At 60.0% G+C, this 56,152-nt stretch carries 55 protein-coding genes and 1 pseudogene (1 of these 56 cut by a window edge); 29 read left to right on the top strand and 27 right to left on the bottom strand.

Going from position 1 to position 56,152, the window contains the following annotated elements:
• A protein-coding gene (locus MRY75_RS02790) for a TRAP transporter fused permease subunit (protein WP_292305625.1) crosses the window boundary here: on the top strand, nt 1-1,236 show its 3' portion. The gene continues 702 nt to the left of window position 1, outside the view; 1,236 of the gene's 1,938 nt are visible here — the last part of the coding sequence; its start codon lies off the left edge, out of view; its stop codon occupies nt 1,234-1,236.
• An 83-nt stretch (nt 1,237-1,319) separates the two neighbouring features.
• On the opposite strand, the gene MRY75_RS02785 is transcribed toward MRY75_RS02790, so the two are convergent.
• On the bottom strand, nt 1,320-2,204 hold the full coding sequence (locus tag MRY75_RS02785) for a dihydrodipicolinate synthase family protein (RefSeq protein WP_292305624.1): 885 nt from the start codon (nt 2,202-2,204) through the stop codon (nt 1,320-1,322).
• Nucleotides 2,205-2,208: 4 nt separating this feature from the next.
• Nucleotides 2,209-3,183 (bottom strand): 4-hydroxythreonine-4-phosphate dehydrogenase PdxA, encoded by a 975-nt coding sequence (gene pdxA, locus MRY75_RS02780; RefSeq protein WP_292305623.1) that lies wholly within the window; start codon nt 3,181-3,183, stop codon nt 2,209-2,211.
• Nucleotides 3,184-3,346: 163 nt separating this feature from the next.
• Between pdxA and MRY75_RS02775 the strand changes: the two genes are divergently transcribed.
• Both MRY75_RS02775 and MRY75_RS02770 read left to right on the top strand, forming a co-directional pair.
• On the top strand, nt 3,347-4,384 hold the full coding sequence (locus MRY75_RS02775) for a four-carbon acid sugar kinase family protein (RefSeq protein WP_292305622.1): 1,038 nt from the start codon (nt 3,347-3,349) through the stop codon (nt 4,382-4,384).
• 11 nt (nt 4,385-4,395) lie between these two features.
• The gene (locus MRY75_RS02770) at nt 4,396-5,133 is read left to right on the top strand and encodes a FadR/GntR family transcriptional regulator (protein WP_292305621.1); all 738 of its coding nucleotides are present in this window, start codon (nt 4,396-4,398) and stop codon (nt 5,131-5,133) included.
• 31 nt (nt 5,134-5,164) lie between these two features.
• Here the strand turns inward: MRY75_RS02770 and MRY75_RS02765 are convergent, their stop codons facing one another.
• A complete protein-coding gene (locus tag MRY75_RS02765) occupies nt 5,165-6,289 on the bottom strand; it encodes an iron-containing alcohol dehydrogenase (RefSeq protein ID WP_292305620.1) in 1,125 nt (374 codons plus the stop codon).
• A 12-nt stretch (nt 6,290-6,301) separates the two neighbouring features.
• Nucleotides 6,302-7,477 carry an exo-alpha-sialidase gene (locus MRY75_RS02760; RefSeq protein ID WP_292305619.1) on the bottom strand — a complete coding sequence of 392 codons (1,176 nt, stop codon included), beginning with the start codon at nt 7,475-7,477 and terminating at the stop codon, nt 6,302-6,304.
• 323 nt (nt 7,478-7,800) lie between these two features.
• Between MRY75_RS02760 and MRY75_RS02755 the strand changes: the two genes are divergently transcribed.
• The 6 genes from MRY75_RS02755 to MRY75_RS02730 all read left to right on the top strand — a co-directional run bounded on the left by MRY75_RS02755 (nt 7,801) and on the right by MRY75_RS02730 (nt 14,595).
• A complete protein-coding gene (locus MRY75_RS02755; RefSeq protein ID WP_292305618.1) occupies nt 7,801-9,297 on the top strand; it encodes an ABC transporter substrate-binding protein in 1,497 nt (498 codons plus the stop codon).
• A gap of 67 nt (nt 9,298-9,364) precedes the next feature.
• Entirely contained in the window at nt 9,365-10,279 is a 915-nt protein-coding gene (locus MRY75_RS02750) for an ABC transporter permease (RefSeq protein ID WP_292305617.1), read from the top strand.
• 10 nt (nt 10,280-10,289) lie between these two features.
• Nucleotides 10,290-11,216, top strand: coding sequence for an ABC transporter permease (locus MRY75_RS02745; RefSeq protein ID WP_292305616.1), 927 nt, complete (start codon nt 10,290-10,292; stop codon nt 11,214-11,216).
• Nucleotides 11,209-12,846 carry an ABC transporter ATP-binding protein gene (locus MRY75_RS02740; RefSeq protein ID WP_292305615.1) on the top strand — a complete coding sequence of 546 codons (1,638 nt, stop codon included), beginning with the start codon at nt 11,209-11,211 and terminating at the stop codon, nt 12,844-12,846. The genes MRY75_RS02745 and MRY75_RS02740 overlap by 8 nt, the downstream gene beginning before the upstream one ends.
• Entirely contained in the window at nt 12,843-13,883 is a 1,041-nt protein-coding gene (locus tag MRY75_RS02735; RefSeq protein ID WP_292305614.1) for a DUF475 domain-containing protein, read from the top strand. Before MRY75_RS02740 ends, MRY75_RS02735 begins: the two co-directional genes overlap by 4 nt.
• Before the next feature lies 1 nt (nt 13,884).
• On the top strand, nt 13,885-14,595 hold the full coding sequence (locus tag MRY75_RS02730; RefSeq protein WP_292305613.1) for an FCD domain-containing protein: 711 nt from the start codon (nt 13,885-13,887) through the stop codon (nt 14,593-14,595).
• 55 nt (nt 14,596-14,650) lie between these two features.
• Here MRY75_RS02730 and MRY75_RS02725 read toward each other — a convergent pair whose 3' ends face one another.
• The 4 genes from MRY75_RS02725 to MRY75_RS02710 are packed head-to-tail and all read right to left on the bottom strand — an operon-like array spanning nt 14,651 to nt 18,564.
• Entirely contained in the window at nt 14,651-15,460 is an 810-nt protein-coding gene (locus MRY75_RS02725; RefSeq protein ID WP_292305612.1) for a TIM barrel protein, read from the bottom strand.
• Nucleotides 15,461-15,468: 8 nt separating this feature from the next.
• Nucleotides 15,469-16,080 (bottom strand): NIPSNAP family protein, encoded by a 612-nt coding sequence (locus MRY75_RS02720; protein WP_292305611.1) that lies wholly within the window; start codon nt 16,078-16,080, stop codon nt 15,469-15,471.
• Nucleotides 16,067-17,761, bottom strand: a complete 1,695-nt coding sequence (locus MRY75_RS02715; RefSeq protein ID WP_292305610.1) for an FAD-dependent oxidoreductase — start codon at nt 17,759-17,761, stop codon at nt 16,067-16,069. The genes MRY75_RS02720 and MRY75_RS02715 overlap by 14 nt, the downstream gene beginning before the upstream one ends.
• Complete coding sequence (locus tag MRY75_RS02710) at nt 17,758-18,564, bottom strand: IclR family transcriptional regulator (protein WP_292305609.1); 807 nt, start codon at nt 18,562-18,564, stop codon at nt 17,758-17,760. Before MRY75_RS02710 ends, MRY75_RS02715 begins: the two co-directional genes overlap by 4 nt.
• A 131-nt stretch (nt 18,565-18,695) precedes the next feature.
• Here MRY75_RS02710 and MRY75_RS02705 point away from each other — a divergent pair, with 131 nt between their 5' ends.
• The 9 genes from MRY75_RS02705 to MRY75_RS02665 all read left to right on the top strand — a co-directional run bounded on the left by MRY75_RS02705 (nt 18,696) and on the right by MRY75_RS02665 (nt 27,288).
• The gene (locus MRY75_RS02705) at nt 18,696-20,390 is read left to right on the top strand and encodes an FAD-dependent oxidoreductase (protein ID WP_292305608.1); all 1,695 of its coding nucleotides are present in this window, start codon (nt 18,696-18,698) and stop codon (nt 20,388-20,390) included.
• On the top strand, nt 20,387-21,286 hold the full coding sequence (locus MRY75_RS02700; protein ID WP_292305607.1) for an NAD(P)-dependent oxidoreductase: 900 nt from the start codon (nt 20,387-20,389) through the stop codon (nt 21,284-21,286). Before MRY75_RS02705 ends, MRY75_RS02700 begins: the two co-directional genes overlap by 4 nt.
• 148 nt (nt 21,287-21,434) lie before the next feature.
• On the top strand, nt 21,435-22,292 hold the full coding sequence (locus tag MRY75_RS02695) for a shikimate dehydrogenase (RefSeq protein ID WP_292305606.1): 858 nt from the start codon (nt 21,435-21,437) through the stop codon (nt 22,290-22,292).
• Nucleotides 22,293-22,317: 25 nt separating this feature from the next.
• On the top strand, nt 22,318-23,445 hold the full coding sequence (locus tag MRY75_RS02690; RefSeq protein ID WP_292305605.1) for an ABC transporter substrate-binding protein: 1,128 nt from the start codon (nt 22,318-22,320) through the stop codon (nt 23,443-23,445).
• Nucleotides 23,446-23,532: 87 nt separating this feature from the next.
• Nucleotides 23,533-24,411, top strand: coding sequence for a branched-chain amino acid ABC transporter permease (locus tag MRY75_RS02685; protein WP_292305604.1), 879 nt, complete (start codon nt 23,533-23,535; stop codon nt 24,409-24,411).
• Nucleotides 24,408-25,382 carry a branched-chain amino acid ABC transporter permease gene (locus MRY75_RS02680; protein WP_292305603.1) on the top strand — a complete coding sequence of 325 codons (975 nt, stop codon included), beginning with the start codon at nt 24,408-24,410 and terminating at the stop codon, nt 25,380-25,382. The genes MRY75_RS02685 and MRY75_RS02680 overlap by 4 nt, the downstream gene beginning before the upstream one ends.
• Entirely contained in the window at nt 25,379-26,125 is a 747-nt protein-coding gene (locus MRY75_RS02675; RefSeq protein WP_292305602.1) for an ABC transporter ATP-binding protein, read from the top strand. The genes MRY75_RS02680 and MRY75_RS02675 overlap by 4 nt, the downstream gene beginning before the upstream one ends.
• 3 nt (nt 26,126-26,128) lie before the next feature.
• Nucleotides 26,129-26,857 (top strand): ABC transporter ATP-binding protein, encoded by a 729-nt coding sequence (locus MRY75_RS02670; RefSeq protein WP_292305601.1) that lies wholly within the window; start codon nt 26,129-26,131, stop codon nt 26,855-26,857.
• Complete coding sequence (locus MRY75_RS02665; protein ID WP_292305600.1) at nt 26,854-27,288, top strand: type II 3-dehydroquinate dehydratase; 435 nt, start codon at nt 26,854-26,856, stop codon at nt 27,286-27,288. The genes MRY75_RS02670 and MRY75_RS02665 overlap by 4 nt, the downstream gene beginning before the upstream one ends.
• Nucleotides 27,289-27,451: 163 nt before the next feature.
• Here the strand turns inward: MRY75_RS02665 and MRY75_RS02660 are convergent, their stop codons facing one another.
• Together MRY75_RS02660 and MRY75_RS02655 are read right to left on the bottom strand one after the other, a co-directional pair.
• Nucleotides 27,452-28,234, bottom strand: coding sequence for an SDR family NAD(P)-dependent oxidoreductase (locus MRY75_RS02660; protein ID WP_292305599.1), 783 nt, complete (start codon nt 28,232-28,234; stop codon nt 27,452-27,454).
• Entirely contained in the window at nt 28,231-29,943 is a 1,713-nt protein-coding gene (locus MRY75_RS02655; protein ID WP_292305598.1) for an FAD-dependent oxidoreductase, read from the bottom strand. The genes MRY75_RS02660 and MRY75_RS02655 overlap by 4 nt, the downstream gene beginning before the upstream one ends.
• Nucleotides 29,944-30,067: 124 nt before the next feature.
• On the opposite strand from MRY75_RS02655, the gene MRY75_RS02650 reads away from it, so the two are divergent.
• The 4 genes from MRY75_RS02650 to MRY75_RS02635 all read left to right on the top strand — a co-directional run bounded on the left by MRY75_RS02650 (nt 30,068) and on the right by MRY75_RS02635 (nt 34,360).
• Nucleotides 30,068-30,997 (top strand): helix-turn-helix domain-containing protein, encoded by a 930-nt coding sequence (locus MRY75_RS02650; RefSeq protein ID WP_292305597.1) that lies wholly within the window; start codon nt 30,068-30,070, stop codon nt 30,995-30,997.
• Between the two features lie 67 nt (nt 30,998-31,064).
• Nucleotides 31,065-31,643, top strand: a complete 579-nt coding sequence (locus MRY75_RS02645) for an NIPSNAP family protein (protein WP_292305596.1) — start codon at nt 31,065-31,067, stop codon at nt 31,641-31,643.
• Between the two features lie 21 nt (nt 31,644-31,664).
• The gene (locus MRY75_RS02640) at nt 31,665-32,840 is read left to right on the top strand and encodes an acyl-CoA dehydrogenase family protein (protein WP_292305595.1); all 1,176 of its coding nucleotides are present in this window, start codon (nt 31,665-31,667) and stop codon (nt 32,838-32,840) included.
• Nucleotides 32,840-34,360 (top strand): acyl CoA:acetate/3-ketoacid CoA transferase, encoded by a 1,521-nt coding sequence (locus MRY75_RS02635; protein ID WP_292305594.1) that lies wholly within the window; start codon nt 32,840-32,842, stop codon nt 34,358-34,360. The genes MRY75_RS02640 and MRY75_RS02635 overlap by 1 nt, the downstream gene beginning before the upstream one ends.
• Here the strand turns inward: MRY75_RS02635 and MRY75_RS02630 are convergent.
• Entirely contained in the window at nt 34,353-34,745 is a 393-nt protein-coding gene (locus MRY75_RS02630; RefSeq protein WP_292305593.1) for a hypothetical protein, read from the bottom strand. The genes MRY75_RS02635 and MRY75_RS02630 overlap by 8 nt on opposite strands.
• A gap of 64 nt (nt 34,746-34,809) precedes the next feature.
• On the opposite strand from MRY75_RS02630, the gene MRY75_RS02625 reads away from it, so the two are divergent.
• Complete coding sequence (locus MRY75_RS02625) at nt 34,810-36,477, top strand: GMC family oxidoreductase N-terminal domain-containing protein (RefSeq protein WP_292305592.1); 1,668 nt, start codon at nt 34,810-34,812, stop codon at nt 36,475-36,477.
• Nucleotides 36,478-36,599: 122 nt separating this feature from the next.
• On the opposite strand, the gene MRY75_RS02620 is transcribed toward MRY75_RS02625, so the two are convergent.
• The 5 genes from MRY75_RS02620 to MRY75_RS02600 form a co-directional block, all read right to left on the bottom strand.
• Complete coding sequence (locus tag MRY75_RS02620) at nt 36,600-38,486, bottom strand: sugar phosphate isomerase/epimerase and 4-hydroxyphenylpyruvate domain-containing protein (protein ID WP_292305591.1); 1,887 nt, start codon at nt 38,484-38,486, stop codon at nt 36,600-36,602.
• 4 nt (nt 38,487-38,490) lie between these two features.
• Nucleotides 38,491-39,804, bottom strand: coding sequence for a TRAP transporter large permease (locus MRY75_RS02615; RefSeq protein WP_292305590.1), 1,314 nt, complete (start codon nt 39,802-39,804; stop codon nt 38,491-38,493).
• Complete coding sequence (locus MRY75_RS02610; RefSeq protein ID WP_292305589.1) at nt 39,797-40,318, bottom strand: TRAP transporter small permease subunit; 522 nt, start codon at nt 40,316-40,318, stop codon at nt 39,797-39,799. The genes MRY75_RS02615 and MRY75_RS02610 overlap by 8 nt, the downstream gene beginning before the upstream one ends.
• A gap of 64 nt (nt 40,319-40,382) precedes the next feature.
• Complete coding sequence (gene dctP, locus MRY75_RS02605; RefSeq protein WP_292305588.1) at nt 40,383-41,369, bottom strand: TRAP transporter substrate-binding protein DctP; 987 nt, start codon at nt 41,367-41,369, stop codon at nt 40,383-40,385.
• Nucleotides 41,370-41,423: 54 nt separating this feature from the next.
• The gene (locus tag MRY75_RS02600; protein WP_292305587.1) at nt 41,424-42,311 is read right to left on the bottom strand and encodes a shikimate dehydrogenase; all 888 of its coding nucleotides are present in this window, start codon (nt 42,309-42,311) and stop codon (nt 41,424-41,426) included.
• Nucleotides 42,312-42,441: 130 nt separating this feature from the next.
• Between MRY75_RS02600 and MRY75_RS02595 the strand changes: the two genes are divergently transcribed.
• Together MRY75_RS02595 and MRY75_RS02590 are read left to right on the top strand one after the other, a co-directional pair.
• Nucleotides 42,442-43,116, top strand: coding sequence for a TetR/AcrR family transcriptional regulator (locus tag MRY75_RS02595; RefSeq protein ID WP_292305729.1), 675 nt, complete (start codon nt 42,442-42,444; stop codon nt 43,114-43,116).
• Entirely contained in the window at nt 43,113-44,054 is a 942-nt protein-coding gene (locus MRY75_RS02590; RefSeq protein WP_292305586.1) for an alpha/beta hydrolase, read from the top strand. Before MRY75_RS02595 ends, MRY75_RS02590 begins: the two co-directional genes overlap by 4 nt.
• 664 nt (nt 44,055-44,718) lie before the next feature.
• On the opposite strand, the gene MRY75_RS02585 is transcribed toward MRY75_RS02590, so the two are convergent.
• The 6 genes from MRY75_RS02585 to MRY75_RS02560 all read right to left on the bottom strand — a co-directional run bounded on the left by MRY75_RS02585 (nt 44,719) and on the right by MRY75_RS02560 (nt 49,831).
• Nucleotides 44,719-45,279, bottom strand: coding sequence for a DUF4145 domain-containing protein (locus MRY75_RS02585; protein ID WP_292305585.1), 561 nt, complete (start codon nt 45,277-45,279; stop codon nt 44,719-44,721).
• A 109-nt stretch (nt 45,280-45,388) separates the two neighbouring features.
• Complete coding sequence (parE, locus tag MRY75_RS02580; RefSeq protein WP_292305584.1) at nt 45,389-47,347, bottom strand: DNA topoisomerase IV subunit B; 1,959 nt, start codon at nt 47,345-47,347, stop codon at nt 45,389-45,391.
• A gap of 65 nt (nt 47,348-47,412) precedes the next feature.
• Nucleotides 47,413-47,790: a type II toxin-antitoxin system death-on-curing family toxin gene (locus MRY75_RS02575; protein WP_292305583.1), complete on the bottom strand. Its 378-nt coding sequence runs from the start codon at nt 47,788-47,790 to the stop codon at nt 47,413-47,415.
• Complete coding sequence (locus tag MRY75_RS02570) at nt 47,787-48,035, bottom strand: hypothetical protein (protein WP_292305582.1); 249 nt, start codon at nt 48,033-48,035, stop codon at nt 47,787-47,789. Before MRY75_RS02570 ends, MRY75_RS02575 begins: the two co-directional genes overlap by 4 nt.
• A gap of 80 nt (nt 48,036-48,115) precedes the next feature.
• Nucleotides 48,116-48,529, bottom strand: coding sequence for a hypothetical protein (locus MRY75_RS02565; RefSeq protein WP_292305581.1), 414 nt, complete (start codon nt 48,527-48,529; stop codon nt 48,116-48,118).
• Nucleotides 48,530-48,628: 99 nt separating this feature from the next.
• Entirely contained in the window at nt 48,629-49,831 is a 1,203-nt protein-coding gene (locus tag MRY75_RS02560) for a pyridoxal phosphate-dependent aminotransferase (RefSeq protein WP_292305580.1), read from the bottom strand.
• An 85-nt stretch (nt 49,832-49,916) separates the two neighbouring features.
• Between MRY75_RS02560 and MRY75_RS02555 the strand changes: the two genes are divergently transcribed.
• From MRY75_RS02555 to MRY75_RS02545, 3 genes are all read left to right on the top strand, one after another.
• Nucleotides 49,917-50,309, top strand: a complete 393-nt coding sequence (locus tag MRY75_RS02555; protein WP_292305579.1) for a helix-turn-helix transcriptional regulator — start codon at nt 49,917-49,919, stop codon at nt 50,307-50,309.
• Nucleotides 50,306-50,566, top strand: a complete 261-nt coding sequence (locus tag MRY75_RS02550) for a succinate dehydrogenase assembly factor 2 (protein ID WP_292305578.1) — start codon at nt 50,306-50,308, stop codon at nt 50,564-50,566. Before MRY75_RS02555 ends, MRY75_RS02550 begins: the two co-directional genes overlap by 4 nt.
• Before the next feature lie 82 nt (nt 50,567-50,648).
• Nucleotides 50,649-51,146 carry a winged helix DNA-binding protein gene (locus MRY75_RS02545; RefSeq protein WP_292305577.1) on the top strand — a complete coding sequence of 166 codons (498 nt, stop codon included), beginning with the start codon at nt 50,649-50,651 and terminating at the stop codon, nt 51,144-51,146.
• Here MRY75_RS02545 and MRY75_RS02540 read toward each other — a convergent pair.
• From MRY75_RS02540 to MRY75_RS02525, 4 genes are all read right to left on the bottom strand, one after another.
• Nucleotides 51,143-51,856 (bottom strand): DUF1194 domain-containing protein, encoded by a 714-nt coding sequence (locus tag MRY75_RS02540; RefSeq protein WP_366934899.1) that lies wholly within the window; start codon nt 51,854-51,856, stop codon nt 51,143-51,145. The two genes, MRY75_RS02545 and MRY75_RS02540, sit on opposite strands and share 4 nt — an antisense overlap.
• Before the next feature lie 4 nt (nt 51,857-51,860).
• Complete coding sequence (locus MRY75_RS02535; RefSeq protein WP_292305575.1) at nt 51,861-52,289, bottom strand: VOC family protein; 429 nt, start codon at nt 52,287-52,289, stop codon at nt 51,861-51,863.
• A gap of 68 nt (nt 52,290-52,357) precedes the next feature.
• Entirely contained in the window at nt 52,358-53,725 is a 1,368-nt protein-coding gene (locus tag MRY75_RS02530; protein ID WP_292305574.1) for a hypothetical protein, read from the bottom strand.
• Nucleotides 53,722-54,867, bottom strand: coding sequence for a hypothetical protein (locus MRY75_RS02525; RefSeq protein ID WP_292305573.1), 1,146 nt, complete (start codon nt 54,865-54,867; stop codon nt 53,722-53,724). Before MRY75_RS02525 ends, MRY75_RS02530 begins: the two co-directional genes overlap by 4 nt.
• 216 nt (nt 54,868-55,083) lie before the next feature.
• Between MRY75_RS02525 and thyX the strand changes: the two genes are divergently transcribed.
• Complete coding sequence (gene thyX / locus MRY75_RS02520) at nt 55,084-55,989, top strand: FAD-dependent thymidylate synthase (protein WP_292305572.1); 906 nt, start codon at nt 55,084-55,086, stop codon at nt 55,987-55,989.
• A 79-nt stretch (nt 55,990-56,068) separates the two neighbouring features.
• Here thyX and MRY75_RS02515 read toward each other — a convergent pair.
• A pseudogene (locus tag MRY75_RS02515) lies at nt 56,069-56,152 on the bottom strand (IS5/IS1182 family transposase); the annotation flags it as partial.

The following is a 56,152-nucleotide window of genomic DNA, read 5'->3' as shown; positions in this document are numbered from 1 at the left end:
GGCACCATGTCGGGCAGCCCGACATCCGATGTCGTGGCGACCGGGTCGATCACGATCCCGATCATGAAACGGCTCGGATATTCCAAACGCTTCTCGGGCGCGGTTGAGGTTGCCGCCTCGACCGGAGGCAGCGCGATGCCGCCAATCATGGGCTCTGCCGCGTTCATTCTGGCGGAATATACCGGTACGGCTTACCGTGACGTGGTCTATGCCGCGCTGATCCCGGCGATGCTCTATTATGTCGGGGTGTTCCTGCAGGTCCACCTGCGCGCGGTGCGACGCGACCTGCGCCCCTACAACGGTGAAATTCCGAGACTGTCCCGCACGTTTGCTTTGGGATGGCCGTTCATCATTCCCATAGCCGTGATCATCGGAATGCTCTGGGTTGGCTATTCTCCGGTCATGACGGCGGGCGCGGGGGCGCTCGGGGTTGTCATCGGCACAGCCCTGTCGGCACGGACCCGCATGACGCTCTGGAATCTGATCGATGCTCTTGGCGAAACGACGCTGCGTATCCTGCCGGTAGCAGGCGCCTGCGCCGCGGCTGGCCTTGTCATCGGCGGCCTGTCAATGACCGGTCTTGGTATGAAGGCAGCCAATGTGATTATCACGCTCTCTGGCGGTGAACTGGGCTGGACGCTCATCCTCGCTGCGGTTGTGACCATTGTCCTTGGGCTGGGGATGCCGACACCGTCAGCCTATATCCTCGCCGCCGTGCTGGTCGGGCCTGCGCTGGTCAAGGTTGGCCTGCCGATTCTCGAGAGCCACATGTTCCTGCTCTATTACGCAATCCTCTCGGCGCTGACCCCGCCCATTGCCGTGGCGGCATTGGCGGCAGCCGCGATTGCGAACGAGGACCCGTTCATCATTGCCTTTGACGCAGTACGTCTCGCCGCCGTCGGGTTCCTGATGCCCTTCGTGTTCCTGTGGAACCCTGCGATCCTGGGCAGCGGCTCGGTGCTCGAGATCGCCATGGTCTGCGCGGGCGGCATCGCCGGAGCGACTGCAATCGCCTTGTCGTTCGAGTGGGTGGGCAAGCAGCAGAACGGGCGACTTGCCTGGCCATTGCGGGCGGTGCTGCTGGCTGGCGCAGCCGCCTCGGTTGCACCAAATCTGCTGGTGGCCACGCTGGGCATTCTTGGCACGGCAGTATTGTCGTATGTCCTTCTGACCCGCGCGCCAGAGAACGTGATCGCGTCTGGATCGATTGAAGACGGGAAGAACCCTGCCGAGTGACCTTGGGACGACATCGGAACTGGCCTGCAGCTTATTGCAGGCCAGACATTATCTGTGAGATGTGACTCAACACGGCCTGAGTGTCAGACGCCGTATTTCGACAGGATTGCCTCAATCGCCTTGTCCTGTTCGGGGTCCGGCAGCAAAGCGGGCTGGCGTGACAAGCCGACGGACGCATCGCGGAGGAACAGCGCCCGTTTGACCAGAGCTGGCGGGTAGCCGAGCTTGTAGAGATCGGTGCGGAAATTCGTGTAGGTCGCCTGCGCATCGGCGGCGCCGGCCTCGTCCCCGGCATTCACACAGCGGATGATCCGTGCCAGGACGTCAGGCAGCACATTGCCCAGGCCAGAGATGCACCCGCGCGCACCATGGGTCAGGGCCCAATGCACAAGGTGGTCCGGTCCGGAATACACGTCGAACCCATCAACCTCTTGCCCCACAGCCATATAGGCCTCGAGCGTATCCTGCGCCCCGCCGGAATCCTTGATGCCTGCGATATTGCCATGCTGCGCAAGTCTGCACGCCGTGTCCGGTTCGATATGGTTCTGCGTGCGCGCGGGAATGTCGTACAGGTAGATCGGTGTTTCCACGGCATCGGCCACCGAGGTGAAGTGGCGAATCAGCCCTTCCTGCGTGCAGTCGATGAAGAATGGGGTGATGACCGCAATCCCGTCCACGCCGATCCTGTCGAATTCCCGTGCCAGTAGCCGGGTTTCGTAGGTGGCGGGCATGCCGGCGTTGACGATGACCTTGGCGGCTCCGCCGACCTCGTCCACCACTTCACCGCACAACCGCACCTTCTCGTCAAAGGTCAGGGCCGAGAAATCGCCATTTGTCCCGGCGCACATGATCTGGTTGCCAGCGTCGATCTGGCGGCGCACCTGTGCACGGGTGGCGGTGTAGTTGATCGTCTCATCTTCGTTGAAGCAGGTCACAAGCGCGACAAAGGCTTCTGCGGTCCGGGTCATTCGATCATCCTCTCTTGGCCGCAGCCAGCTTTGCCCCGTAGTCAAGGGCGCAGATCATGTTCTCGTGGTTGGCCTTGCCGGTGCCAGCAATGTCAAAGGCAGTGCCGTGATCAACCGAACAGCGGTCGATGGGAAGGCCCAGCGACACGTTTACTGCGGTGTCAAAAGCCACAAGCTTGATCGGGATATGTCCCTGATCGTGGTACTGCGCAATGACCAGATCAAAGGCTCCCTGGTAGGCCCGGTGGTATACGGTGTCAGCCGAAATGGGCCCGACAACATTGACGCCTTCCGCTTTCGCTTTTGCGACCGCGGGCGCGATGTGGTCATCGTCTTCCGTGCCGAACAATCCGTTTTCGCCGCAATGCGGATTGATGCCGGCCACAGCGATGCGCGGGGACTCAAGACCCATGCGGATCAGGTGCCGGTGACCGGTGCGGATGGTTTCAAGGACCCGTTCCGTCGTGGCGCGGCCAATCGCGTCCTTGAGCGAAACATGGGTCGACACATGCACGACGTTCAGCCGTTCGGAGGCCAGCAACATCCAGGACGATCTGGACCCCGTCAAATGAGCCAGCATGCCGGTATGCCCGTCGTAATGATGCCCGGCTGCGTTAAGCGCCTCTTTATTGATCGGTGCGGTGACAATGCAGGCCGCCTCACCCGCCATCGTCTTCTGCACCGCGCGTTCGATATAACGAAATGACGCTTCGCCGCAGGCCGGAGAGAGAACGCCAAATTTTCCCGGCAAGCCATCAACCGCAACATGATCGACGCGGATTCCATCGCCCTCGTCCTTGGGTTCCAGCAGGGGGAGGCTCACGTTCGACTGCGTTATCGCACGTTGCAGGGTATCGCGGTCGCCGATGACAACGGTCTGAGCCCGCAAGGCGGCGTCGCAGCTGGCCAGAGCCTTGACCGTCACTTCGGCCCCGACGCCGGATGGATCACCCATGGTGATGACAATTGGCGCGTTCATGGCTCGGCTCCCGAATTAACAACTCTTTGAGCACTTAACCTATAGGTAAAAAAACATCAACCAGCGAAACGGATCATGTAAAGGCATTAAAAGTTTCAAAATTTCTATCTTATTCCGGCAATTCTCGGTATGGTTTGGGTGAAACTTGCAAAAATAGGTAAACATGCCAATCACGTCGTTGATTCTTGCCGATGATCTGACGGGTGCGCTCGACTCTGCGGTCGGGTTTGCCGATCCAGACGTGACCGTGCTCGTCGCGCGCAGCGCCGACGCGATCCCTGTGGCGCTGGATCAGCGGCCCGATGTGCTGTCCGTCAATACATCCAGCCGCGAAATCGCACCTGAACGGGCGGCGGAACGTATCGCAGCGGCCCTGGCGCACCTCGACCCTGCCCACATCTCTTTGGTGTTCAAGAAGGTGGATTCACGCCTGAAAGGCAATGTCGGGATCGAAACAGCCGCTTTGGCAGAATGGGCAGGGCGGTCCCGGAGCCTTGCGTGCCCCGCCATTCCCGGCATGGGGCGCAGGGTTGAAAGGGGTGCCCTGTCCGGTTCCGGTGTCGCCACCCCGATCCCCGTTGCTGCGTGCTTCGATCATCCTGTCGAAGTCCCTGATGTCCATTCGGACGAAGACCTCGATGCGCTTTGTGTGGGTTCCGTGTCAGACACCTTGTGGATCGGTGCGCGTGGGCTGTCTTTTGCGCTCGCCCGGTCGCTCGGTGTTGCTGCCCCGGCCTCCGCCAGCCTGAAGGAACCGATCCTGATCCTCAACGGCTCGCGCGACCCGGTGACACTTGCCCAGGTTGAAGCACTTAAGGATATCAGTGCCATCGTATCTGCGCCGGATGGCATGGTGCCGGACACCACACCACAGAGTGCCACAACCTTACTGGACCTGACCGACGGAGGCGCCAACTTGTCCGGGCCGATCGTGGCAGAGCGTTTTGCGGAAGGCGCGGCAAAGTTGGCCAGACGTTGCCAGCCTGCCGCGCTTCTGATCTGCGGAGGGGAAACGGCGCAGGCTTGTCTGGACCAGTTCGGGCTCAACAGTTTACGAGTGAAGGCGGAACTTCGGCCCGGACTGCCGGTCTGCGAGGCGGACCTTGGATGGGGGCAGATACAGATTGTGACAAAGTCCGGCGGTTTCGGTGCGGCAGACCTATTGGCGGATATCGTCAAAGAGACGGGGGGCAGGGTGTGAAAGAGGCGAACATGACACAACAGGCGCAAGAACCCGTGCGGAACGGCCGCCCTCCATTGTCCGAGAAAATCTATCAATCCCTCAAAAGCCGCATCACGCGGGGGCATTACGGGGCAAACGAAAAGCTCCCGGCTGAAAAGGATCTGTCGGTTCAGTTCGGTGTGTCCCGTCCGGTGCTGCGCGCCGCGCTTGAGCAACTGCGCGAGGACGGGTTGATCGTGTCCCGTCAGGGTGCTGGCAATTTTGTCCGAATGTCCCGCGAGACGGCGCTGGGCTATACCCCGGTCGAGACCATTGCGGATATTCAGCGCTGTTACGAATTCCGCCTGACAGTCGAGGTCGACGGGGCCGGGCTCGCCTGTCAGCGGCGCAATCAGGACATTCTTGACGAGATGTCCCAGGCATTGGACCTGCTGTCTGACGCGACTGGGTCGCGGCTGCACCGGGAGGATGCGGATTTCGCGTTCCACCTTGCCATCGCCCGGGCGTCGAACAATCAATACTACGCCGAAACACTCAAGGCGCTGCGGGCGCATATCTATGTCGGGATGAAGATGCACGGCGATGCGCTGATGTCCGACGGAGCCACCGCGCTGGAGCGCGTGCTCGAAGAACATCGCGAGATCTACAATTCCATTGTCGAGGGGGACTCGGAGCGCGCGCGCAATGCGATGCGCGTCCATATTGTCCACTCGCGAGAGCGCCTCTTCGGGGCAGGGATGCTCGACCTGTCGATGCCCGAGGCCTGAGTGGCCTCGGACGCGGTCTCAGTCAATCAGCTCAGTACGCATCCTGGTAGATTGCCAGAACGTCGGACACCGCCAGGTCGCGCGGATTGTTGTCCATCAGTCTCCGGATTGCGTGGGCCTCGTCGGCCCAACCGGCAAGCGCGTCCACGTCCGCGCCATGTGCCTTCAGTTTCATCTCGATTCCCAGACTACGGCAGAACTCGAACGCTGCCGCCTTGAGCGCATCCTGGCTGCCCGCGTTCTTGAGGCCAAGGGCATCAGCCACCTCGGCGGTCTTTTCAGGCGCCACCGGCAGGTTATAGGCCAGTACATGCGGGAAGATGATCGCATTCGCCAGACCGTGCGGCAGCGACAGGCGGGTGCCAAGCGGATAGGCAAGTGCATGTCCCGCAGCCGTGTTGACCGGCCCAAGGCATATGCCGCCGTAGTAGGATGCGAGCATCATACCCGCACGGGCCTCGCTATCGGTGCCATCCTCCACTGCGCGCCTGAGGTACTTGCCCACCAGTGAAAAACCCATACGCGCATAGCCGTCGATCAGGTCATGCGCCTTGATATTGGTAAAGGCTTCGACGCAATGCGCCATCGCATCAACGCCCGTGGCGGCGGTGACCGCAGGTGGAACGGAATAGGTCAGCTCGGGATCCAGCACTGCGAGATCCGCGATGAGGTGCGGGCTTTCGACGGCCACCTTGGATTTTGTGTCAGGGTCCGTCACAAGCGCGCGAATTCCGGCTTCGGACCCTGTCCCGGCGGTTGTCGCGACCTGGAACAGCCGCGTTGTGCGACCCGAAACCTTGTTCGGTCCGGCAACATCGCGCAGCGCTTGATCTGCGTTCCACAGCGCCGCGACAAGCTTGGCGATATCCAGAACCGATCCGCCGCCAAGCCCGACGACAAGATCGGGCTCGTGGGCGCGTGTCGCCTCGAGAACGGCCTCAAACGCGGGGATGTCCGGTTCGGGCGGGACATCGTCGATCACAAGCACGTCGCCCGAGAGTCCCAGCCGGTCAACATATTGACGCGTGGGGCCGGACGCGATCACCACCGGGCGTGTCGCACCGACAGCGAGATCGCCCACGCGCGCTGCGGCGCCGACACCGATTTCCAGCCGCTTCGGTTGATGGATTGTGATGAGGCGATCCATGGTGGACATGCGGCGTTCCTTTCAGGTGATTTGCGCGACAAGCCGGGCAACGGTCTCGGCATTGAGGCGCACATGCCGGATAGCCCGACGGTAAAGGGTATAGGCGATATCAAGACCTCCATCGGCGCGAGGCAGCAGAACCGGGTAAGACAATTCCTTGTTCTTGCCATCAATCGAGTTGTTGGACAGGCATGTGCCGGGGCTGGTTTCGACGACATAGCGGACAGGGAAAGTCTTGCCGCCATCGGTGGATAGACACAGCGACAACGGTGCCCTTTCGACGCCCCAGATGGGCGTGCAGCCATCTTCCGCCTCGGGGCGATCATCCTGTTCCTCAAGCTCGTCATAAAGCGACGCGCGCCGCGATGTGGAGGTTGCCGCCGAGGTCGGATTGCAGACCATGCCAAGCACCGATGCGGTCAATGCCGCGACCCCGATGGAGCTGTTGTTGTTTGGCACATCCGTGGGGACGGGCGCGCTCCAGGTGCGACCGCCATCATGGCTTTCCGAACGGTGCACGTGATCCGATTGTCGGCGTCGGTAAAATGCTGCCATGCCATCCTGGGTGGTGACCGGAGTCATGTGCACGCAGCCAGGGGATTGCGGGACATCCGTGACGGCCCAGCTTTGGCCGCCATCCGTGCTGACCGCGATGGCCGCCGTGTCGAACGCACCAGTCCAGCGAATGCCGTCCCGCGGGTTGCAGCGGAACAGTGGCAGCACCCATGCGCCATCGTCGCGCAGGAACGGGCGCGCGCGGATGAACGTGCCATTGGGCAGCCCGGTATCGCGGCCCTCACCTGCGACCAAAGCCGCCCCGTCCCGCGTGATCTTGCGCATGTAGACGCGTGCTTCGTCCTGGTTGCCAGCTGGCTGCGCCGTGTTGAACAGCCAGACCGTGCCGTCTGGTGCGGAAAAGAGCACCGGATTCTGCTCTGACCGGTTCGGATCGGCGGTCAGGCGCGAGACCGGCCCCCAGCGGTCAGCACCTTCGTCGAGAACCGTTGCGTAAATCGAGATGTCGGATTTGCCTTCAAGCGTCCCGCCGAACCACGCGCAGACCAGTGCGCCGTCGGGCAGGCGGGACAGGAATGCGGCATGGTTCTGGATTGTTTCGGCCGGCAGAATCGCCCAATGCCCGTCATCGCGTGGTGCGAGCGTGCCATCCATGCCAGCGGCAATCTCATCCGGCGTCATCCGCGGTTCCTCCCGGTTTCGTCATGGCGTTGGACCGTGATTGATAGCTTACAAGTTGTCAAGTTTGTTTGTTGATCGGGGTTAGGTCGGGGAATTGTCGGTGCAATGACAAGAAAAAATGTCATCAAATTATTGTAATTACATGATAAATATCAAAACAAGAAGTTCCAGTTGACACATATTTTCAAGTTTACCAATATGGCGCTGCTGTCGTCGGGGGCGTTATGCTCGTCGATCTTGTGCGGCAACGGCGCTCGTGGCCGGTCAGGGCCCTGCGCTGTTCCGGTTGCTATCGAGGCAAGGTGCCTCAAATGGGAGGAAACATGAAAAAGTCATTCATTCTTGGGGGCCTGTTCGCTGCGACGACGGCGCTGACCCCTGCATTCGCTCAGGACGCGGGTGTGACCATCGTTCTTGGAGAAGAACCCGATCTGGTCGAGCCCTGCATGGCGACCCGGTCGAATATCGGGCGCATTGTTCTGGGAAACATCAGCGAAACACTCACCGAGCTTGATGTGCGCGGTGACGAAGGTCTCAAGCCACGTCTCGCAGAAAGCTGGGAACTGGTCGATGACAACACATGGCGGTTCAACCTGCGCCAGGGTGTGACCTTCTCTGACGGATCGAGCTTCGATGCCGAAGATGTAAAGCACTCGTTCGAGCGTGCTGGCAGCGATCAGATCACATGCGAGATTTCGCGCTACTATGAAGGCATCTCGATCACGCCCAGGGTCGTCGATGCAAACACCATCGACTTTACAACTGAACCGGCGCAGCCGATTCTGCCGCTGCTGATGTCCCTGCTGACAATCGTTCCGTCAGAAACCGCGATCGAGTTCACACGTGAACCGGTTGGAACCGGCCCGTACGTTCTGTCAAACTGGGCTCCGGGTCAAAGCATCACCCTCGAGCGCCGTGCCGACTACTGGGGCGACCAGCCCGAAGTCGCCACAGCAACCTATGTCTTCCGTGCCGATCCCTCGGTGCGCGCCGCGATGGTGGCTGCAGGCGAGGCGGACATCGCGCCGTCGATTTCGGCCATTGATGCCACGACCGATATGGATGTGGCCTATCCGAACTCGGAAACCACCTATCTCCGTGTCGACCACTCCATGGCGCCGCTCAACGACATCCGCGTGCGTGAGGCGCTGAACCTCGCGATTGATCGCGAGGCATTTGTGGGTACCATCCTGTCAGAAGGCACAGAGCTCGCGACAGCGATGACCCCGCCGACAACGCTGGGCTGGAACGCGAATGTCGAGCCGTTCGGCTATGACGTGGACCGCGCCAAGGAACTGCTGGCCGCAGCCAAGGCGGATGGGGTGCCGGTGGATACCGAGATCCTACTGGTCGGCCGCACCGCGAATTTCCCGGGCGCAACCGAGACCTACGAGGCGATCCAATCCATGCTGTCCGATGCCGGTTTCAACGTGCGTCTTCAGATGGTCGAAGTCGCCGAGCACGAGCAGTACTACTCGAAGCCCTATGTTCAGGATCAGCCGATCCTCGTGGGCGCCCAGCATGACAATTCGCGTGGCGACCCGGTCTTCTCGATGTACTTCAAGTACCATTCCGACGGCCGTCAGTCGGGTATTGCTGACAGCAAGGTCGATGATCTGATCGACCGCGCCACAGCTGCAACCGGCGAAGAGCGTGAGGCACTGTGGTCGGAACTGTTTGCCTATCTGCATGACGACGTGATCGCGGATGTTCTGCTGTTCCACATGGTGGGCCATGCCCGCGTTGGCGGCGATGTCGACTTCACGCCGACCATCGCGACCAACAGCCAACTTCAGCTGGCTGAAATCGGCCTGAAGTAATCCCGCCTATTCGTACCACGCGCGGAGCTTGCTCTGCGCGTGGTCCTTTTTGACCGGAGCACCAGACATGAGATCAATGTTGGGAAAACGCGCGCTGTCGAGCTTTGTATCGCTCTTCGTGTTGATCGTTCTGGTGTTCTTCCTGTCGCGCCTCACCGGCGACCCGGCAACGCTTTACCTGCCGGTCGATGCCTCGGATGAGATGCGCAACAACTTCCGCGAAATTCACGGACTGAACGATCCGGTCCTGACCCAGTTCGGCCGCTATCTGGTCGATCTGGTCCAGCTTGATTTCGGTGACAGCCTGCGCAAGGCGCGTCCGGCGCTCGAAGTGGTTCTGGAAGCCTTTGTCTGGACTCTATGGCTGGCGCTCATCACCATGCTGCTGGTCACCGTCGCAGCCATTGTCGTGGGCTCCATCGCGGCTTTCAATGTTGGCAAACCCTTCGACCGATTTGCATCCGTGCTGTCCCTGATCGGCGCATCGGCACCCGACTTCTGGATCGCCATTGTCGGCATCGTCGTGTTTTCGGTCAGCTTCGGCTGGCTGCCAACCTCTGGCACGGGGACTATCTGGCATTGGGTTCTGCCGATTTCGGTTCTGTTCATCCGACCCTTCGGTCTGATCCTGCAGATCGTGCGCGGATCGATGATCACGGCGCTTGGCGCGGCCTATGTCAAGACCGCAAGGGCGAAGGGCGTCCGCAACCGGCCCATCATCTTTGTTCACACGCTGCGCAATGCCATGCTTCCCGTCATCACCGTGATCGGCGATCAGGCGGCGGCACTTCTTAACGGCGCTGTCGTGGTTGAAACGATCTTCGGCTTTCCGGGGGTCGGCAAACTGATGATCGATTCCATCCTGCAGCGCGATTTCAACGTGATCCTCGCCTCCATCATGGTGACTGCGATTGCCATTTTCATCATGAACATCCTGATCGACATCGCCTACGCGCTGCTTGATCCCCGGATCAGATCGTGAGGACGTACCCATGAGCGACGCAGCCACCCCTGTGGATGTCAAAGCGCCCGGCCGCATCGGCCCACGCATGGTCCTGCGCATGCTTTGGGCCGACAAGCTGGCCTTCATGGCCGCGATCTTTCTGATCATCGTTGCGCTCTGTGCGGTCTTCGGGCCGATGTTCCTTGAGGACATGGCCTCGGGCGCCAACCTGCGCGCCCGGAACGCGCCCCCCTTCCAGATGGATCGCGGGTTCTTCTTCATTCTGGGCGGCGACGCGCTGGGCCGTCCTCTGCTGGCCCGGATCATTGTCGCGGCGCAGAACACCATGGTGATTGCCGCAAGCGCCGTTGTGGCGTCCCTTCTGATCGGTTCGACCCTGGGCCTGATCGCAGGCTATGCCGGGCGCTGGACTGGCGAGGTCATCATGCGGTTGGCGGATGTGATCATGTCGTTCCCCTCGCTCCTTCTGGCGGTGATCGTGCTATACGTGCTGGCGCCGTCCATCGCCAACCTCGTTCTGGTCCTTGCGATCACACGCATCCCGATCTACCTGCGGACCACACGGGCCGAGGTGCTCGAAGTGCGCGAACGGATGTTCGTACAGGCCGCAACCGTCATGGGCGCGTCCAGCAGTCGGATCATCTTCAAGCACATCCTGCCCGTGATCCTGCCGACACTTCTGACCATCGCGACGCTCGATTTCGCCTTCGTGATGCTGGCGGAATCGGCGCTCTCGTTCCTCGGGATCGGCATCCAGCCGCCCGAGATCACCTGGGGGCTGATGGTGAGCCAGGGGCGGCAATACCTCACCAACGCGTGGTGGCTGGCATTCTGGCCGGGGCTCGCGATCATCCTGACAACGATGTCATTGAACCTCCTGTCCAGCTGGATGCGGGTCGCATTGAACCCGACGCAGCGCTGGCGGCTCGAGATCGGAGGCAAGGCCCGTGGCTGACCACCTTCTTGAAGTGCGTGACCTGTCTGTGCGGTTTCACACCGCACATGGTGTGGTCAACGCCGTCAATGGCATTTCCTGGCATCTCGACCGTGGCGAAACACTGGGCATTCTCGGTGAAAGCGGATCAGGCAAATCCGTCTCGGCCTCGGCCATCATGAACCTGATCGACACGCCCCCGGGCGAGATCACAAGCGGGCAGATTCTGTTTGACGGACAGGACCTTTTGAAAGCCACTGACGAAGAGCGCCGTCGTCTCAACGGCAAGCGGATCTCGATGATCTTTCAGGACCCGTTGGGCCATCTCAATCCGGTCTACCCGGTCGGCTGGCAGATCGCGGAAACCGCGATGGCGCATGGCGTGTCGAAAACCGACGCGTATGACCGTGCGCTGCAATTGATGCAACGTGTCGGCATCCCCGATGCCAAGACCGCAATGCACAAGTACCCGCACCAGTTCTCGGGCGGGCAGCGTCAGCGCCTGATGATCGCTATGGCGCTGGTGTTGAAGCCGGACATCCTGATCGCGGATGAGCCGACCACCGCGCTTGATGTAACGGTGCAGGCCGAGGTTCTGTCTCTGCTCGAAGAACTGCAGGAAGAAACCGGCATGGGTCTTCTGCTGATCACTCATGACCTTGGTGTGGTGGCCGAAGCCTGCGACCGGGCGGTGGTGATGGAAGGTGGGCGGATCGTCGAAAGCGGGACCCCGCGCGACCTCTATCACAACGCGCAGCACCCTTACACGCAAAAGCTTCTTGCTGCTGCTCCGGGCAAAGGCGAGATGCGGTCAGCCGAAAATGGTCGGCAACCGATCCTCGAAGTCCGCGGTCTGACCAAGAGCTATGGCTCTTTCGACGCGCTGCGTGGCGCGGAATTCGACCTGCACGCCGGAGAGACACTTGCCGTTGTCGGTGAATCCGGATCCGGAAAATCGACGATTGCCCGTCTGATGCTGCGCCTCGAAGCGGCAAGCGCCGGCTCTGTAACATGGAAGGGCGAGGACATTCTAAAGAAATCCCCCCGCGACATGGCCAAGCTGCGACGTCAATTGCAGATGGTGTTTCAGGACCCGACGCAGTCGCTCAACCCGCATATGTCGATCTATGACATCATTTCCGAGGCATGGGTGATCCATCCGGACATCCTTCCCAAAGCGAAATGGCGCGCGCGCGTGGCCGAGCTTCTGGAACAGGTAGGCCTATTGCCGGAACACGCGCTGCGCTATCCGCACCAGTTCTCGGGCGGACAACGTCAGCGCATCGCGATTGCGCGGGCACTGGCGCTCGAACCCGAGCTGATCATCTGCGATGAAGCGGTCTCGGCGTTGGATGTGTCGATCCAGGCGCAGGTGATCGCGCTTCTGGGTGAACTGCGTGACCGGCTGGGCATCGCGTTTATCTTTATCGCCCATGATCTTCCCGTCGTGCGCGATTTTGCCGACCGCGTGCTGGTCATGCAGCGCGGCAGAATTGTCGAGCAGGGGACCGTTCGGCAGATTTTCGAGGCCCCCCGCGAAGCCTATACGCAACGCTTGCTGGCGGCAGGTCTCGATGCCGACCCGGATGTTCAGGCCGAACGGCGCGCGGCGCGCCAACACTTGACCCAGACGACAGGGGCACCGGCATGAGCACCGCCCTCGGCTATTTCAAGTGGTCTTTCATCGTGACGGCGCTCGGTCTGGTGCTGGCAGGCTGGTTGGGCTGGCAGACAGTGGGAACGGTGGGTGGAGCCTCTTCCTTTCTGCTGATCGGCTTTGTCCTGGCTGTGCTCGAGATCTCGCTGAGCTTTGACAACGCCATCGTCAATGCCAACAAGCTCAAGGACATGACACCTGTCTGGCAGCGCCGCTTTCTGACATGGGGCATCCTCATCGCGGTGTTCGGAATGCGGATCGTCTTCCCGTTGGCCGTTGTGGTCATCGCGGCGCATATCGGACCGATCGAGGCGGTGCTCCTCGCCGCCCGCGAACCGCAGGAATATGCGCGCATCATCGGCGAAGCGCATCTGTCGATTTCGGCCTTTGGCGGCACATTTCTGATGATGGTGGCGCTGAACTACTTCATGGATCAGGAAAAGGACGTGGACTGGCTGCGCATAGTCGAGTCCCGTCTGCGTGACTGGGCGTCCGTCAAAGGGCTGGAAGTGGCGCTGGTTCTTGGCATTGCCGTGGTCTTTGCCGCCTTGCTGCCCGACCACGAAAGCGCATCTTTTCTTTTTGCGTCGGTCTGCGGTTTGCTGACCTTCCTTGCCGTGGAGCTGATCGGACACATTCTCGACGCGCAGGAAAAGGCGGCCAGCGCTGCAGCGCAGGGTGGTCTGGGTGCGTTTCTTTACCTCGAAGTGCTGGATGCGAGCTTCTCCTTTGACGGAGTCATCGGAGCCTTCGCGCTGACGCAGAACCTGTTTCTGATTGCCATTGGACTTGGGATCGGCGCGATGTATGTCCGGTCGATGACGCTCATGCTGGTTGAACGCAAGACGCTGGCGCAATTCCGATATCTGGAACACGGAGCGTTCTATTCGGTGCTGGTGCTGTCGATCATCATGTTCGTCCAGTCCGTCGCCCATATTCCCGAAGTGATCACCGGGCTGATCGGCGCCTGCCTGATCGGGGTCTCGCTTGTGGCGTCGATCCGTTACGAACGTCACGCTGAAGGGCACTGACATGGCGACCGCAACCTCCCGCCGTGCTCTTTGGCTTCAGAAAATCGCCGACGAAGTCGCAACGCAGGTCCGCCGTCGGATTGCAGAGGGCACGGTGCGGCCGGGGCAGTCGCCCGGAACGCGCGACGCACTGGCCGCCGAGTTCGTCACCTCGACGTCCGTGATCGATCGCGCGCTGGACGATCTGGCCGAGGAGGGGGTTCTTGTCGCCTCGGGATCAGGATTCGTTGTGGCAATGAACCCGCCAACGAGTGATGGCTTTGCGATCTCGCCAGCCCAGACCATGCAGGATGTCCGGTCCATTCTTGAATTGCGGTTGGGCCTTGAAACCGTTTCGGCATCGCTTGCAGCCGAACGGCGCACTGCCATGCACCTGGCCGAGATCGAAGCCGCTGCCGCCGCCTTTGAGGACGCGCCGGCTGAAACCGCCGCACAGGCAGACATCCGGTTTCATCGCGCCATCGCATCAGCAAGCGACAATTCCTACCTGCTCGATCTTCTTGACTACCTCGGGCCTCTGCTGATGCCCCGCAAACGCATGCCGTTGCCGCCAACGCCCGGAGCGACCGGGGATGGCAATCTGGAACAGTCGGTCCGAGAACACGCCGTGATCCTTGCAGCGATTTCTGATGGCAACGCCGAGTCCGCCCGCCGCGCCATGCGGGACCATCTGCTTCGAACGCTCGCCCTGATCGACCGCGCGTCTGCCTAGGCGGTCTTGCGGGATTGCAATATGTTGCAATCCTGCTGATCCGCGCTGACCGAATTCAGGCGTCACCCATCATTGCCTTGGTCGCTTCAAGGGCGCGCTTGACCAAATGCGCGACCCCGACCTTCGATGCGATGTCTACGTTCGGCACTTCCACGCTGACAGGAACCTGTTTCGGCAGGCGAGCGATGATGGCAGGAATGTCGATGCCGCCATCGCCGGGGATCAGGCGTGCGGTCCGGCCCAACACCATCATCGCTGTTCCATCCGGGTCATAGGGCACCGGGCCATCGCAAATCTGGACGTAATTGAACATGTCTGAAGGCACGCTTGCGATGTCTTCCAGTGTGCTGTCCGACCTGTCGAAATGCAGGCAGTCGAACAGGATTGCCGCCGCAGGATGGGCTGCAGCCTCTACCAGCTCGCGTGCATCGGCAATATTGCGGATGCCGGTCCACGGCATGAATTCGAGATCCGCCGTGAGGCCGTAGTCCCATGTCAATTCGCAAAGTCGGCCGTAGGTGTCGATGATCCGGGAGCGATCTTTATCGTCGCCTGCGACGAGAACGTGGCGCGCACCCATCTGCGCGCACCGCGCCAGAAAGGGGCGAAACCGATCAAGATCGGGGTCCGCGTCGAGCCGGATCATCTCGGCATCGGCCATCGTCAGGCCCGTGTCCGCCAGTGCCGCCATAACCTCTCGGACGAGGTGATCGTCGGACAAAAGCGGCGGCGGCGTATCGCCCGGCCCGGCGGGGAGCAGACGGAAACTGATCCGGTCGAACCCAAGCCGGGCCGCAAGTGTCACTGCTTCGACGGGGGGCAGTCCGTTGGCCGTCAGATAGGCCATGGAATAGATGCGTGACATCGCGGTCCTTATTTCAATGGTGAAAAGCCCAGAGGCAAAGCAATGGTCGACGTCATCTCCGGCGTCAGCCAGTCCGGACCGCCTTGCGGTGGCCAATTGCCATCAGAGATGGATTGACCGCGCGCTTTGCTCCGCTCAGCAAGGCTGGCATAGGGCCAAACCTGCGTCAGGCGGGGGGAGCCATCGAGTCCGTACATCGCAATGCTGCAGGTCGAATACGCAGTGCGTTTCGGCAAGGCCGCGGCCCACTTCTCCATGGTCGGCATCAATCCGTTCAGCTTCATTCGATAGCTGCGCAGCTCATAGACCGGGCCGTGCGCCCCGGTCTCGATCGGGCCCATGAAATCCAGAGGCCGATAGCTGTCGATCCGGTAATTGACCAATTGTTCAAGACAGCCAAACGGGTTGTCGGAGCGTGCCAATCTTTCGCGTTCTCCCAGCATGTCGTCTGCCGAGTCATAGCCACGCAGCAGGTAAACCTCGTTCAGCGATCCGATATCCGAGAACCATGCGCCAAAAAGCGTGCCTGCGCCCTGTGCGACCCAGTCCTCGATGCCTTTGGTGGCGGCGGCGGCCCCGAAAATCACCGTTGAAAGCGTGGAGATTTCATAAAACTTCAAATGCTTGCTCCTTTTTCTGATCAAGCCCTCGGACCGGTTGTCCGGACAGAGCGCGACCGGCGATGTAGCCGAATGTCATGGCTGGCCCGAGCGTGATCCCGCCCGACGGGTAATGTCCGCCCATAATCGACGCCGCGTCATTGCCCACTGCATAAAGACCGGGGATTGGCCGGTTCGATCTATCAAGAACCTGAGCGCCGGCTGTGGTCTTCAGGCCAACAAAAGTCCCCAGCGATCCCGGCACGATTTTCACGGCATAGAAGGGGCTTCTGTACAAGGGGCGCACGCTTTGTCCACCATCGCCTTGAATACGGTTGTAGGGCGACGTGCCGCGTCCAAAATCCGGGTCCTCGCCGCGCGCGGCATGTGAGTTGAACCGCTTGAGGGTTTGCGCAAGGACAGTGTTGGGGAGGCCGATGAACTGCGCAAGTTCCGCAATCGTTTTCGCCTTGTGGAGATACCCCGATGCAATGTGCCGTGTCTTGGGGAAAGGCCAAGGTTTCACCGCGCCAATGCCGAAACGTGCAACAGCTGCAGCATCGCCGACCAGCCATGCGTGTGGTGTACCGGAATAGGTGCGAAACAGCGCTTTCATGACGTCATGGTAGCTGTTCGCTTCATTCGCAAAACGTCGCCCGTCCGGGCCGACAAGTATGAAGCCGGGTTTCGCCCGCTCCACCAGGTGCGGGAACCGCGCAACGCCCGCCCGTGTCGGGACAAGCGAGACAGGGGCCCATGCGCCGGGTTCGGTCAACTCTTCGTCGCATTGCCCCCCGAGCGTTTCGGCCAGGCGCAGCCCATCTCCGGTGTTTTCCGGGGGGGCCGCGGAATGATGTTCGGTGCCCGTCGGAGCATGCGGAAAGAGCGCGGCGATCCGCCCCCTGTCGTGCGGAAAGCCACCGGCAGCCAGCACAACACCAGAACTGGCCTGCAGGTCTTGTCCGGCCACACGCGCACCGATCACTCTGCCGTTGCACTCGATCAGGGCTTCGGCGGCGGCTGACAGCCGAATGTCGACACCCAGATCAATGGCTGACTTCAGGAGTCTCGCCACCAGCGCATTGCCATTGACCAACTGGCTGCCCCGCCCATTGCGGACCACATCGGCAGCATGACGTCCAATCCTTCTGGCCACATGCAGGGCCGATCCAGGGTGACGTTTGGCATTGAAAAAATGTGCCATGTCCGGACCGGCTGCGATGCCCATGCCCCAAAGCGAGGCGACCTCCAGAGGAGGACGCAACCGCGCGGCCCACTCACCCAGTTCCCGTCCATCGAACGGTGCGGCACAGACCGAGCGGCCGCCGTCCCGAGCGCCTTCGCTCATGTGAAAATCCGGAACACGATTTCCGTCAATCCATTCGACGGCCGTGTGATCCCGGAAGAAGCGGACCATTTCTGGACCGACCTGAAGATAGACCGGCAGACGCGGATCGGACGCGCGGTTGCCCAACTCCGCGCGCAGGTAGCGCATCGGGGCCTCGTCGTCTTCGACGATCCCTGCCGCGACCGCAAGTGGGTTGCGCGGGATCCAGAGCCAGCCACCCGACCAGGCGGACGTGCCCCCGACCTGATGGTGTTTCTCGACGACAATGACCCGCGCGCCAAAATGCGCTGCGGTGACCGCCGTGCTCAACCCTCCGGCGCCCGAGCCAATAACGAGCACGTCGCACGTGCTCATCCCTTCGCGATCCCGGCAAAGAAATGAGAGGCGGGTGCTGCCACGCCCAATTCGGCGGCAGCGTCAAAGAGTGAAGGAGCCAATTCTTCCATCCGTGGCGTCGGAAATCGCACTGCGGGCCCGGCAATGGACAGGCACCCGATGACCGGGCCGTCAAGCGTTCCGCCGGCCCGAACTGCAACCGCCATTGCGCCCATGCCTTCGATGTAGCTGTCTATGGCGACAGAGTAGCCTCGCTGTCGCGTCTCTTCGATGATGCGCATCAATTCGGCGATGGTCGACGGCGCTTTTGACGTGGCGGGCATACCGGGCGGCCGCAAACCGGTGTCGCCCACAACCGAGAGGATCTCATCATCACTCAGCGTGGCCAGCAATGCCTGTCCGCCGGCGGTCGAGGCGGGATGCACACGCATGCCCTGTTCGCGGCCCGGATCGTAGCGCAGGCCGACCGTTGCGCCCTGTGCGACGGCCACCCAGGTAAGGCCTCCGTTTTCCAGCACGGACAGCCGGATCAATTCGCCGGACACGCTGCCCAGCCGGTCAAGGATTGGCTGGGCGATGTCGGTCACACCGGACCGGCCGAGAAAGCCAAGCCCCAATGCCGCAAGCCTCAGCGTCAGGGTGTAATCGCCCTGATCACGCGCTTGCCGGACATAGCCCAGGCGGGCCAGTTCACGCAGTTGGCGATGAACGCCGGAGACCGGCATGTCGAGTTGGCGTGCGATGGCAGAGACCTGAAGGCCCTCGGGGTGTTCCACCATCAGTTCGAGGATGGCCAGTGACTTTTCCAGAACGCTTGACATGCGGACGCCTTTGATCGGTTCACCACGAATTATAGGTGGCACGATCAAGAATTGGAAGTTTATTTAAATCTTGAAAGACTTTCCAAATTGCGGAAACTCTGATCACCACTGCCATCGGTTCCGATGGATTCGTGGGGAAATCGGGGGAGGCCATCATCGCAGACAGCGGCACATATGATGTCGTCGTGATCGGAGCAGGCGCGGGCGGGCTTGCCGCCGCGACCTTTGCCGCGTTGCAGGGCGTGCGGACCCTTCTTGTTGAAAGCACGGATTATGTTGGCGGGACGTCCGCATATTCCGCAGGCACGGTCTGGGCGCCGAACACCCGGCTTGCAGCAACGGTCGGCGCGGAGGACAGCCCTGAGACAGTTCTGCGTTATCTGGATAATGCCGTTGGAAACCGCTCTCCGCGCGCCTTGCGGGAAGCCTTCGTCGCCAACGCGCCTGCCGCAATTCACACCTTGATGGACTGCACCAAGACCCAGTTCCGCGCCTATCCGCGCCATCCGGATTACCTGAGCGAGTTGGATGGCAGCGCCGTCAAGGGTCGGGCGATAGAGCCACTTCCCTTTGATGCGTCTGTCTTGGGAAAGGACATGGCTCTTGTCCGTCCGCCGATCCCTGAATTCACCATTCTGGGCGGATTGATGGTCGACCGGACCGACATCACGCACTTGCTGGGTATGACCCGATCCATGACGTCCCTCCGGCATGCGGTGCGCCTTGTCGGCGGCTATGCGAGGGACCGGCTGCGATACGGGCGCTCTGCGCGGATGGTTATGGGCAATGCTCTGATTGGTCGGCTCCTGTTGTCCGCGCGCGAGGCTGGGGTCGAGCTTCGGATGAACACCAGAGTGACCGGACTTGCATCGAAGCAAGACGGCACCCGGTTGACGCTTGATGACGGCAAGACGCTGTGCGCAACCGGGGGTGTGATCTTGGCAACAGGCGGATTTGCCCGTCATCTGACGCGGCGGGCAGAACTGCTCCCTGATCCGGTGCCAGAACACAGCCCCTCTGCGCCCGGCCATACTGGTGCGCTGCATGACATCGTTCTCGAGCTGGGCGCGCGCTATGGGGAAGGTGGCGCCAGCCATGTCTTCATGGCTCCGGTGTCGAAAAAAACACGCCCGGATGGCAGCATGGCCATTTTCCCGCATTTCGTCTTTGACCGCTCCAAGCCAGGCACGGTCTGCGTGGGCAAAACTGGAAAGCGGTTCACAAATGAAAGCCGATCCTACCATGAATTCGCACTTGCGCAGTATGAGACGGGGACGATCCCGGCGTATCTGATCACCGATGCGGTGGGGCTCAAGTCCTACGGTCTCGGTCTGGTTCGTCCAGGCGGCATGGGCAAGGCCGCACTTGTCAAAGACGGCTATCTGACCGAAGCTCCCAGCCTGACCGCGCTGGCATCGGCGCTTGGTATTGATGCGGCCGGGCTTGAAGCCACGGTCGCGCAGATGAACGTCTTTGCCAAAACCGGTCTCGATACAGCCTTCCACCGGGGCGAGACCGCTTACGAGCGACACAACGGAGATCCTTCGCACGCGCCCAACCCGACGCTTGGTCCCATCGCAACAGCGCCATTCTATGCCGTCACGCTTTGGCCTGCGGATATTGGTGCCGCGACGGGTCTTCTGACGGACGAAAAAGCACGGCTTCTGGATGGCGATGGCCAGCCCATTTCAGGCCTGTACGCCTGCGGAAATGACATGCAGTCAATCATGGGCGGCGTCTATCCCGGGCCCGGCATCACGATCGGGCCGGCCATCACCTTTGGATATATCGCCGCAATGGACGCGGTGGCTCGGAGCGCAGCATGAAACGGGTTCTTGTAACGGGTGGCACCGGCTTTATCGGCCGTTGGGTCGTGGACGGTTTGGCGAACCGCGGGTGTGACGTTCGGGTCTTCGACGCCGTGCCCAATCCGGCCGTGCTCGACGACGCGCGGCCCGGGCTTTCGAGCAAGGTGCAGATTGTTCAGGGCGATATTGCCGACGGGTCTGTCCGGCAGGCAGCACAGGGATGCGATGGAATCGTGCATCTTGCCGGTGTCCTGACGATGGCGGCCGCGGAAGCGCCCATCCGGTCAGCCGAGATCAACGTGATGGGGGCAGCCCATGTGTTCGAAGCTGCGCGCGAACAGGGCATGGCGCGGCTGGTATATGTCTCGTCCTCAGCCGTCTTTGGCTATGACGATCCGGTGCACCCGAAGCCGCTTTCGCTTTATGGTGCACACAAGTTGGCCATCGAAGGCATGGCGCGGGCCTATCATCTCGATCATGGTATCACGTCAGTCGGGTTCCGCCCCTACGTTGTTTACGGTCCCGGACGCAGTTCCGGTATTGCCGCAGGTCCGTCCATTGCCATTTCCTCTGCCCTCGAAGGCAAGCCTGCCCGGATTGCGTTTACCGGCCGTGTCGGTTTCGTGCATGTGTTCGATGTAGCGAGATACATGGTTGCGGCGCTGTTAGGCGAAACGAGCGGAGCCGAAGCCTACAACCTGTGCGGCGAAAGCGCGGAAATGGAAGCGTTTCGCTCGGCGCTTCTTGACCACGTGCCGGATGCCAAGGTCGAAATCACCGGGGTGCCGTTGCGCAGCCCGCCTGACCTTGCCAACAGCCCTTTGCCTCAAGAGTTGGCGGGTCTGCCTGTAACCGACATTGCCGATGGTATTGCAGCGACTCTTGCGCATTACCGCAGCCGGGCCTCGGCATGATCCGGGTTCCGCAATCGAATTGTCCAATCATTGCTTGGCTTCATCCATTTTCATTCGACGCGGGAAAACCCAGAAATTTTGTCCTAGGAGTGCATGGCCACAACGCAATTGGCCGTGCAGGAGGAACCAGGACCAGGGCGGTGCTGACATGGCCAGCGCAATGGCAAAAGTGCAATCGGCAACCTGCACCTCGGATCAGGGCGGTGTAAGGGTGGCTGGTTTGGACGGCGAGACACAGGTTGTCTTCGTGATTGGCGACCCGATCGCCCAGGTGAAGTCGCCGTCGCTGCTCACGCGTCGTTTTGCTGCGCGCGGAGTCAACACCGTGGTCGTGCCGGGTCATGTGAGCCCCAAGGATATTCCGGTCTTCATGGCGGGCCTGCAAAGTCTGCGGAATGCGCCGGGTCTCGTGATCACGGTGCCGCACAAACAGGCCATGATGGACTATTGCGCCGAGGTGACCGAGCGCGCCCGCTATGCCGGTGCCGCCAACGTCCTGCGGCGCCGGGAAGGCGGCTGGATCGGCGACAACACCGACGGCATGGGGTATGTGAATGGCATCCGTGCCGAAGGGTGCGCCATCGAAGGCAAACGGGTTCTGCTTGTGGGCGCGGGCGGAGCTGGATCGGCTATTGCGTACGAATTTCTGCTGCAGGGCGCAGCTCATCTTGCGGTGCATGACGTTGATGCCGGCCGGCGTGACGGGCTGATCGCACGGCTTGAGACACCGTTTGCAGGTCGGCTTTCTGTTGGAACGGAGGACCCGACCGGGTTCGACGTCATCGCAAACGCGACGCCGTTGGGCATGCGCGACGGAGACCCGATGCCGGTCCTGGTGGACCGGCTTCATGCAGGTCAGTTCGCGGCCTGCCCGATCACGAAACCCGAAGCGTCTCCGTTTATCGTCGCGGCCCGGTCGAAGGGCTGCGCGACCATGGCGGGGCTCGGGATGTTCAAGGCGCAAGAAGCACTCTTGGTGGATGCACTGCTGCATCTTGGAAACTGACGGATAATCAAACGGGAGGAAACTGATGATCCGGAAACTGGCACTGACAACAACCGCCGTGGCTGCGTTCTGCGCAGGAATGGCGACTGCCGACGTTCGCATCGCAAGCGTGGCCGAACTCTCGGGCGCTGGTGCGGCGGCGGGCGCCGTCTGGCATGACGGCATCAAGATGGCTGTCGAGGAAATCAACGCCGCAGGCGGTATCTTGGGCGAGCAGATCGACCTTGTGGAATACGACAGTCAGACGGATCCGCAGAACAGCCGCGCGATGGTCCAAAAGGCCATCGACGAAGAGACATTTGTGCTGCTCGGCACCGTCTATTCCTCGTCCACGGTCGTAAACATGCTGGTTGCGCAACAAAACGGCGTGCCGCAGATCACCGGTTCGGAAAGCCCGACGATCACCGCCAAAGGGAATCCCTATATCTTCCGGACCGCATTCGGAGCGCAGAAAGGTCTGCCGAAGCTGGGGTCCTACATCAAGAATGATCTTGGCGCGTCGAAGGTCGCCGTGATCTGGGCCAATACCGAATTCGGCAAAGGCGGGCATGATGCCTTCCTCAGCGTTGCAGAGGCTCAGGGGATCGAGATCGTGGCGAATATCCCGACCGAGCAGGCGCAGGTGGATTTCGCTGCCGATGTGGCCAAGCTCAAGTCTTCGGGCGCAGAGGCCGTGTTCTCGTACATGACCGAGGAAGAGTCGGCACGCTTTCTGATTGAGGCGGCAAAGCAAGACCTCGGACTGCCGATCGTCGGCGATACGGTGGTCGCCTCGCAGAAGGTTATCGACCTTGCCGGTGAAGCTGCAAACGGTGTCGCGTCACATGTGGGACTGACAGCCGAAGCACCGATCCCGGCGATCCAGGAGATGGCTGCGAAGTTTCAGGAGAAATTCGGCTACGGCGCGGACCACAACGCGATCAAGGGCTACATCGGCGCGTACATGATCAAATATGTCACGGAAAAGGTCGGGTCTTTCGACCGTCAGGCCTTTGCAGACACATTGCACGGCCTGTGCCTGAACGCATCGGAATATCCCGGTGTTCTGATGGATGTCTGCTGGGACGACACGGGCGAGATGTCGCGCGAGAGCTTCCTTGTCGAAGTGGTCGACGGTCAGCAGAAAATCACCAAGACCCTGCCGGCCAACTGATCTGACGGATCAAAAGGGCGGCGCGGGACATCTGCGCCGCCCTTCGTTTATCCACCACCCCGAGACATCATCGGAAGGCGTAAGCGCATGGCTGAATTTCTTCAAATCCTGATCTCGGGCCTGTCGGCCGGGTCGATCTATGCCTTGGCCGCCGTGGGGTTTACGCTCCTTTGGCAGGCGTCACAGACGATCAACTTTGCGCAGGGCGAGTTCGTGATGCTGCCTGCCTTTTTCGTGCTGGTTTTCACGGTCAAAATGGGTTTGCCGATGTCTATCGCCATCGTGCTGGCCCTGTTCCTGTCGGTGCTTCTGTTGGGCGCGCTGTTCAAGAAACTGATCGTCGAGCCTATGCTGAGCCATGGCGTTTTGCCTTTGGTGATTGCGACGATCGCGCTTGGCCTGCTGATGAAAGAGATGGTCAAGGAGTTCTATTCGCCCTTGGGCCAGCCGTTTCCGGGCCTTTTCCCGCATGACGTCATGTCGATCCTAGGTGCAAAAATTTCTGTCGCGGATTTTGCAAACTTCGTCATTGCCATGGGGACGATCATCATCCTGCAGCTCTTCCTGAGCCGGACCCGCACCGGGCGCTGCATGCAGGCCACAGCGCAGAACCCGGAAGTGGCCAAGATACTTGGCGTCGATATCAAGCGTATGGTGATGTACACTTTTCTGATCAACGGCGCGCTGGCGGCCATCGCGTCGGTGCTGATCACCCCGATCTACCTTGCCAAGTTCTCGAATGGTGAAGTGCTGGGCCTTGTTGCCTTCATTGCCGCCATTGTCGGTGGCTTCAACCAGATCCGCGGAGCGCTTGTGGGCGGCTTGCTTATCGGCGTGATCGACAACCTGTCGGCCGCCTATGTTTCGGCGGAATACCGGCAAGCCGTGCCGATGCTGCTTTTGATCTTCATCATCATGGTCCGGCCGCAAGGTCTTCTGGGCACGACGGAGGGCCGTACCGTATGAGCCGCAAGCATCTGTTCTTTGTCATTCTTGCCATCGCGGTGCTGATCCTCGCGCCGCTGGGCCAGAAGAACTACATCATCTATGTCATGTGCTCTTGGCTGATGTTCTCGGTAGCGGCCATGGGGCTGAACCTGACGCTTGGCTATGCCGGTCAGGTGAGCCTTGCGCAGGCAAGCTTTGTGGGTATTGGGGCCTATATCACGTCGCTCATTACATTGGCGGGCTATCATTGGGTGCTGGGCTGGCTGGCGGCGATGGGGGCGACCTTTGTGATTGGCCTGATCCTTGGGTATCCGGCGCTGCGGGTGCAACACCACTTCCTTGCCTTCGTCACGCTGGCGTTCAACACCATCGTGTTCCTTGTGTTCCGCAACGAGGAAGAGATTACCGGCGGGTCATTCGGTCTGGTGGGCATGCCGCGCCCGGAATTCTTTGGCATCCAGACGATGCAGCAGATCAATTTCTACTACTTCACGCTGGTTCTGTTCCTGATCTCGGCTTTCGTGTTCTGGTGGATCGTCAATTCGCCGTGGGGACGTGCATTCAAGGCTCTGCGCGAAAACCCGATCCGGGCGGAGTCGTTGGGTGTCGACACCCGTCGCATCACGCTCCTGGCCTTTGGGATCGGGTGTGCCTTTGGCGGTGGGGCAGGGGCGATCATGGCGCCGCTCGTGCAGTTCATCGAACCGGGGTCGTTTTCCCTCATCCACTCGCTCAAGATCCTTCTGATGGTCGTCGTGGGCGGTGCAGGGTTTTTCTATGGCCCGATGCTGGGTGCTGCGGTGGTGATCATTCTTCCGGAGTTTCTGCGCTTCACCGAAGGGTATTACCTGATGATCTATGCCTTCCTGGTGATCGTGTTGATGGTCTATTCGCCGAACGGCCTGATCGGTCTGGGCCAGAAGCTGATGGCGCGCCTCAAGCCGCAGCAGGAGGTGCGAAAGGACATGCAGAAGGGGGCACAGCTGTGAGCCAGTCTGTCCTGAGCATCCGAAACATCTCGAAGTCGTTTGGCGGCATCAAGGCGGTTCGGGACGTCAGTTTCGATGTTCAGCCGGGAGAAGTTCTTGGTCTGATCGGTCCGAACGGATCGGGCAAGTCGACACTCTTCAACTGCGTTCTGGGTCAATTGCGACCTGACACCGGCCAAGTCACCGTCAAGGGCACTTCCGTCTCGGGGATGCGCGCGGCAGACCTCAACAAGCTTGGGGTCGGCCGTACGTTTCAGCAACTGTCCGTCTTTCCGCAGATGAGCGTGATCGAAAACATCATTCTTGCCGGACAGGAGCATCATGGAAGCATGGTGTCGCGCCTTTTCGGGCCTTCCGATGCCGGGCTCACCGGAGAAGCCGAGCAGATGATTGCGTTTTTCCGACTGGAGCATCTGCGCGACGAGATGGCAGGAAGCCTGTCCTATGGTCAGCAAAAGCTTCTTGATGCGGCAATGGCCTTCATGGCCGGTCCCGACCTTGTGCTGCTTGACGAACCGGCCGGGGGTGTAAACCTGACGATGCTGGGGCACCTGAAGGACCGGCTCCAGACCTACAATCGCGAGCATGGCACGACGTTCGTGGTGATCGAACACAACATGGAATTCGTGATGAGCCTTTGCACGCGGATCATCGTGCTGGCCGAAGGCGCCATCATTGCCGAAGGCAGCCCCGATGACATCCGGTCGAACCAACAGGTCATCGACGCGTATCTGGGGGGCTGAGGGATGCTGGAACTCAAGGATATCTACGGCGGCTACGGCAAGATCACGATCCTGAACGGTACATCCTTCACGATCCCCAAGGCCTCGATTACCACAGTGATCGGACCCAACGGCGCAGGCAAGTCGACTGTATTCAAGGCGATTTTCGGTCTCTTGAACATCAGTTCAGGCCAGGTGCTTCTTGATGGAAAAGACGTGACCGGCCAGAGCCCGAAACAGATGATCGACCACGGCGTCACCTATGTGCCGCAAGGGCGAAACGTGGTGCCGCAGTTGTCGGTATATCACAATCTCGAACTGGGCGGGATCACGTCGCGGGATCAGGCCAAGGTCCGGGCACGTATCGAACAGGTGATGGACCAGTTTCCGATGCTGCGCGAATTCCGCGACCGCAAGGCGATCGAATTGTCCGGGGGGCAGCAGAAACAGCTCGAGGTGGCGCGGGCGCTTCTTCTCGATCCCAAGTTGATCCTGATTGACGAGCCCTCAATCGGTTTGTCGCCCAGTCTTGTTCAAGAAGTCTTCCGCACGCTCCAACGGTTGCGGGATCAGGGTGTGACGATCCTGATGGTGGAACAGAACGCGAAATCCGCTCTTGCGATGTCCGATTTCGGGATCGTGCTGGAACTCGGGCAGACCCGGATGCATGATCGTGCCGATGTCCTTCTGAACGATCCCAAGGTGGGCCACCTGTTCCTTGGTGGACATATCGACGAGGAAGAAACCGCGTGAGCCATGCCACCGTCCATGTTCTGAATGGTCCGAACCTCGATCTTCTCGGGGTGCGTGAGCCACATATCTACGGAACCACAACTCTGGCAGATATCGAGGCGATGTGCCGGGACGTCGCATCCGGTCGGCTTGAGTTTCACCAGACCAACCATGAAGGCGTGATGATCGACCTCATCCACGCGGCGCGCGAGACGGGCGGTGGCATCATCATCAACCCGGCGGGTTGGTCCTTTTCGTCGATCGCGATACTCGATGCACTCAAGGCCTTTGACGGCCCGGTGATCGAATTGCACATCTCGAACATCCATGCCCGGGACGCAGCGCATCGGCATTCTGTCATGTCGCAGGGTGTGACCGCCGTGATCGCGGGTTTGGGCGCACAGGGATACCCTGTCGCGGTGCAGGCGATGTACCGGCTTCTGGCGACGTAGCCCGGCGCCTCAGCCGGCAAAAGCATCCCCAAGACCATCCAAGGCGGCCCACCCCCGTCGACCGACAACGCAACACCTGTGATGGCGCTGGCTGCGGTGTGATGCAGATAGCTGCGCGGTCGCCCAACCGATGCCGGACGTACCATCGTTCACCAGAACGGTCCTAGTCATCCGAGTAGCCCGGCCGCGGCACATGGCTCATCAAGGTCTGATTATACCCGCCATCGACGATCACCTCCTGACCGCTGATATAGCTGGCCCGGTCCGATGCGAAGAAAAGCACGGCGTCCGCAATGTCCGAAACCTGTCCAATCCGGCGAAGTGGTACAACCGCTTCGCGCGCCGCCTTGGTTTTGGGGTCCGCATAGAACGCTTCTGAGAGCGGTGTGCGGACCAGGCCCGGCGCCACCACGTTCGACCGCACGCCGCGTGGCCCCCATTCGAAGGCGAGTTGCCGTGAGAGCATCGACACTCCGGCCTTGGACGCGGAATAGGCATTCGAAAACGCCTGTTGGTTGTGACCCGAGATGGAGCCCACATGCACAAGCGCGCCGCTGCCCCGGGAGAGCATCGCCTTTCCAAAAGCTTGCGCGCAGCGCAGGTAGCCTGTGAGGTTGACGTCGAGCATCCTTTGCCAGGCCGAGACCTCGACCTCGTCCAGTGCACCCGGGCTCAGATAGGCTGCATTGTTGACGAGAATATCGGCGTGTCCGAACGCGGTCTCGACACGCGAGAGGGCGGCGGCGACGCTTGCAGACTCCGTGACATCACAGGCAATCCCAAGACCACCGATGTCTGAAGCGGAGGCGGCGACGGTCTCGGCATTGATGTCAAGCAAGGCGACCTGCGCACCCTGTTCGGCAAACGCGGCAGCAATTGCCTTGCCGATGCCGCCTCCAGCGCCGGTGACAACCGCGACCCTGCCTTCCAGACCCAGCCAACTCATGCAGCCGCACCCTTGACGCTGATCCCGGCAAGGTGCCGACCGGTGATGTAGCCGAAGACCATGGCAGGACCCAGAGTGATCCCGGCGCCGGGATAATTGCCGCCCATGATGGACGCTCGGTCATTGCCCACCGCGTAGAGGCCCAACACTGGCTGCCCTTCCTTGTCGAGCACCTGACCCGACACATCCGTGCGCAGACCGTCGAATGTGCCGAGGTCGCCCATAATGATCCTGAGCGCATAGTAAGGCCCTTTGCCGATCGGAGCGACGCACGGGTTCGGACGGTTCTCGGGGTCGGCAAGATATCGGTTGAAGCTGGTTGTCCCGCGCCCGAATTCGGGATCCTCGCCCTGTGCGGCGGGTCCATTATAGGCGGCGACCGTCGCCTCCAGTCCGGCGGGGTCAATACCGGTCTTGCGCGCAAGCTCTGCCAGCGTATCGCCTTTCTGGATGTACCCGTTCGAGATGTGTCGCCCCAGCGGCACAGGGGCCGGTTTGGCATAGCCAAGACCGTATTTGCGGATCGTCGGATGATCACAGATCAGCCAGGCCGCTGTTTCCGTCTCTCCGTCACAGGCGCGCATCAATGCCGCGCCGACATCATGATAGCTTTCACTTTCGTTCGTGAAACGTTTGCCGGATTTCAGCACGGCGATGATGCCGGGCTTGTAGCGGTCCAGCAGATGCGGGAACGCGCCGAAGGTTCCACCGCCCATCGGGACTTTCGACACCGGCATCCAGGCCGAGGTGTCGCTGAATTCGATCGGAGCGTGGCCACCCACGGCTTCGGCCAGACGTATGCCGTCTCCGGTATTGCTTTGGGGCACGGGGGAGAAATGTTCGCCGCCGCGCCGCAGATGGGGATAGGCCTTCTTCAGCTTTTCCACGTCATGGGCAAAGCCACCAGTCGCCAGCACGACAGCTCTGCGCGCCCGCAGAACGCTGTTGCCCGAGCGCACGCCGACAACGCGGCCTCCTTCAACCATCAGTTCGTCTGCCGGCGTTTCGGTGTAGATCGGGATACCCAGATCAAACACGCTTTTTGCAAGTCGCGCGGCCAGAGCATTCCCGCTGGTCACCTGCACTCCCTTGCCATAGCGGGCAACCTCTCCGAAATGTTTGAGCATCCGCTTGGTCACATAGCCAAAGCTCTTCAGGCTCTTGGTTGCGTTGAAGAAATGTTTGATGTCGGCATTCGAGGAATTGAACATCATCCCCATAAAGGTGATGGTTGCGAGGGGTGATTTCAGCCGCTTGAGATTTTCGCCCAGAACCGAGGTGTCAAAAGGCGCCGCGAGGATCGATCGACCGACATCCACCCCACCCGGCACGTCGGGGTGATAATCGGGATAGAGTGTCGGGACGAATTTCATGCTTGTCTCGCGTTCAAACCAGTCGACCATCTCGGGACCGGTGTCGATGAACGCTTCGACCGCATCGGCGGAATAGAAATTGCCGGTTTCCTCTTTCATGTAGCGGATGGCGGCCTCGCGGCTGTCGTCCACGCCCGCCGCTTTGGCGTGCTTGTTCAGCGGGATCCACAGAACACCGCCCGAGAACGCTGTCGTGCCGCCAAAGACCGGCTCTTTCTCGAGGATGGCGACGGAGGCCCCGTGCTTTTTGGCGGTGATTGCCGTGGACATGCCGCCGGCCCCCGATCCAATCACGAGGATGTCGTGGGTTTCCGTTCGATCCGGCCGCGTCTTCATGGTGCTCCTCCCTCCGAAACTGAGCCGGATTACGCCGTGTGCGTGCCAAATCGCCAATGGACAGGGTGCGGAATATATTGGACTATTCGTTCCAGTTGGACGCGTGAGCGAGGAGGGCTTGATCGTGACCAGACGGCAAAGCGTGCCAATCCCGAGCTTTTATCTTTATGGCGATGAGCAGCAGGACGATGATCTTGACACGCTGCATGTCGAGCCGATCCGCGAGCGATCCAAACGGCATGATTGGACGATTCATCCCCACGTCCACCCGGACCACACGCAGATCCTGTGGATTTCCGAGGGGGGCGCTGTCTTTCAGATCGAGGAGGGCCGGTACGACGCCACCGCGCATTCATTTGTGGTGCAACCTGCCGGGATGATCCACGAGATTCTGTTTCGCCCGGGCACCGAGGGGCGGGTGATCACTGCTGCGACGTCCTTTGTCAACAGCATTGCGCGCGACGACCCTCGGCTCATTGATGCCACTCGGCGCGCTGGCAGTTATCCCATCACGGATGAGCAAGTGCTCGCCAATGTGCGGCATGCCATGGATGAAGTGCTGCTGGAGACCAACAGCAACAGCCCGGGCCGACGGATGGCGCTCCGGGCGCATTTCCTGTCGGTCCTAGTGTCGCTACTGCGCGTCAGCGAAAGCCAGGCAGAAAGTGGTCCCGCGCATCGTGACCGGGATTACGAACTCGTGTCGCGCTATCGCGAGGCGCTTGAGCGCGGGTTTCGGACGGAAAAGTCGTTGGGTTACTACGCAGATGTCTTGGGCGTGTCTCCGCAACGGCTCAACGCGGCGTGCAAAGCGCGCGCGGGCAAGACAGCGTCCGAGGTGCTTTATGAGCGCATCGTGATCGAAGCAAAACGCAATCTGCTATATACCGAAATGACGGTGGCCGAGATCGGGCATGCCATCGGATATGACGATCCCGCCTATTTCAACCGCTTCTTTTCACAGCGCGTCGGTTGTCCACCCGGAACCTTCCGCGCCAACGCCGCGACGACGCGGCGTGTGGTTGCGGATGGATCGTCCAATACAAATTTCTGATCGTCCATTTAAAACAAACCGGCCACTTTGCACCTTGGGCCCTGTCTGAAACGGGAGGCTCGGACAGGTGTTCTTCGAATTGCGAACCTACGACCTGAAACCGGGCAAGGCCCCGGTATATCTGGATTTCTTCAGGACCTTCGGGGTGTCGAGAGTGACACGCCACCTCCCGATGATCGGCTATTGGCAGGTCGAAAGCGGTCGCCTCAACCGCATTGAGCATCTCTGGGCCTATGACAGCTTTGAAGAGCGCGACGCCTGTCGTGCGGGCCTACTCTCCGAGACGGAATGGATGGTCGATTTTGTGCCCAAGGCTTTTGCTGACGTGGTTGCACAGGAAAGTCGCATCCTTCGGCTTGATGAAGGGTCCGACCTTCTGTCTCGCGTTGTCGAGCGTCGCAAGACTGCGCATCCCGATCAGACATCCGACGCCCCCATGTTCGCGCGCGGACTGCACGCGCTGAGCCTTGGAGAAAACATCCATGAAGCTGGCGAGTGTCTTGGGGCGTTCACCGTTCTGTCCGGCCCTGCGCCGGGCACCCGTGTGACGCTTGCGACGGGGTCGTTCGAGAGGCTTTGTACGTATGCACCCGGCATCGTGTCGCACGAAATCCTCAGGCCACTGCACCTGTCCCCCCTGCAATGAACCACCTCCAAGAGAGCCGTCATGACCTTTGAGATCAGCCACGAACAACGCCTGCTTGTCGACACGGTGCGCGACTTCATCAAGAACGAGCTTGCTCCGCTGGAACAAGAGATCGAGGAAACGGGCACCCTGTCCGACAAGGTTGCGCAGGCGATCTTCGAGAAGTCCTCGGCGCTTGGCCTTTATGGCATGAACATTCCCGAGCAGTATGGCGGGGGCGGGCTGTCCTGCCTTGATCAGATAATGTGTGAGGAACAGTTCGGGCATACGACCGATATCCTCATCCGCCGCGCCTTTGGAAATGTGTACGAGGTTCTTCTGTCTTGCGAAGGCGCGCAGATTGACCGTTGGTTGACACCCGCCGTCAAGGGCGAACGCGTCTGCTCAATCGCATTTACAGAGCCCGGTGCCGGGTCTGATGCGGCAGGGATCAAGACAAAGGCCGTACGCCGGGGTGATACATGGGTGCTGTCGGGCATGAAGCACTACATCTCGGACGGGGCGTTTTCTGATTTCTTCGTCGTGACCGCCGTCACCGATCCCGACAAGGGTCATCGCGGGATTTCCATGTTCATGGTCGACAAGGGGATGCCCGGTTTCAGCCTTGGCCGGGATCAGCAGATGATGGGCATCCGCGGCACCTCACATCTTGATCTGCATTTCGACGAGGTTGAGCTGACGGACGAGCATCTCTTGGGGCGCGAAGGCGAAGGGCTCAAGCTGGCGCTGTCGGTGTTGGGGCGCGTGCGGCTGGCCCAGGTGGCGGCCCGTGCTGTGGGCAAGTCCACAAAGATCTTGCAGATGACGCTTGATCACGCGCGCGACCGTCACCAGTTCGGACAGCCTTTGGGAGATTTCCAGATGGTCCAGCAGATGCTGGCCGACAGTGCGATGGAGATCAACGCAACACGTATGGCGCTTTGGCAATGTGCAGCGGATATCGACGCGGGTCGCGATCCACGCGCCAATATTTCCGCGCTCAAGGTGCAAGGGGCCGAGTTGCTTGGACGTGTCGTGGACCGCGCGGTGCAGATTTTCGGAGGTATGGGTTATTCCAAGGACCTGCCCATAGAGCGCTATTATCGTGATGCCCGAATTTATCGGATCTTCGACGGTGCCAGCGAGGTGCATCGCAGCGTCGTTGCGCGCGCGCTGCTCAAGGGCAGTACCGAGCTTTTCGATCCGTGGAGCGCCTGATGAAATCCAAGTTCATGTCGGCCGCCGAAGCGGTCGCGCTGGTTCCGGACGATGCAACGCTGTCCATCACCGGTGGCGGCGGCGGTCTGTGCGAAGCGATGTGCCTGCAGGAAGCCATCGAAGCGCGTTTCCTCCAGACCGGGCATCCTCGCAACCTGACACTGGTTCACGCGCTTGGCATCGGCAATCGGCAAGGCACCGGAGTCGGACGTTTCGCGCATGCTGGGATGGTGCGAAAGGTGATCGGTGGGCACTGGGTCTGGTCGCCGAAAATGCAGGAAATGGCCGCCAGGAACGAGATTGCAGCACATGTCCTACCGGGCGGTGTGGCCATGCAGCTCATGCGCGAGATTGCAGCAGGTCGTCCGGGGCTGATCACCCATGTCGGTCTCGGTACGTTCATCGACCCTCGTGTAGATGGCGGTCGCATGAATGACGCGGCTCAGGATGCGCTGTGCGAGGTCATCCAGATCGACGGGCGCGAATATCTCCGGTATTTCCCTTTTCCGATCCATGCCTGTCTTCTCAAAGGGTCCATCGCAGACGAGGAAGGCAATATCTCACTTGATGAAGAGCCTGCCAACGTAGACACTTATGCGGTTGCGGCGGCGGTTCACAATTCCGGTGGCACGGTGATCTTTCAGGTTCGGGAAAAGGTGCCCATGGGCACGCTCGGCGCTCGGCAGGTTCGGGTTCCGGCGGCTATCGTCGATGCCATTGTCGTCGATCCGGAGCAGACGCAGGGCTACGAGATTGCGTATGATCCCTCGATCTCGGGCCAGAAGCGGGCGCCGCTTCCGGCACCGGACGTGCCTGCCTTTTCGGCGCGGCGTATCGTGGCGAACCGCGCCCGGACAGAGCTGCGCGAGGGGGCCATCGTCAACTATGGCTTTGGCATTCCTGACGAGATTGCCACCATTGTGGCTGCACGCGGTGAACAGCATCTCTATTACCAGACGATCGAACACGGCACTTATGGCGGACGACTTTTGACGGGTTCCCTGTTCGGCTATGCGCAGAATGCCTCTTGTATGATCGACGGGCCCTCGCAGTTTGATTTTTACGCGGGTGGTGGACTGGATATCGCGTTTCTCGGCTTTGGACAGGTGGATGCGGCGGGCAATGTGAACGCGTCCAAGCTGGGCGGTATGCCTGTTGGTCCCGGCGGATTCATCGATATTGCGCAGAACGCCCGGACGGTGGTCTTTGTCGGAACCTTCGATGCCAAGGGCACCCGCATCAAATCGGGAGATGGCAATCTGACCATCGAGCGTCATGGAGACGTGCGAAAATTCGTGCGGCGCGTGGATCAGATCACGTTCTCCGGCGCGCAGGCCATGCGGCAGGGGCAGCAGGTACTTTATGTCACTGAACGCGCGGTCTTCCGGCTGACCGAGGACGGCCTTGCCTTGATCGAGGTCGCGCCGGGTGTAGACATACAGTTGGATGTCTTGGACCGGATGGATTTTGCCCCGGTTTCAGACGCGCCTGTACGCATGGACCAGACCCATTTCATGTGATCTGAATACCTTTAGCGGGAACACTCGGTTGACCGAGCCAGTTCGACGCTTGCCGTTCAAGCCGCACATCCTGCGCCGCCATTGATCCAAAAAATGGTGTCCGGATGAGAAACCACCTTTCTGAAAAGAGGTAGATAACAGCGGAATGGCCAATGACCTGTCGCGGGCATTCGGTCCCAACAAACCAGAGAGACAGACCACCGAAAGTGATATGGCATACTGCTCGCTGAACCGCCTGACAGCCGTCGGAATTGCGCAGGTCCAACGCGCGTTGTTTTTCCGTCAGCCAACGCGGCCCGTGTTGCCCGCGTCCGGTTCGCGCATCAAGGACCGTCAAGATCATGTTTGGCAGCGCCTGTTCGGCGGGGTATCTCAGCGGCTGCAACGCAGCACGTCCTGTCTCGGCAGATCCGGGTTGTGTCGAGACTATCAAACAGGGGGTCGCCAAGATGAGTGATGCAGCCAATCAGTTCGATTACATCGTGGTAGGCGCTGGCTCTGCTGGCTGTCTCTTGGCGAACCGGCTGAGTGCAAATCCAAAGAACCGCGTTTTGCTGTTGGAGGCGGGTAAACCCGACACGTACCCATGGATCCATATTCCCGTCGGCTACCTCTACTGCATCGGGAACCCGAGAGCCGACTGGATGTACAGGACAGAGGCAGACAAGGGGCTGAACGGACGATCCTTGATCTATCCCCGAGGCAAGACCTTGGGCGGATGTTCGTCGATCAACGGCATGATCTACATGCGGGGCCAAGCCCGGGATTACGACAATTGGGCCAAGCTCACCGGTGAGGATGCGTGGAGCTGGGAAAATGCGCTACCCGACTTCAAAGCCCACGAAGACCATTACAAACTTGATGGTGGGTCCGATCCGGCCACAGGAGACAACAGTCGCTTCTCGGATATGCACGGCTCCGGCGGAGAGTGGCGTGTCGAAAAGCAACGTCTTCGGTGGGACGTGCTTGACAGCTTCGCAGATGCGGCCGTCCAAGCCGGAATTGAAAGGACGGATGATTTCAACACCGGTGACAATTCCGGGGTGGGGTATTTCGACGTCAATCAACGATCTGGTTGGCGCTGGAACACTGCCAAAGCCTTCCTTCGGCCTATAAAGTCTCGTGAAAACCTGACCATCTGGACCGAAGCTCAGGTCGAGAAACTGAACTTCACAAAAGACGACAATGGTCTGCCGAAATGCACAGGAGTCACGGTCCTTCGTGCGGGCCACACAGTGACGGCCAGTTCTGCGAACGACGTGATCCTGTCGGCCGGGGCGATCAATTCTCCGCAGATCCTGCAATTGTCGGGTGTCGGTTCGGGAGCTTTATTGAAGCGTCACGGCATCGATGTGGTTCTGGATGCGCCATTCGTCGGGGAAAACCTGCAAGACCACCTGCAAATCCGCGCGGTCTATAAGGTTCGTGGCACAAGGACCCTGAACACCTTGGCCAATTCCCTGTTCGGAAAAGCCAGCATCGCCCTGCAATACCTGTTGACGCGATCTGGTCCGATGAGCATGTCACCCAGCCAGCTTGGTGCATTTGCCCGCTCCAACGAAAACAGAAAACACGCCAACCTCGAGTACCATATCCAGCCTCTGAGCCTCGAGGCTTTTGGGGAGAACCTGCACGACTTCCCGGCAATGACCGTCAGCGTGTGCAATTTGAACCCGACCAGCCGCGGGCATGTGCGCATTGCGTCCTCTGACTGTCGCGATCACCCCAAGATCACGCCGAATTATCTCGATACAGAAGAGGATCGCCAGGTTGCAGCCGAAAGTCTGCGTCAAGTTCGACAGATCATGCAGCAACCGGCCATGCAGAAATACCAGCCCGAGGAATTCAAGCCCGGCGTCCAATATCAAACCGACGAAGATTTGGCGCGACTGGCGGGGGATATCGCAAGCACGATATTCCACCCGGTGGGCACCATCAAAATGGGGCGCGAGGATGATCCCAGTGCTGTTCTGGATGCGCATCTACGCGTGAAAGGGATTGTGAATCTGCGTGTCGTTGATGCCTCGGTCATGCCAGAGATCACCAGTGGAAACACCAATGCTCCGACACTCATGATTGCCGAGAAAGCGGCCGGCTGGATCCTGTCAGGCACCTGACCGGTTGATCTGGCCGGGGGCCGGTCCGACGTGTCGGGTCATGAATCCGTTTTGTTTCCGGAAAAAGCAGAGCCATTGGATTGGCGATTGGGCGCCGAATTCCGGCGTCATGCGATGTGTCTTTATTTGCGAGGCATTCCCTTTGGACGCATAAGCCGTTTCTGCGCGGCAATGCGAAACGGCGCATTGGGACCGCCATATCCCGCGTATTCGGATGTCCGTTGAACGATTTCAAAGAACATTCCGCCTGCAAACGGGCGGGAATACATTTGGTAGAAGGCCCCCTGTCCATCCTCGTCATATAGGATGTTGTTTCTTTGCAATTCCTGCAGGGTCGCCGCCCCCAGATCGAACCGGGCTGCCAGGTCAGCATAGTAGTTTGACGATATTGGCAGGGGCTGAAACCCATTCTCGGACAACAGCTCGGCCGTCGTAAATATATCCTCGGTCGCAAGGGCAATGTGCTGCACCGAGGCGTTGAAGCTTTCAGCAAGAAAACTTCCGGCCATGGTACGATGGGTTTCCGCACCGTTCAGTGTGATGCGCAACGCCCCATCCGGCGATGCGAGGGCCTGAGATCGCACCAGCCCATCGGGATCGATGACATCGACCATCGGGGTTTTGCCCATGTCGAACAGCGTCGTGTAGAACAGCGACCCGCTGAGCATTTCGTCATAGCTCATGGTCTGGGCGATGTGATCGACCCGCGTAAGCCCCGCGCCCTTTGAAGAGCGCGGATGTTCAGTGAACTCCACGTCCCAGACCGATGACGGCCCACTTGTCTCATCGATGAAATGAAGAACGCTTCCACTTTGCCCGCGAATGGCCGGAATATTGAGCTGGCCCGGATCAATGGGTTGCTGGAAGGCAACGGCACCAAGAGCTTTGGCCCTTTCAACCGCTTCGCTGGCGTTCTCGACCGAGATGCCGATATCGCAGACAGATGTTCCATGCATGTTGTACGCGCTGCTGGAATAACCCCTGACTTCGCAATTGATGAGAATGCGGATCTCACCCTGCGTCCAAAGCGAAAGGTTCTTGCTCTTGTGGTTGGCCGCATGGGTGAAACCGAGCGTGGCGAGCAAGGCTTCGAGGTGTTGCGCCTCCGGACCTGCGCTTGCGAATTCAACAAATGAAACGCCGGTTGCTTTGGCTCGCGCCGGCATGGTCGCCGCTGAGTTCGGCAAGCCGGCTGACTGCCGGATCACATCGTCCATCAGTGCAAGCAATGAGCGATGCCCATCCCGAGCGATTGTCTTCGGATGGCCGCCGCGGAACTGGTCGTTGAAAATCTCAAGACTTATTGGCCCGTCATATCCAGTGGCCATCACCGCGCGCATGAAGGCTGTCACGTCCAGATCGCCTTCGCCCGGCATATTTCGGAAGTGCCGCGACCAATAAAGAAGGTCCATGTCAATGGCAGGAGCATCGGCCAACTGCACAAAGAAGATCTTGTCGCCAGGAATGCGCCGGATCGTGTCAGGATCGATCTTGCGAGCGAGCGTGTGAAAGCTGTCGAGAATGATCCCGACACTGTCATGTTCGGCCCGCCGCACAACCTCCCACGCATCGCGGTGATCGTTGATGTGACGCCCCCACGCAAGAGCCTCGAACCCGATGCGCAGACCCCGCTTTGCGGCACGTTCGCCAAGTTCGTGGAAATCGGCGGCTGCCCTGTCTATTCCGCCCAGAGCCGCCGGGTGGCAGGACGAACAGATCAGGACAAGGTCTGTTCCAAGCTCCTGCATCAGGTCGAATTTGCGTTCCGCCCGGTCAAAGGCTTTGGCTCGCAGTGGTTCCGGCAAGCCTTCAAAATCGCGAAAAGGCTGAAACAGGGTAATCTCGAGTCCCATGTCGCGGATCATTTGGCCCACGTCTCTGGGATCACCATCATGAGCGATGAAATCCTGCTCGAAGATCTCGAGGCCATCGAAACCGGCAGCCGCGATGGCCTCGAGTTTTTCAGGAAAGTTCCCGGAGATTGATATCGTGGCAATCGAGGTTTTCATTTTGTCACCCTTGATATCCAAGCAGCCGCGGGAACCACAAAACGAAGTCTGGAACAAAGGTGATCAACGCGAGTGCGAGGAACAAGGCGATGATGAAGGGCCAGATTTCCGCGATTACGCGTCCGACGGGCTGCTTGGTGATATTTGACACGATGAAGAGCAAGAGCCCGTAGGGCGGAGTGATGAGACCGATCATGGCATTGACGACAGCGATCACGCCGAAATGAACAAGGTCAATGCCGAGTGCAGACGCGGTCGGGATCAAGAGTGGCAGCACGATCAGAATGATCGCGCCCCCCTCAAGGACGCAGCCCAGAACCAGTAGGAGCAGATTGACCGCTATCAGGAATCCGATGGGCCCAAGGTCGAACCCGGCCAGAAAGGCGGCCAGTTCGCTGGGGATGTTTTCGCGCGCAAGCACGTAATTGAAAGTCAGTGACCCACCAATCAAAACGCCGATCGCGGCTGCAGAACGAGAGCCAGCAAGCAGGGTGTCCCAAAAGGCACGGAGCGTCACTGACCGATAGAGCGCGACAGAAATGAAGAGCGCGTAAAAGGCGGCGACCGCTGCAGCTTCTGTCGGCGTCATGATGCCGCCATAGATGCCGCCCAACAGGATGACCGGCAGAAGCAGTGCCGGCGCCGCCTGATAGGTCACGCGGGGCAGGTCCCGCGCAGGCACGGCATCATCAACCGGAAAGCCGCGTTTGCGGGCCACAAGATAGTTTGTCATCCCCATCATCAGGGCCATCAACAAACCCGGCACCATACCCGCTGCAAAAAGATAGCCGACCGATTGGTCGGAAACGAGGGCGTAGAGCACCATCGGAATGGAAGGCGGAATGATCGGTCCGACGGTTGCGGTGGCGGCGGTGATCGCCGCAGCATAGGCTGGCGTGTATTTGCCGTCTTTCGTCATGAGGCCGATGATGATTTTGCCCATGCCCACGGCATCGGCGACGGCGGAGCCCGACATCCCTGAAAAGATCACCGAGCTCACGACGTTCACGTGGCCCAGCCCGCCTCGGAACCGTCCGACCAAAGCTTGGCAGAACGCAAGCAGACGGTCCGCCAGAGAGCCGACATTCATGATGTCTGCCGCGAGGATGAAAAGCGGGATCGCAAGAAGGGTGTAGCCGTTGAACAGCCCCTGAAGCATTTGCTCGGTGCCGATGGACGGGTCAAACCCACGCGGAAACTGCATGTCCATCAGGATGAGATAGAGCATGGAACCGCTCATCATCGCGAGCCCGACTGACAGGCCTGCGAGCGCCAATGCCACGATCAGCACCATGGAAAGCGTAAATGGATCAATCATGGTCGTGACCCTCGGGGTGGCGCTCGAGATCTTCCGGTCGCCGCGTGCCAGTGATGCCGCCCCACGCCAGAAGCAGCATCCGAACGATCACGGCGATGTGGAACGGAATGTAGATGGCGAAGACAATGTCGAAGGGCCAGCGAAACGCGGCGGTCCGCTCGATGCCCATGAAGCTCACATAGTCCCAGGCATGCGGAAGCGTGTAGCCGAATATCGCGGCCACCGTTACGCCGACACCGACGTCCATGGCGCGCCGTATTGGTCTGGACACCGCGTTGTAGAGAATGTCCAGGCGGATCATGTCTGCGGATTTGAGGACAAAGGCAAAGCCGAAGAGAATACCCCAAAGCCACGCGATCGTTACCCATTCCACCGTCCAGAGAACCGGCCAGCCCAGCAGGTAGCGAAAGATGATCTGCAGCAGGAATACGACGAACATCGACAGCAACAAGGCAGCCGTTACGTGGTTCGCATATCCCGAAATTCGATCTGCGATGCGGTGAACGCGGTCCATGGCGGGCCTCCTTCCTGTCGCAGACAGAAGCCTGGCTTCAGGCTCCTGTCCTTAAGTCAGGACGTCATTGACCGTAGGCGACAATCGCGTCGAACAGCCCTTCAGGCCAATCGGCGTCTTCACCTTCAGCGGCGTAGACGGCTTTCACGTTCTCAACGAACGCGCTCAGGTCAGGCGTATAGATAACCATTCCATTGGCCGCCATATCCGCTTCGAGTTCGGTTTCCTGCGCCAATGTGATCTGGTCCAGTGCGGCCTCGAAATTGTCAGCACAGCCCTGCACTGTTGCCTGTTGCTCTGGCGTCATCGCATTCCACTTGTCGAGGGAAATTGTGAACAGGTTCGACGCCACGAGATGCGCGGTCTTGCCGATATGGGTCAGCACTTCGTCGAATTTCATCGACCGGGTTGCCGGAAAGCCATTGTCCTGTCCGTCGATCGCGCCTGTTTGCAACGCGGTATACACCTCGGTGAACGGCACAGGCACCGTCGTGGCGCCCATGGCACGGCCAACAAGCTGCCAGCCTTCCCCCGGGGGCATGCGCAGTTTCACGCCTTCGAGATCCGCAGGCGTCATGATTTCCTTGTCGCCTTTGTAGCCAAGATGGCGCGCGCCAATATAGGGAAACGCGAGGATTTTGACGTTCACGTTCTCTTCGATCTCGGCGAGCATCTCGTCCAGAAGATCGCTGTTGTAGACGGCGCGCATGTGCTCGTAGTCGCGGAAGAGGAACGGTGCGCCCAGAACCTTGGTTGACGGTACCTGGTTGTAGAAATCGAAAATCGCCAGGTTGCCCATGTCGAGGTTGCCGCGTTGCATGGCAGTCAGCTCGGTTCCCTGAGCAAACAGCGTGGCGCCGTGATAGGACTGGAAATCAAAGCCATCGCCAAGGCAGGCGCCAAAAGTCTCGCGAAGAGTCGTGGTGCGGATATCGCCTTCTGCAACGGTGTCGGAGTAGATCAGCTCGACCTTGTCCTGAGCTGTCGCTGCGCCGGCAAGAACGCTGAGCGCGGCTGTGCCAGCCAGAAGGGTTTTGAGTGTCTTACGCATTTGTGGTGTCCTCCCATATCGCGTTTATGACGTGGCGCCGGGTGCGCCGGGTGTTCAAGGTGCGTCCAAGGCCTCGAATGTTGCGCGCATGCGGTCCGCGCTTGGGTCGAGTTCCGTGAAGAGTTTGAAGGCACGAACCGCTTGAAAAACGGCCATGCCGCTGCCGTCGAGCGTGCGGCAGCCTTTGGCTTTGGCGGTGCGCAGCAGCAAGGTCTCGCGCGGGAAATAGACGATCTCGGAGACCCAGTGATCCGGGCGGATCAGGCTGGGGTCGATCGGCATGCCCGGAAGTTTTGCCATGCCGACGGGCGTTGCGTTCACGATGCCATCCGATCGTTCCGCAGCCTTTTCCAGGCTGTCGACCGGGTGTGCGATCTGACGCGCATGAACCGCATTTACAGCCTGGGCAAGCGCCTCTGCCGCGCCGGTCCTTGTATCGTGGATCAGGAGTGTGTTGGTCCCCAGATCAACAAGGGCATGGGCCAGAGCGCCGCCTGCACCCCCGGCGCCAATCTGCAGGACGGTTGATCTTGGCGCATCTGTCAGACCTCTGCGGAAACTTTCCGAATACCCCCAGTAGTCGGTGTTGTGGCCGCTGCGGGAGCCATTTCGAAAGACAACCGTGTTCACGGCGCCAACACGTTTTGCGGCCTCCGAAAGCGTGTCGAGATGTGACAGGACCTCCTGCTTGAAAGGATAGGTAATGTTCAGCCCGGCAAAGCCGTCTGCCTCGGCGCGCGCGATAATGTCCGAGAGCGTGCCCAGCTCTTCGGCTTCCGGGTCGAAGAGGCTGTACGAATAGGTCACTCCAAGGGCTTCGCCCTCGGCTTCGTGCATGGCAGGCGTTCTGGATTTCTGGATGCCGCAACCGACCAGACCGACCTGAACCCGCATGCCTGCCTGGTCAGTGCAAAGCACTTTCTCCGAACGCGTGGTCGCCAAGTTGTGTCCTCCCAGACAGCAGAATCGTCTGCTTGAGTGCAAATTGTACTCACGAGTTAAATTCGTCAAGGATTTTGTACTGGAGAGTTAAATTGGGGGGTGGTAGCCTGCATCCGAGGAGACTTGCGTGATGAATATTGAAAATGCGGACCCGCCGTCCGGGCGGAAATCCGGCTGGAAACAGAACCCCGAGGCCGTGCGTCAGGACATCCTGCACGCGGCCATTGCCGAGTTCGCGGAGAAGGGACTATCGACTGCACGCGTCGACGATATCGCGGCCAAGACGAAAACGTCGAAGCGGATGATCTACTACTATTTCGACGACAAGCAGACCCTGTATGAACATGCGTTGGAAGCAGCGTATGCTCAGGTCAGACAGGGGGAAAACGCGCTGCAGCTGGATCATCTGTCGCCGCAGGACGCGCTGGCAAAGCTTGTCGCCTTCACCTTCGATCACCATCGCAATCATCCCGATTTCATTCGCATGGTCATGATCGAGAATGTTCATCATGCCGAAACGCTTGCGAAATCCGAAGCGATCCAGAAGCTCAATATCCCGGTGATCGAGAAACTCGCTGCCATCTGCACGCGCGGCCAGGCAGACGGCATCTTCCGCACGGATGTCGATCCGACCGTTCTGCATTGGCAGATCAGCGCGCTGAGCTTCTTCAATGTCTCCAACCGGCCAACATTTTCGGCGCTTTTCGGTGACCAGCTCTTTGCGGAGGCAGGCCAGGCAGCCCTGCGCGAGCAGGTTGTCCACATGGTCCTGGCGAGTGTCTACAAATCAAAGGACAGACCGTGACGATTAACCCGAAACTGAATGATTTTCTGCGCGTTTGGGATGAAAAATGGGCAACGCTTCCGGTTGGGTCTGGGCCGGTCGAACGCCGGGTGCATTTCGAACAGATCGCGCGGGACATGCGGTTGGCCGAACCCTCTGATGTCGACGCGACTACGGAGCATCACATCGACACCCCGGTCGGGCCCGTTCGCGTGCGCGTGTTCCGGCACACCTCCGGCGGCGTTCAGCCCGGTCTTGTCTACATGCATGGCGGTGCGTGGATGCAGGGGAGTCCCGAAACCCATTGGGACATCACCGCGCGCCTTGCGTCGTGGAACAGGCAAACCGTTATCAGCGTGGACTATGCCAAGGCTCCTGAACGACCCTTCCCACAGGCATTCGAGCAGTGTGTCGCAGTCACTCAATGGCTCCATGACAACGCGGATTACTTGAACGTGGACCCCGCGCGGATTGCCATTGGTGGCGACAGCGCCGGTGGAAATCTTGCAGCGGCCGTTGCTCTTGAAATGCGCGACCGGGGTATGGGGCTGATCGCGCAGCTTTTGATTTATCCGGCGTGCGATTTTGTTCAGGATCGCCCGTCGATGATCGAAAACGCGGATGGCCCGCTCATCTTCGTGCGGGACATGCCGCGTGTGAACGCCATGTACTGCCCGAACCCTGACGACCTTACCAATCCAAAAGCGGCACCGCTGCATGCGTCGGATCATTCGGGCCTGCCGCCAGCCTATATCGCGGTCGCCGAACATGATCCCTTGCGCGACAGCGGCATCGCTTATGCGGAGGTTCTGAGAGCGGCAGATGTGCCGGTTGTGCTTCATCAAGGAGCCGGCATGATTCACGGATACCTGCGCGCGATGGAGTTTTGCGAGGAAGCCGCCTCCAACCTGCGCGGAATGGCGGACTGGCTTGCTGAACGGAACGAAGCGGCTGGTTGACCTCTGCGCGGACGCGGACAACGGTCAGGTAAGAATCCGGGGGCAAACCTGACACGGGCGGGGCAGCCCCCGATTTTCCATGTGGGAAAGTGCTAAAACTCCGGAGTGACCTGCCGTTGTTTACTCTACGTCAAGTTCCTCCAATCATGGCAAAACAGGGGTTTTCGACATGGGCTTCAAGGAAATTGCATGGCTTTCCAGCATTGTCGGTGGAATTGTAGGTACAGGTCTGTCCGTCATGATCCATTCGATCTAGACGCAGGACTGATTGGTTTTTGTATATTAGCGTGGCTCACCGCTCCGAACGCGGGGCGGTGAAGCTTCAGGATGGTTCAGGCTGCGCCGTGGTGCATCTTGGGCGGGTGGTAATTCTCTGTCCCTCTGGTGCGCGCAAGCACGCGCCCTAGCAACTGTTTGTTGGTTCCTCGGTTGAACCGTGCAAAATGCACCATTCCGCCACATGAGAAAGTTACACGGTTCGTGCAATTCAGCCCGTCCGAAGGACGGGCCGCGCCCGACCCTCCCCCCGGGAGGGCGCATTGGCGTGCCGTTTGCTCAGAACCACCGTCATACGCGTGCCGCCGACTTGCATCGTTCGGCGGTCGCATGCGCCCACCCAGAGTCGGGCGCTGTTGATTGCATCATTTGCACGACCTGCATTAAATCAATCTTCCAAAAAAAGACTGGCGTCTCGACTTGCTTGATCACGAAAAAGCATTGCTTCGACTATTTTGAACAATTGGTCGAGTTGCTTGTCATCGGGACCGACTTGTTCGTGCGCAGACCTGTTTCCCCATTGAATTACGTGAAGTACTGTTTTCGTATCTCGATGTGAAATCCATTGCTGCTTGGCGAGTTCAGCAACCTTCTCCGAAAAGCTGGTGCGCTTGTCTGCGCCACGCAAGACAGCAAACGCTTCAACGACACTGCGTAAGCCTGTTGCAGCTAAAATGTTCAATCCATTATCAGCTGCAGTGTAGCTCTGCTCTAATACGTTTTGCAGAGCCTCTTGGTTTGGATCGAACCTATCCAGACCGAGTGCTTTGTATCTCTTCTGATAGCGTTTTTGTGTGGGTGCATACGTATAGCCCTGATCATCATTCTTTAGCTTGAAGCGAGCGTTCTCGGGTATCTCTGAATTGTCTTTTTCTTCCCAAGCCCAGCCAAAAATTGCAAAGAGATCGTCGCAGGCACCGCATCGCATGAGTGCTCCGCATTTCTCCATCAGGATATGTTCGTCTCGCGAGGTTTGATCGTCTTCTCGGTAAAGCAACTCAAACCTTGAAAAAGCCCCGCAATGTGGACACTCGCCGTGAGACGGTAACTCACACAGACTATACATCCAACTCCTCGACAAACCGGGCGTTCTCCTGAATATATTGGAACCGCAGCTCCGGCTTCTTGCCCATCAGCCGTTCCACCAGATCGCCGGTCTCGCCGGGTTCGTCCTCGTCGATGGTCACGCGGATCAGCTTGCGCGAGGCCGGGTCCATCGTGGTTTCTTTCAAATCCTTCGCGTCCATCTCGCCCAGACCCTTGAAGCGCTGGACGTCGATCTTGCCTTTGCCGCCAAGGCCCTTTTCCATCATGCGGTCCTTCTCGGCATCGTCGGCCACATAAAGGCGCTTGGCCCCCTGGGTCAGGCGATACAGAGGCGGGCAGGCGAGGTAGAGATGGCCCGCGTCGATCATCGGGCGCATCTGGGTGAAGAAGAAAGTCATGAGAAGCGAGGCGATATGCGCGCCATCGACATCGGCGTCGGTCATGATGATGACCTTTTCGTAGCGCAGATCATCGACATTGAACTTCGTCCCGAGGCCCACACCCAGCGCCTGCGTGAGGTCGCTGATCTCGGCATTGGTGCCCAGTTTGGACGACGCGGCCCCCAGCACGTTCAGGATTTTCCCGCGCAGCGGCAACAGGGCCTGCGTCTTGCGATCCCTCGCCATCTTGGCCGATCCGCCAGCCGAATCGCCCTCGACGATGAACAATTCGGTCCCTTCGCGCGTTGACGAGGCGCAGTCCACCAGCTTGCCGGGAAGGCGTAGTTTCTTCGTGGCGGACTTGCGTTGTGTTTCCTTCTCGGCCCTCCGTCTCAGCCGTTCCTCGGCGCGGAGCACCAGAAAATCCAGGATTGCCCCAGCCGATTTCGTATCCGCCGCCAGCCAGTTGTCGAAATGGTCGCGCACCGCGCCTTCGACCATGCGCTGTGCCTCGGTGGTGGCCAGCCGGTCCTTGGTCTGGCCGACGAATTCCGGCTCCCGGATGAAGCAGGACACCAGCGCACATCCGCCCGTGATCAGGTCGTCGCGGGTGATCTGTGCCGCCTTCTTGTTGTTCGACAGCTCGCCATAGGCGCGGATGCCCTTGAGGATCGCGGCCCAGAACCCGGCCTCGTGTGTGCCGCCTTCGGGCGTGGGGACGGTGTTGCAGTAGGACTGGATGAACCCGTCGCGCGACGGCGTCCAGTTGATCGCCCATTCGACCTTGCCCGGTGCACCGAACTTCTCGCGGAACTCGACCATCCCGGCAAAGGGTTTGTCGGCATAGGTCGACGCGCCGCCCAGGCTCTCGGTCAGGTAATCCGCCAGACCGCCGGGGAAGTGGAACGTGGCCTCGGTCGGGGTTTCACCGTCGTTGATCGCGGATTTCCAGCGGATCTCGACACCCGAAAACAGGTAGGCCTTGGAGCGGACCATCTTGAACAGCCGCGCGGGCTTGAAGCGGTGCGAGCCGAAGATCTGTTCGTCGGCATGAAAGGTGACCGTGGTGCCCCGCCGATTGGGTGCTTGACCCACCTTGGCCACCGGCCCCAGCGGCACCCCGCGCGAGAAACGCTGTTCGAACAATTCCTTGTTGCGCGCGACCTGTACCACCATCGAATCCGACAGCGCATTCACCACCGAGGCACCGACCCCGTGCAGACCACCCGAGGTCTCGTAGGCCTTGCCCGAGAACTTGCCGCCCGCGTGCAGCGTGCAGAGGATCACCTCAAGCGCGGATTTGCCCGGAAACTTGGGATGCGGATCAATCGGGATGCCGCGCCCGTTGTCGCGGATGGTGACGGCGTAATCCTCGTGCAGTTCGACCTCGATCCGGTTGGCGTGTCCCGCCACCGCCTCGTCCATGGAGTTGTCCAGAACCTCGGCCACAAGGTGATGCAGCGCGCGTTCATCCGTGCCGCCGATATACATGCCGGGGCGCTTGCGGACCGGTTCGAGCCCTTCGAGCACCTCGATCGAGGACGCGTCATAGTCGGTCGGTTCGTGTCCGGAGAGAAGGTCTTCGGCCATGGCAGCTGCTCTGTCTTTGTTGCTTTGCGCGCCAGTATGGCAGAGGCGCGGGCAGGGGGGAAGCGTCAGCGTGCCTTGATCCGCAGCCAGTCTGCCAAGTCTTCCTCTTGGAGGACGCCCTGTGCCAGCGCGATGATCCTGTCGCCGACGTCTTCGGTGTCCCAGGTGATATTGATACCATGCAGATACAGGCAAAAGTTCATGCTTTCGAACGCCGTGCGCTTGTTGCCATCATTGAAGCAATGCCCGCGTGAGATGGCCGTTGCATAAGCTGCGGCCAAGTCGAAGACGTCGCCGATCATGCCATAGACAAGCCGGTTGTCGACGCGCCGCAAGGCCCCGTCGAGCGATTTGTCTTTTGCAAGACCCGGAATCTCACCGTCATTCAGCGCCGCATCGTGCAAGGCAATAACGACCTCGGTCGACAGGAGTGAGAACGTCATTTGTCTCTGAGATAGTCGAGCACAGGCTGCGTTTGATCGCGTGTTTCCTCGATATATCTCATCACCTCATCCGTCGACGCATCGCGCGGCTCTTCCTGCAAAGAGGCTTCTCCCGGGACAAGATAGCCGACGCATTTGGAGTTCTTCATGATCGCCACGGGTTTGCCGCCCGACCGGGCCAGCACTTTCTGCGGTTCGCGCAGTTCGGTAATGGTACAGATGTGGTTAGTGTGCAGACGTGCCATCGAATGACCTCCTGAATGTGTATTCAGATATACATTTCGATGGTCATCTATTCAACGGCCGTGACGATCAGCGCTATGGGTCACTCAGGGCTGTCGGATTTCATCAATCGTTCGGCCTTGCGGCGAACCAGCACACCGCGCAGATCATGCATGGCGAGCAGCAGGGCATCCGTGACCGTGTCGAGCTGCTCACTTGTCGCGCGGGACTGAGCCCATTGGGTGGTCAGGTTCAGATGATCCACGGTGCGCAGGATGTCATCCACATCGCGATTGGCAAGAATGGCCTGCCGATTTTGCATCCAGTCCCGAATGACGGTCACGTCCTCGTCGCTGAGCGTCCGATCGCCATGGGGTTTGATCTCGCCATTGCGGATGTTGACCACGGCGATTTGGTCCATTTCGATGCGGCGCTGCGGGTTTTCGGTATCCACACGAAACACAAGCGCGCCATTTTCGCGTACCCTGAAATAATAGTCTGGCAGGTCTCCAGCCATGTTCGCCTCTTGCCTGTATTCACGACAGGCTAACACCTCACATTAATGTGAGCCAGCCTATCTCAAGGCTGGCGTACGGGGAAATGTTTTTGATCAAACTCAGGACAGACCCGCACAAAACTCCTGGATCCGCTTGCAGGCTTCCGACAAGACCTCGTCCGATGTGGCATAACTCACGCGGAAATACGGGCTGAGACCAAAAGCGGCCCCGAACACCACAGCAACGCCATGCTCTTCGAGAAGTGCCGTGGCGAACGCCTCGTCCGTGTCGATCAGGGTGCCACCCGCGCTTGTCTTGCCGATGCAGCCTGCGATCGACGGGTAGACATAGAACGCACCTTCCGGCACGGCGCAGGTGATGCCCTCGCAGGCGTTGAGGCCCGCGACCACCAGATCGCGCCGTTTGCGGAATGCCTCGTTCCGTTCGGCCAGAAAGTCCTGGGGGCCATTCAAGGCCTCGACCGTGGCCCATTGGCTGATCGAACAGGGATTGGTCGTGGATTGCGACTGAAGTTTCCGCATGGCGGCGATCAGGTGCTCGGGTCCGGCCGCGTAGCCGATCCGCCAGCCGGTCATGGCGTAGGATTTCGACACCCCGTTGACGGTCAGGGTTCGGTCGTAGAGGCCCGGTTCGACCTGTGCCGGTGTGCAGAACTGAAACCCGTCATAGGCCAGATGTTCGTACATGTCGTCTGTCATGACCCAGACATGGGGGTGCCGCATCAGTACATCTGTCAGCGCTTTCAACTGGTTATGTCCATATCCCGCGCCGGTCGGGTTCGATGGCGAATTGAAGATGAACCATTTGGTCTTGGGCGTGATCGCGGCCTCAAGTGCTTCGGGCGTCAGGCGGAATCCGTTCTCGAGCGTGGTCTCGACGATCACCGGTTCGCCGCCGCCCAGCCGCACCATATCAGGGTAGCTGACCCAATAGGGGGCGGGGATGATCACTTCGTCACCGGGGTTCAAGGTGGCCAGCAGTGCGTTATAGAGCACCTGTTTGCCCCCAGTTGAGACAGCGACCTGCGACGGTGAATAGTCCAGACCATTCTCGCGCTTGAACTTGGCGCAGATCGCCCGTTTGACCTCGGGAATGCCATCAACTGGCGTGTACTTCGTTTTTCCTGCCTCGATCGCCGCAATTGCAGCCGCCTTGATGTTGTCGGGCGTGTCAAAGTCAGGCTCACCAGCCCCAAGGCCGATAACGTCATGACCTGCCGCTTTCAGCTCCATCGCCTTTTGCGAAACCGCCACGGTGGGCGAAGGACTGACGCGGGCGAGAGTGTCGGACAGAAACGGCATGACGGGCCTCTGTTTGTGAAAGGGTCGCGCCTGTCTTAGGATGCGGTCGAACGACGATCAAGCGAGGATCGCGAAAGGAGAACCGATGACCGAAACCGATCAGAACTGGTATGCTGCTGAGATTGCGACATTCGGCGACCGCATGACGGCCGCACGTGAGGCTGCCGGCATGACCCAGGAGTCGCTGGCAAAGCGTCTCGGCGTCAAGAAAAGCACCCTGCGGAATTGGGAAAACGACGTGGCCGAACCACGGGCCAACCGTCTGTCTATGCTTGCGGGTATGCTGAACGTGTCGATGATGTGGCTCATCAATGGTGAGGGCGAAGGGGTCGACGGGCCGGATTCTGAGCCGGCACCGACCGAACTCAACGACATCATTCTTGAAATCCGCGAGATGAAATCAGACCTTCACGCCAAGGCGGAACAGCTGGCCCGTCTGGAGAAGCGACTGCGCAAGGTGATGGTGAGCCCCACATGAGCGAACCCCGCGAACATCGTCTGAAACGCCTGTCCATGCGCTCCATGCGCCGTGGGATCAAGGAGATGGACATCATCCTGTCGCGCTATGCCGAGGCGCGGCTGGATGGGTTCGACGACGCGATGCTCGATCGCTATGATGCGTTGCTGTCCGAAAACGATCAGGACCTCTATCAATGGGTGAGCGGCCAGAAGCCGCCGCCCGAGGGCCTTCGGGACATGATCGACGATATCTCGACCGTCGCGTTCCAGCGCTGATCCGCAAAGAGATTCATCACCTTAACCGATTATTTGGACTTTTGGACGATTCTGCCGCCTGACGGATAAGGCGGAGACGTTGATGAGCATTCATGCATCTGTGGATCGGGTCGGCAGCGGTGGCATGCTGGACGGATATCTCGAGGCGCTGGCGCTGGTGGAGCGGCTTCACCGGCTTCTCTTGGATGTGATCAAGGACGAATTCGAACGCGTCGGCATCATCGAAATCAACGCGGTGCAGGCGCTGTTGCTGTTCAACATCGGAGATAACGAGGTGACGGCGGGGGAATTGAAGACCCGCGGGTACTATCAGGGCAGCAATGTCAGCTACAATCTCAAGAAACTGGTCGACATGGGATACATGCATCACCAGCGCTGCGAAATCGACCGCCGCTCCGTCCGTGTGCGGCTGACACCTCGCGGACGCGAAATCCGGGACCTGATTTCAGCACTCTTCGCCCGCCACGCTGATGGTCTGATTGCCAAGAACGTGATCGACCATGGCACACTGAACGAGATGAGCAGCACTCTGCGCCGGATGGAACGATACTGGACAGACCAAATCCGCTACATCTACTAGCCGGGCCTCTGGTCCGTCACGGGGCGCGCGCCAAGGATCATGTCGTTCAATTCGCGAAGAAGTTTTCGGGTCATCGCATCGCGGTAGCCTTGATAGCCTTCCGAGGTTTCCACGAATGCTCCAAATCCGTATCGCACCTCTCGCTGAAAATAATCCACGACGTCGTCCGACCCGCCAAGCACTGCCAATCCGTTGACCGTGACGTTGGAAAAAGGAAAATTCTTGTAGGCGAGGCGCGGCGAGAACCCGTCATTGTTCTCACCATCGCCAGACACGTCGATCACCTGTCGTTCGCATCTGGGTCCACGCGCAAGAAGGGTTGCCCCATAGCCAAGAGCATAGCCCATCGCGGTCGGGAACCGCGTGTGGCTCCGCGGAGCAGACAGCAGGGCCGCGATCACCCCGTCGATGGTGGCGTCATCGATGAGAGCGACCCAGGGACTAACCAATGAGCTTTGCCGCCGGCCGCTCCATTCATAGATGGCGATCGACACGTGGCCTTCACCATCAAGGATCGCCCTTCGGACCAGCGGATCACTCAACGCCGCCGCGAGCCCGTCACGTTGCAGGATGTATTCCTCGGCATCGACGGAAGATGACACATCCAGTGCGAGAAGCAGCGCAAGTCGGCAATGGTCGGACTGGGCTGTGGCCGGGGCTGCTGCTCCGACAGTCAGCGCCAGCGCCACGGCTGCCGAAATGCGCCGCATCATCCTACCAGTGGCCGGTATTTTCCATGCTGGCCCAAGGTTCCTGCGGGGGCAGGGCGTCGCCCGCCTGCAACAGTTCGATCGAGATATTGTCGGGCGACCGAACGAACGCCATGTGGCCGTCGCGCGGAGGACGGTTGATCGTGATGCCATTGTCCATCAGGTGCTGGCATGTGTCGTAGATGTTGTCGACGCGGTAGGCCAGATGGCCGAAATGACGGCTGTCCGACGGCAACCCGTCATCACCGTCCCAGTTGTAGGTCAACTCCACCGGGCAGTCTTCCTGGCCTTCGGGTGCCATGAAGATCAGGGTGAACCGGCCTTTTTCGTTGTCCATGCGGCGGGTCTCTTTGAGCCCAAGCAGGCCATAGAATTTCATCGACGCGTCCAGGTCTTTGACGCGGACCATGGTGTGAAGATAGCGAAGCGGCATGATGTTCTCCCGATTTGTTCGCCCAGAGGCTAGGCCAATTCACCGGGATGTCGAGTGCGAAAGCGGTCTCAGAAGGCAGAGCGGATCCCGACCTGAAACCCGAAGGTTTCGGTCTCATAGAGGTCGATATTGGCCTCGGTCCGCTCTGCATTCAGAGTGATCGTCGGTATGAACCCATAGAAATCCATGTCTGGCAACGCCGCTGTGACGCTGAGCGAAATACTGCGCTCGTCACGCCCGCCTGCGGCGAGGGTCGACCGGTCATGCTGTTTGTCCGAGATCGTCAGCCCGAAATCGAGCTGTGCCGGTCCAACCGGTTTGGCCAGCCCGTAGCGTGCCGAAATCGCCCGCTGGGTGTAATCAAGATAGTCCGCGTCACTTTCGGACTGCGTGAGGGTCGCTGCCACCGACAGCGTGTTGCCTCCGGCAAGTGCCATGCCATAGCCCAGATGCCCGCTCCAGATCGTCGCGTCCTGCCGCGTGCCCTCGCCCTTTTGCGCCTCGCGATTAAGCGACAGGCTGACCATCCCGTTCTTGCCCGCCGCCCGACGGTACGTCGTTCCGATGCGCGTGTAGGACAGAAGCGGATCGCCGGCATACCAAGTGCGTCCAAACCGTGCGTCCCACCCAAGCCGGGCGCGTCCGCCGGGAAGCGCGTAATCCTCCTGCGCGCCCACAAATGCTGTGCTCGTCGAAAAATCCGACCCTTCGGCCTCCGGTGCAATGTCACGCGCTTCGTCAGACAGCACGTAAGTGCGATGAGAGAGGCCAAAGAGCAGGTCAGTCCGTTTGCGATCGGTGTCGATCAGTCGATATCGCGTGCTCAGACCGCCCGAGATTTCGATACCTGACAGCGCACGCGCCTCGCCTTGCAGCGCAAATTCGAAGGGCAGACCGAAAAGCTCGGAGGTTTCGTTGCGGCTGCCATTGTTGATGTTGGAACTGGGGGCCACCGAAAAGCGGAGTGATGTCGCCCAAGGGTTCTGGCGGCGCACATAACGGAAATCCTCTGCCGCGCGAGCCTTCAACGCGTCATTCGGCGCAATTTGGACAGCACGGCGCAACCAGAGCTGTGCCGCAGTGCGCCGTCCGGACGAAGACAGCGCCTGCGCAGTTGCCAATGCTGCGGCGTATCGCGCTGTCTCGCTTTCGGCCAGGGCCCAAGCACGTCGAGCATGGGTCAGAGCATCGTCATTCCGGCCGAGATTGCGGGCGGCGCGCGAGCGGATCAGATGGGCATCAAGGTCCGCCGCGTCACGCTGGATCAGTGCACCGGTCAGGTCATAGGCCAGTCCGGCCTGTCCCTGCACAACGGCTTGTCCGGCCAGGTCGCGCATTTGATCAGGTGTCAGAACCGCCTGCGCGCTTGCCTGCGCCGAGACAAGGACAAGCGCGGCAAGGGCAAAGCCGAAGCTGCGGAACCTGCGTGGCGTCATCGGCGGTAGACGATGAACCCACCGGTTTCCTGGTAGGTGGTGCTGTCGTCGAAGCGCGGATCGTTGCCTGTCATCACCAGCACGCCCACGATTTCGCCGGCATCCTCACCTGACATGATGGCATAGTAGGTACCTTCACCGCTTTCGATGGTTTCGCCGTTGTCGAACTCTGCGATCTCGAAGATGTCACCTGCGATTTCGCCGTTGGAATCGGCGTCATCGGGTGAAATCACCGGGCGGATGCGCGGGAGGACCGGGTTGCCATCGGCATCCGTATCCTGAACCAGCGATCGCGAGGACCCTGTATCGTCGGCCTCATCACCGCGGCCAAGCGCGTCGAGATAGGCACGTGTGATCTCGGTTCCGTTGATGTCATAGAGACGACGGTTGCTCACGAAGAGCGCCACACCGCGATTGCCGTCGTTGAAGTCCTTGAAGTCGACGATCATCTCGGCGTCGCCTCCGACATATTCCAGACCGCCTCTCCCGGTGAAGACGCGAATCCCCGCATAATCACCAGTATAGCGTGCGTCGCCATCCTCGGGCAGGACAAGGCGCACCTCGTTGCCGTCGTCATCAAAGCCGTTGCGTTGATAGACGAAGCCGCCAAACCCGTAATCGACATAAGACCCTGAGCGCACAATCGCGAATTCGGTTTCGCCATTGGTGCTCCGACCGTAGATCGCACGGTATGTGAAGGTGCGCAGCGTCGTGCCGGTGACCGGGTCGGTCGTGCTTTCCGCGCCTTCGTAGACGGCGAAGGAACCGAGTTGCGCAACACCTGTCACGGGATCGCCGCGCGTGTAGACGTTGTCGCCGTCGAAAGCGATGTTGTCGACGAAGAATTCGTCCTGCCCCTCATCGTTCAGATAACGGATGTTGGTGGCGTAGCCGCCGCCGGTTTCCTCATCCCGTTCCTCGCGTCGCACGATCTGCGAATTGGGCGTCGGGTTCGTCGTGCCGGGAGGCAGTTCCGGTGTGCCGCGATCGCTGACAATCGGTTCCGCATCCGTGCCGTCGCCCCCGTCGGTGCCGCCGCCAGTGCCGTCACCTGTGGTCGGAGACTGAAGGACGTCGCCACCGCCGCTGTCGCAGGCGGCCACGAAACCCAAACAGAGGATGAGAAGGAGAATGCGCGTCATGGAATATACTGCCCCGGCTTGTTCTGGTCTTCTTCGCGACCGTTCGCCTGCAAAAATCCGGCAGCAGGATTTGAAAGTCAACGCAAAGCACCGCGCGCATGGTGAAAAAAGCCCGTGACTGAGGCCTCGGCGCAAGACACCATCCTTGGTGGTTCCGTGGCGCATAGCCCCGAGATATAGTCGAGACCGACTCATCCTAGTGGGAAAGGATTCGCCATGCCCCTGTCGCCCGAACAAGAGGCCGAAATCACCGAACAGCGCAGTGCGCCGCAACAGACGCTGCGCGCGGTCAGCGACGGCATGGAGCGGCATCTTTACACAGCCTATCCGGTGCTGGATCACGGGTTCATCCGGGTGGTGGATTACATGGGCGACGACGCCGCCATCTGTCAGGCGGCACGGGTGTCCTACGGCAAGGGCACCAAATCGGTGCAGAATGACGAAGGGCTGATCCGGTATCTGATGCGGCACTGGCATTCGACCCCGTTCGAGATGTGCGACATCAAGCTGCATGTCAAACTGCCGGTCTTTGTGGCGCGCCAGTGGATCCGGCACCGCACCGCCAATGTGAACGAATATTCGGCGCGGTATTCGATCCTTGACCGGGAGTTCTATATCCCGGCGCCCGAACATCTGGCGGCGCAGTCGGTGATCAACAATCAGGGGCGCGGGGCGGCTTTGGAAGGCGAGGAAGCGGACCGCGTGCTGCGCTACCTGCGCGATGATGCGATGCGCTGCTATGATCATTACGAAGAGATGATCAGCCAGGAGGGCCAGCAGGGACTGGCCCGCGAACTGGCCCGGATGAACCTGCCCGCGAACATCTACACGCAATGGTACTGGAAGGTCGATCTGCACAACCTGCTCCATTTCCTCCGACTCAGGGCAGATTCGCACGCGCAGTATGAAATAAGGGTTTACGCCGAAGAGATTTGCAAAGTCGTCGCCGACTGGGTCCCCTTCGCCTACCGCGCCTTCGAGGACTACCGCATGGGGGGGGCAACGCTCTCCTCGACCGCGCTGGATTGCGTGCGGCGCATGCTTAAGGGCGAGACCGTGACGCAGGAGAATTCCGGCATGTCCAAGGGGGAATGGCGGGAGTTTGAGGGGTTGTTGGGTTAAGAAATCGACATGGGCAACGAGGTTAGCAACGTATCTCAAGAGATTCAGGTAGCACTCTCCGATGCATTAGGGTCAGGATTCATAACCAGTAGATCACGACAGCAGCGAGTGCGATGGCTGAGAGGAAGACCTTGGGACAGCGGTCATAGCGTGTCGCCACGCG

This window comes from Marivita sp., from assembly GCF_022763305.1.
Classification (GTDB): Bacteria; Pseudomonadota; Alphaproteobacteria; order Rhodobacterales; family Rhodobacteraceae; genus Marivita.
The sequence above is the reverse complement of the archived record's forward strand: the minus strand, read 5'-3'. Positions and strand labels throughout refer to the sequence as shown.

Excerpts from the sequence above, each read along its gene's own strand:
- MRY75_RS02785 (WP_292305624.1), bottom strand. The coding sequence starts at position 2,204 with ATGACCCGGACCGCAGAAGCCTTTGTCGCGCTTGTGACCTGCTTCAAC.
- pdxA (WP_292305623.1), bottom strand. The coding sequence starts at position 3,183 with ATGAACGCGCCAATTGTCATCACCATGGGTGATCCATCCGGCGTCGGG.
- MRY75_RS02775 (WP_292305622.1), top strand. The coding sequence starts at position 3,347 with ATGCCAATCACGTCGTTGATTCTTGCCGATGATCTGACGGGTGCGCTC.
- MRY75_RS02770 (WP_292305621.1), top strand. The coding sequence starts at position 4,396 with ATGACACAACAGGCGCAAGAACCCGTGCGGAACGGCCGCCCTCCATTG.
- MRY75_RS02765 (WP_292305620.1), bottom strand. The coding sequence starts at position 6,289 with ATGTCCACCATGGATCGCCTCATCACAATCCATCAACCGAAGCGGCTG.
- MRY75_RS02760 (WP_292305619.1), bottom strand. The coding sequence starts at position 7,477 with ATGACGCCGGATGAGATTGCCGCTGGCATGGATGGCACGCTCGCACCA.
- MRY75_RS02755 (WP_292305618.1), top strand. The coding sequence starts at position 7,801 with ATGAAAAAGTCATTCATTCTTGGGGGCCTGTTCGCTGCGACGACGGCG.
- MRY75_RS02750 (WP_292305617.1), top strand. The coding sequence starts at position 9,365 with ATGAGATCAATGTTGGGAAAACGCGCGCTGTCGAGCTTTGTATCGCTC.
- MRY75_RS02745 (WP_292305616.1), top strand. The coding sequence starts at position 10,290 with ATGAGCGACGCAGCCACCCCTGTGGATGTCAAAGCGCCCGGCCGCATC.
- MRY75_RS02735 (WP_292305614.1), top strand. The coding sequence starts at position 12,843 with ATGAGCACCGCCCTCGGCTATTTCAAGTGGTCTTTCATCGTGACGGCG.
- MRY75_RS02730 (WP_292305613.1), top strand. The coding sequence starts at position 13,885 with ATGGCGACCGCAACCTCCCGCCGTGCTCTTTGGCTTCAGAAAATCGCC.
- MRY75_RS02725 (WP_292305612.1), bottom strand. The coding sequence starts at position 15,460 with ATGTCACGCATCTATTCCATGGCCTATCTGACGGCCAACGGACTGCCC.
- MRY75_RS02715 (WP_292305610.1), bottom strand. The coding sequence starts at position 17,761 with ATGAGCACGTGCGACGTGCTCGTTATTGGCTCGGGCGCCGGAGGGTTG.
- MRY75_RS02710 (WP_292305609.1), bottom strand. The coding sequence starts at position 18,564 with ATGTCAAGCGTTCTGGAAAAGTCACTGGCCATCCTCGAACTGATGGTG.
- MRY75_RS02700 (WP_292305607.1), top strand. The coding sequence starts at position 20,387 with ATGAAACGGGTTCTTGTAACGGGTGGCACCGGCTTTATCGGCCGTTGG.
- MRY75_RS02695 (WP_292305606.1), top strand. The coding sequence starts at position 21,435 with ATGGCCAGCGCAATGGCAAAAGTGCAATCGGCAACCTGCACCTCGGAT.
- MRY75_RS02690 (WP_292305605.1), top strand. The coding sequence starts at position 22,318 with ATGATCCGGAAACTGGCACTGACAACAACCGCCGTGGCTGCGTTCTGC.
- MRY75_RS02685 (WP_292305604.1), top strand. The coding sequence starts at position 23,533 with ATGGCTGAATTTCTTCAAATCCTGATCTCGGGCCTGTCGGCCGGGTCG.
- MRY75_RS02680 (WP_292305603.1), top strand. The coding sequence starts at position 24,408 with ATGAGCCGCAAGCATCTGTTCTTTGTCATTCTTGCCATCGCGGTGCTG.
- MRY75_RS02670 (WP_292305601.1), top strand. The coding sequence starts at position 26,129 with ATGCTGGAACTCAAGGATATCTACGGCGGCTACGGCAAGATCACGATC.
- MRY75_RS02660 (WP_292305599.1), bottom strand. The coding sequence starts at position 28,234 with ATGAGTTGGCTGGGTCTGGAAGGCAGGGTCGCGGTTGTCACCGGCGCT.
- MRY75_RS02655 (WP_292305598.1), bottom strand. The coding sequence starts at position 29,943 with ATGAAGACGCGGCCGGATCGAACGGAAACCCACGACATCCTCGTGATT.
- MRY75_RS02640 (WP_292305595.1), top strand. The coding sequence starts at position 31,665 with ATGACCTTTGAGATCAGCCACGAACAACGCCTGCTTGTCGACACGGTG.
- MRY75_RS02635 (WP_292305594.1), top strand. The coding sequence starts at position 32,840 with ATGAAATCCAAGTTCATGTCGGCCGCCGAAGCGGTCGCGCTGGTTCCG.
- MRY75_RS02625 (WP_292305592.1), top strand. The coding sequence starts at position 34,810 with ATGAGTGATGCAGCCAATCAGTTCGATTACATCGTGGTAGGCGCTGGC.
- MRY75_RS02620 (WP_292305591.1), bottom strand. The coding sequence starts at position 38,486 with ATGAAAACCTCGATTGCCACGATATCAATCTCCGGGAACTTTCCTGAA.
- MRY75_RS02615 (WP_292305590.1), bottom strand. The coding sequence starts at position 39,804 with ATGATTGATCCATTTACGCTTTCCATGGTGCTGATCGTGGCATTGGCG.
- MRY75_RS02610 (WP_292305589.1), bottom strand. The coding sequence starts at position 40,318 with ATGGACCGCGTTCACCGCATCGCAGATCGAATTTCGGGATATGCGAAC.
- dctP (WP_292305588.1), bottom strand. The coding sequence starts at position 41,369 with ATGCGTAAGACACTCAAAACCCTTCTGGCTGGCACAGCCGCGCTCAGC.
- MRY75_RS02595 (WP_292305729.1), top strand. The coding sequence starts at position 42,442 with ATGAATATTGAAAATGCGGACCCGCCGTCCGGGCGGAAATCCGGCTGG.
- MRY75_RS02585 (WP_292305585.1), bottom strand. The coding sequence starts at position 45,279 with ATGGAGAAATGCGGAGCACTCATGCGATGCGGTGCCTGCGACGATCTC.
- parE (WP_292305584.1), bottom strand. The coding sequence starts at position 47,347 with ATGGCCGAAGACCTTCTCTCCGGACACGAACCGACCGACTATGACGCG.
- MRY75_RS02575 (WP_292305583.1), bottom strand. The coding sequence starts at position 47,790 with ATGACGTTCTCACTCCTGTCGACCGAGGTCGTTATTGCCTTGCACGAT.
- MRY75_RS02570 (WP_292305582.1), bottom strand. The coding sequence starts at position 48,035 with ATGGCACGTCTGCACACTAACCACATCTGTACCATTACCGAACTGCGC.
- MRY75_RS02565 (WP_292305581.1), bottom strand. The coding sequence starts at position 48,529 with ATGGCTGGAGACCTGCCAGACTATTATTTCAGGGTACGCGAAAATGGC.
- MRY75_RS02560 (WP_292305580.1), bottom strand. The coding sequence starts at position 49,831 with ATGCCGTTTCTGTCCGACACTCTCGCCCGCGTCAGTCCTTCGCCCACC.
- MRY75_RS02555 (WP_292305579.1), top strand. The coding sequence starts at position 49,917 with ATGACCGAAACCGATCAGAACTGGTATGCTGCTGAGATTGCGACATTC.
- MRY75_RS02550 (WP_292305578.1), top strand. The coding sequence starts at position 50,306 with ATGAGCGAACCCCGCGAACATCGTCTGAAACGCCTGTCCATGCGCTCC.
- MRY75_RS02545 (WP_292305577.1), top strand. The coding sequence starts at position 50,649 with ATGAGCATTCATGCATCTGTGGATCGGGTCGGCAGCGGTGGCATGCTG.
- MRY75_RS02540 (WP_366934899.1), bottom strand. The coding sequence starts at position 51,856 with ATGCGGCGCATTTCGGCAGCCGTGGCGCTGGCGCTGACTGTCGGAGCA.
- MRY75_RS02535 (WP_292305575.1), bottom strand. The coding sequence starts at position 52,289 with ATGCCGCTTCGCTATCTTCACACCATGGTCCGCGTCAAAGACCTGGAC.
- MRY75_RS02530 (WP_292305574.1), bottom strand. The coding sequence starts at position 53,725 with ATGACGCCACGCAGGTTCCGCAGCTTCGGCTTTGCCCTTGCCGCGCTT.
- MRY75_RS02525 (WP_292305573.1), bottom strand. The coding sequence starts at position 54,867 with ATGACGCGCATTCTCCTTCTCATCCTCTGTTTGGGTTTCGTGGCCGCC.
- thyX (WP_292305572.1), top strand. The coding sequence starts at position 55,084 with ATGCCCCTGTCGCCCGAACAAGAGGCCGAAATCACCGAACAGCGCAGT.